This window comes from Nocardioides mangrovi (assembly GCF_020073815.1).
In the GTDB taxonomy this organism is placed as follows: Bacteria; Actinomycetota; Actinomycetes; order Propionibacteriales; family Nocardioidaceae; genus Nocardioides; species Nocardioides mangrovi.
Genome location: NZ_JAIQZJ010000009.1, coordinates 109,292 through 166,962 on the forward strand (window position 1 = coordinate 109,292; position 57,671 = coordinate 166,962).

Genomic DNA, 57,671 nt, shown 5'->3' on the forward strand with positions numbered 1-57,671 from the left:
CTCTACCTCGCGCAGGTCAAGGGCACGCGCTACGGCGACGAGATCGACCAGGTGATGGCGCAGCTCGAGGAGATGCCGGCGCACATCCAGCGGGTCCTCGACGACGCGCCCGCGATCTACGAGATGGCGCGCGAGCACGTCGACACCCGGTCGGTGCTCTTCCTCGGCCGGCACGCCGGCTACCCGGTCGCGCTCGAGGGGGCGCTCAAGCTCAAGGAGCTCGCCTACATCCACGCCGAGGGCTTCGCGGCCGGCGAGCTCAAGCACGGGCCGATCGCGCTGGTCGAGGCCGGGCTGCCGGTGCTGTGCGTCGTCCCGCCCGCCGGGCGCGACCAGCTGCGCGACAAGATGGTCAGCGGCATCCAGGAGGTCCGGGCCCGCGGGGCGCGCACCATCTGCCTGGTCGAGGACGGCGACGACGCGATCACGCCGTACGCCGACCGCATCGTGCGGCTGCCGCGGGTGCCGGTGCTGCTGCAGCCGCTGGTGGCCGTCGTACCCCTGCAGCTCTTCGCGTGCGAGCTGGCCACGGAGATGGGCCACGACGTCGACCAGCCGCGCAACCTCGCCAAGTCCGTGACCGTCGAATGATCGTGGGCGTGGGGATCGACGTCTGCGACGTCGAGCGCTTCGGGCAGTCGCTGGAGCGCACGCCCGGCCTGCGCGAGCGCCTCTTCACGCCGACCGAGTCCACCCGCCCGCTCGCGTCGCTGGCCGCCCGCTTCGCCGCCAAGGAGGCGCTCGCCAAGGCCCTCGGCGCCCCGTCCGGCATGCACTGGCACGACGCCGAGGTCGTCTCGGAGTCCTCGGGGCGCCCGCTGCTGGAGATGCGCGGCTCCGTCCTCGCCCGCGCCGAGTCGCTCGGCGTGGTGTCCGTCCACGTCTCGCTCTCCCACGACGCCGGCATCGCCTCGGCGGTCGTGGTGCTCGAGGGCTGAGGCCGGGGTCGTGCTGCCGAGGGGGCGCTATGGCTCCCGCTAGGCAGCACGACCCGGCACGCCAAGGCGTCGGAGGTCGGCGCCGAGGCGATCGGGCTCGTCGCGCACCTCGCGCGCCGTGCACCTGACGACGATGCGCCGGGGGTCGGTGAGGCTCCGCTGACGGGCGAGGTCGTCCTCCCACCGGTCGACGTCCATGTGGAAGGCGCCGTCGATCTCGAGCACCAGCACGCGACCGTCGCCGAGGTCCCATTCACAGTCGGTGTATCGGATGCGCCCTGAGGCGTCGCGCCGTTGGACCTGACGGGAAGGCGGACGGAGGCGCTGCGAGCGACAGAGGCGCAGGACGTCGAGCTCGGCCACGGACTCGGAGCCGCCGGCGATCTCGCCGATGACCTGCTTGAACATGCGAGCCCACCGAAGTGGCCGCATCTGCTCGACGGCCAGGAGCAGTCGCTCCGGCGTGGTGAGTCGCTGCTGCACGGCCGCGGCGACGACACCCTGCGCCGTACGCCGACTGCGCTGGTAGGCGCCGAAGTGGAGGACGGCCGGCTCGATCCGCCAGCGGGGGAGCGGGCTGGTGCGATCCCGGAACATCTCGATCGGACGTCGCGTTCGAGCGATCCGGATGCCGAACGGCGGATCGTCCAGGTCCAGGTTGTGCGGGACGAGGACGCAGATCTCGTCGCGATGCCAGTTGCGCAGGCCGATCGTCTCCGCCGCGCTCAGATCGCCGAGGACACCAGCCGGGCCGGCGTGCAGGACGGCGAGCCACCGCATCTGCTCGCGCGACAGCGGCCCAGTCGTGGTGCCGATGACCGTTGGCGACAGCGCCACCCAACGGCCGGCCGCGATCTGGTCGCGGACCCGGCAGTGGTCCACGCCGTGAGCGTTGAGCTGGCGCCGACTCACCAGCCCGGCCTGGGCGTTCGCGAGGACGATCCACGGCGGTGGCTGCATGCGAGGACCATCCCTGCTGGCAGCAGTCCGTGCGACTCCTCCTCCACAGCAGCAGGGTCGTGCTGCCCACGGGGCGCTATGGCGCCTCCTCAGCAGCACGACCCCTGTGTCGCTAGCGTGAGGAGCATGAGGCGGGCGCACACGGTCGAGCAGGTGCGGGCGGCGGAGGCCGACCTGATGGCGCGGCTGCCCGAGGGGGCGCTGATGCAGCGCGCCGCGGCCGGGCTGGCGTACGCCGTGGTCGACCTGCTCGGGTCGGCGTACGGGCGCCGGGTGCTGCTGCTGGTCGGGTCGGGTGACAACGGCGGGGATGCGCTCTACGCCGGGGCGCTGCTCGCCCGACGCGGGGTCCAGGTGGAGGCGTGGCTGCTGTCCGAGCACGCGCACCCGGGCGGGCTCGCGACGCTGAAGCAGGCGGGCGGACGGGTCACCGGCCGGCCGGGCAGGCCGGACCTCGTCGTCGACGGGATCGTCGGGATCGGCGGCCGGCCGGGGCTGCGCCCCGAGGCGGTCGCGGCCCTGCGGTCGCTGGACGGCGTGCCCGTCGTCGCGGTCGACACCCCGAGCGGTGTCGGCGTCGACACCGGCGAGCTCGACGGCCCGCACGTCACGGCGGCGGTGACGGTCACCTTCGGCACCCACAAGATCGCCCACCTCGTCGACCCCGCGGCCCGGGCGAGCGGCGCGGTGCACCTGGTCGACATCGGCCTGGACCTGCCCGAGGCACCGGTCGAGGCGCTCCAGCCCGACGACGTCGCGGCGCTGCTGCCCCGGCCCCGGCCGGACGCGCAGAAGTACACCCGCGGGGTCGTCGGGGTCCGCGCCGGGAGCGCGGAGTACCCCGGCGCCGGGCTGCTCAGCGTGGCCGGCGCGGCCAGCGGGCTGTGCGGCATGGTCCGGTACGTCGGGGACGACGCCGTGGCCGACCGGGTCCGTGAGGCGCACCCCGAGGTGGTCGGTGCGGGCCGGGTCCAGGCGTGGGTCGTCGGCTCCGGAGGGGGTAAGCACGCGGGCGACGAGCTGGCCGCGGCGCTCGCCGACGGGGTGCCGACCGTCGTCGACGCCGACGCGCTCCGCCACGTCCGGGTGCCGATCGCCGTCCCGGCCGTCCTCACCCCGCACGCCGGCGAGCTGGCCGCGATGACCGGCGCCGACCGCGGCGACATCGAGGCCCGCCCGCTCCACCACGCTCGCTCCGCGGCCGCGGCGTACGGCGCGGTGGTGCTGCTCAAGGGCCGTCACACGCTGATCGCCGCCCCCGACGGCCGGGTCCGCGTGACGACGACCGGCACCCCGTGGCTGGCCACCGCCGGCGCCGGCGACGTCCTCGGCGGGCTGATCGGCTCGCTGCTGGCCGCCGGCCTCACGCCGTACGACGCCGCCTCGGTCGGCTCGTGGCTGCACGGGGCCGCCGCGACGCTCGCGAGCGGGGGCGGTCCGGTCACCGCCGGCGCGGTCGCGGCGTCCATCCCGGCGGCCGTCCGGGGCCTCGCGGACGGGTGACCCGACGGGTGATGGGACAATCGGGGTCATGACCCCGGCCGTGCGCGCAGAGATCGTCGTCGATCTCGACGCGATCCGGCACAACGTCCGCGCGCTCCGCGAGCTGACCGGGGTGCCGTCGATGACGGTCGTCAAGGCCGACGGCTACGGCCACGGCATGGTCGAGGTCGCCCGCGCCGCCCGCGAGGCCGGGTCGGAGTGGATCGGCGTCGCGACCATCGACGAGGCGCTCGCGCTCCGCGCGGCCGGCGACACCGGTCCGCTGCTCTGCTGGCTCACCGTGCCCGGCGACGACTGGGCCGCGGCGATCGACGCGGGCGTCGACGTGACCGCCTACTCCGTCGCCGAGCTCGGCGCGATCGCCGCGACCGGCCGCCGCGCACGCGTGCAGCTCAAGGTCGACACCGGGCTCTCCCGCGGCGGCGCCACCGCCCAGGAGTGGCCCGACGTCGTCGCCCGCGCAGTCCAGGGGGAGCGCGACGGCAGCTGGACGATCACCGGCATCTGGTCCCACCTCGCCGCCAGCGACGAGCCGGCGCACCCCGCCAACGACGCCCAGCAGGAGGCCTTCGAGCGCGCCCTCGAGCAGGCCGCCGACCTCAGCCCCGAGGTGCGCCACCTCGCCAACTCGGCGGCCGGCATCCTGCGCCCGAGCAGCCGCTACGACCTGGTCCGATTCGGGCTCGCGTCGTACGGCCTCGACCCGGCGCCCGGCGAGACTCCCGACCTCGGGCTGGTGCCGGCCATGACCGCGCACGCCTCGCTCGCGCTCACCAAGCCGATCCACGCCGGCGACGGCGTCTCCTACGGCCACACCTGGGTCGCCGACACCGACACCACCGTCGGGCTCGTGCCGCTCGGGTACGGCGACGGCGTCCCGCGCCACGCCAGCAACGCCGCCCACGTGCTCGTCGACGGCAAGCAGCGCGCGATGCGCGGCCGGGTGTGCATGGACCAGTTCGTCGTCGACCTCGGCGGCGACCGGCCCGAGCCGGGCAGTGACGTCGTGCTGTTCGGGCCCGGCGACCACGGTGAGCCGACCGCCCAGGACTGGGCCGAGGCCGCCGGCACCATCTCCTACGAGATCGTCACCCGCATCGGAGGACGGATGACCCGCAGGTACGTCGGGACGAGCGCGCGATGAGCATGCGCAGACGGGTGATCGGCGCGACGGTCACCGCGGCCGCGGTCGGCCTCGCCACCACCGGCGCAGCCGTGGGCGTGGCCCGTCGGCGCCGCCAGATCGTGGGTCGACGCGACGACGAGCACCCCGGCTTCGGGTCGCTCCGGTCCGCGCCGGTCACGGTCGTCGCCGACGACGGCACGCCCCTGCACGTCGAGGTCGACGAGGTCCCGGCGCCGACCACGCGCAAGGGCCGCCGTACGCCGCCCCTGACGGTGGTCTTCGTGCACGGCTACGCCCTCGAGCTCGACTGCTGGCACTTCCAGCGCGAGCACTTCAGGGGCGAGCACAGCCGAGGACACGTGCGCACGGTCTTCTACGACCAGCGCTCGCACGGCCGTTCGGGCCGCTCGCCGCTCGGCAACGCGACCATCGACCAGCTCGGCCACGACCTGCTGTCGGTGCTGGACGCCGTCGCACCCGAGGGCCCCGTGGTCCTGGTCGGCCACTCGATGGGCGGCATGACGATCGTGGCGCTCGCCGAGCAGCATCCCGAGCTCTTCGGCGACCGCGTCGTCGGCGCCGCGCTGATCTCCACGACCGCCGGCGGCCTGGAGCCGAGCCGGATCCTCTTCCCGATGGTGCCGGCCTGGGGGAGCGCGGGCGCGGTGGGCCGCACCATCTCGGCGCTCGCCCGCACCCACAAGATCGTCGACGGCTTCCGTCGCGCCGGCAAGGACGTCGCGCTGGTCGCGACCGAGCGGCTCGCGTTCGGCGACGACGTGCCGGGCAGCTACGTCGAGTTCGTCGACCGGATGCTGTCGGCGACGCCCTTCGAGGTGGTCGCGGAGTTCTTCCCGGGCTTTGCCGAGCTGGACAAGTTCGACGCGGTCGGGGTCCTCGCGAAGGTGCCGACGACGGTCGTCTGCGGCACCGACGACAAGCTCACCAGCATCGGCCACAGCCGCAAGCTGCAGTCGCTGATCGGCGGCTCGACGCTGCTGGAGTGCCACGGCGCCGGCCACATGGTGATCCTCGAGCGGTACGACGAGGTCAACGGTGAGCTCGACCGGCTGATCGGGCTGACCGGAGCAGAGGCGGGCCGGTGAGCGTCGAGATCCTGCCCATCGGTCCCGAGTCGGCGGCGGCGGTGCTGGCCGTGGTGCGTGCGGCGTTCGAGGCACGCCCACCCCTCGACCCGCCGGCCGCGGCGCTGTCCGAGACCGAGGAGACGATCGCCGAGAAGCTCTCCGCCCACGGCGGCCTGCTGGCCTGCCTCGACGGGGAGCCCGTCGGCGCGCTGATCCTCGATCCGATCGGCAGCACGACGTACCTCCGCCGCTTCGGCGTCCACCCCTCCGCGCAGGGCCACGGCGTCGCGGCGGCGCTCATCGACGCCGCCGTCGAGGCGGCCGACGGCATCGGCTCGGAGGACCTGACGGTCGTCGCCCGCGAGGAGCTGCCGCAGACGGTGCGCTTCTGGGACCGGCAGGGCTTTCGCGAGATCCGGCGCGAGTCGCCCAACGTCGAGCTGCGCCGGCCGCTGCGCACCCACGTCTTCCAGGCGCCCGACGCCGACGCGATGCGGGGCCTCGGCCGGTCGCTGGCCGGCCAGCTGACCGCCGGCGACCTGGTCGTCCTGTCGGGCGAGCTCGGCGCCGGCAAGACCACCTTCACCCAGGGACTTGGCGCCGGGCTCGGCGTCCGCGGCGACGTCACGTCACCGACGTTCGTGATCGCCCGGGTGCACCCCTCGCTGGTCGGTGGGCCCGACCTCGTCCACGTCGACGCCTACCGCCTGGGCGGCCTGGACGAGCTCGACGACCTCGACCTCGACGCGTCGCTCGACGACGCGGTCACCGTGGTCGAGTGGGGTGAGGGCCTCGCCGAGGGGCTCTCGGAGTCGCGGCTCGAGGTCGTGATCGTGCGCGGCGACGCGCCCCACGACGGGCTCGACCCGCGCCGGGTCGAGCTCACGCCGGTCGGACCGCGCTGGCACGCGCTGTCCTTCAAGGCGTTGGGTTGATTCGTAGGTTCGGGACGCTTCATTCGGATGTTCCGGACACGACCGTCGTCCGGAACCTCCGACTCGAGTGTCCGGAACCTACGACTCGAGCTAGAGCCCGGTCACGCCCTCTTCGCCGTAGCCCTCGGCCTGCTCGTCGAAGGTCTCGTGCTCGAGCAGGTGCAGGACGGGTACGCCGAGCTTGCGGCGGGCCTTGGAGGTCCAGTCGACGTGGAAGAACTCCGCGACGACGTGCGGGCGGGTCAGGATGATCGCCTCGCGGCCGTCGACCTCCGCGACCTTCGCGGCGAGCGCGTCGATCGGCGGGTCGGTGACGATCTGGCCGCGTGCGGTCGCGCCGCTCGCGCGCAGCGCCTCGAGGGTGCTGGTGAGCTCGGAGTGCGAGCGGTCCTCGCAGTCCTTGCGAACCGCCTCGAGGTCGACCTCGCTCATCGGCATGGTCGGCGTGGCGAGCATGTCGCCGGCGGTGAGCGAGCCCATCGCCGACTCGATCCGCGCCGCGGCGTCCTCGAGCGGCAGCAGCACGTGGTAGGTCACCGGCCCGTCCAGCCCCTCGTGGAGCGAGTGGACCTGGGAGGCGTCCAGCGCGGTGAGCGCCTGCTCGATCAGGAGGACGACGTCGTAGTCCTCGGTGCTGCCCGGTGCTGCGTTCTCAGACATTGCTGCCTTCCTCAGTCGACACTCAAAATTCTAGCCAGGTCGTAGCTCACCGGCTCGTCCAGCTGGTCGTAGCCGCACGATTCCGGGTCGCGGTCGGTGCGCCAGCGCCGGAACTGCGCCGTGTGCCGGAAGCGCCGGCCCTCCATGTGGTCGTAGGCGACCTCCAGCACCCGCTCGGGCCGCAGCGGCGTGAACGACAGGTCCTTGCCCTGGCTCCACCGGCTCTGGGTGCCCGGAACCCGGTCGGGGTTGGCGGTCAGGAACTCCGCCCAGCGCCCCCACGGGTGCTCCTCGATCGGGACGACGAGCGGCTGCAGCTCCTCGATCAGCTCGGCCCGCCGCGCGGCCGTGAAGCTCGCGCTCACGCCGACGTGCTGGAGCCCGTCGTCGGTGTAGAGGCCGAGCAGGAGGCTGCCGAGCAGCGGCTTCTCGGGGGTGCTGGTCTTGTGCTCGCGGTAGCCCGCGACGACCACGTCGGCGGTGCGCTCGTGCTTGATCTTGAGCATGGTCCGGGCGTTCTCCTGGTACGTCGCGCCCAGCGGCTTGGCGACCACGCCGTCCAGCCCGGCACCCTCGAACTGGTGGAACCACTCCTCGGCCTCGGCCGGGTCGGTGGTCGTCCGGGTCAGGAAGCACGGGCCGTCCAGCCCCGCGAGCGCCTCCTCCAGGGCGGCCCGTCGCTCCGCGAACGGGCGGTCGACGTACGACTCATCGCCCAGTGCGAGCAGGTCGAACGCGACGTACGACGCCGGCGTCTTCTCGGCGAGCATGTCGATGCGGGACTTGGCCGGGTGGATCCGCTCCTGGAGGACCTCGAACTCCAGGCGTCGCTCGATCGACACGAAGATCTCGCCGTCCAGGACGCACCGGTCGGGCAGCTGCTCGACCATCGCGGCCACGACCTCCGGGAAGTAGCGGGTCAGCGGCTTGGTGTTGCGGCTGGCCAGCTCGACCTCGTCGCCGTCCTTGAAGACGATGCAGCGGAAGCCGTCCCACTTGGGCTCGAAGCTCAGACCGTCGTGCTTGGCCGGGTCGGGGATGCCCCTCACCGACTTCGCGAGCATCGGCTGCACCGGCGGCATGACGGGGAGGTCCACGTGGTGACACTAGTCTTTGTCAGTCGCTCCCACCGGGAGCGCGTTCCCCGGTTGGTCTGCCGGCAGGGCCCGCCTGACTTTGAATCAGGACTAGCGACGTAGGTTCGACTCCTACCCGGGGAGCTCCGCGAGGAGCCGCGGCACCAGTGCGCGGTGCACCGGGCCGAGCGCGCGCCACGTCGGTGCGGCCACGGGATGGCCGAAACGCAGTGCCGTCGTCCAGGTGAGGCCGGACGCGGTCGACTCGAACAGCATCCGGCCCTGCATCCGCCGGCCGCCCGTGGCGACCAGGTCGAGGAGCTCGGCGTCGTCGGCCACGACGGTCCACCCGGCGACCGTGCCGGACCGGGACGGCGCCACCTGCAGCCCGAGCGCCCCGCGCCAGACGGCGAGGGCGAAGACGCCACCGCCGCGCATGGCCCCGGCCAGCAGTCGGGTGGCGGCGTCGCGGGGTCGCGGCACGTGCGCGAGCCCGGTGACGGTGAACACGTCGACGTAGTCGGCCGGCGACCCGTCGACGAGCACGACCCCGGCGGGCTCGATCCTCGTCACCACGGGGGTCATGACGCTGAATGTACTTGCGACTAGGGTCGGGCGGCGTGGGCAACAACCTGACCGTCGTCGTGCTCGCCGCTGGCGGTGGCACGCGGATGAGGTCCAAGACCATGAAGGTGCTGCACCCGATCGCCGGGCGCACCATGATCGGGCACGTCCTGGCGGCGGCGCGGGCGATGGAGCCCGGCCGCATCGTCGCGGTCGTCGGCCACCAGCGTGAGCAGGTCTCCGAGCACATCCGCTCGATCGAGCCCGACGCCGTGCTGGCCGTGCAGGAGGAGCAGCTCGGGACCGGCCACGCCGTACGGATGGCGGTCGAGGCCGCCGGCGCCAGCGAGGGCACGGTCCTGGTGGCGTACGGCGACACCCCGCTGCTCACCGGCGACTCGCTGCGGTGGTTCGTGGCCGAGCACGAGGCGTCGCAGGGCGCGGTCAGCATCCTGAGCGGGATCGTCGCCGACCCGTTCGGCTACGGACGCGTGCTGCGCAACGACGAGGGCGACGTCGAGGCGATCGTCGAGGAGAAGGACGCGAGCCCGGAGCAGCGCGAGGTCCGCGAGATCAACTCCGGGATCCTGGCGTTCGACGCGGAGTTCCTGGTCTCCGCGCTGCCGCGGATCGGCAACGACAACGCCAAGGGCGAGTTCTACCTCACCGACGCCATCGCGATCGCCCGCGAGGACGGCCTGACGGTCGGCGCCTACCCGATCGACGACGTGATGCAGACCGAGGGCGTCAACGACCGGGTGCAGCTCGCCCGGATGGGCGCGGAGATGAACCGGCGGATCGTCGAGGGCTGGATGCGCGGCGGCGTCACGGTCATGGATCCCGCGACCACCTGGATCGACGCCGACGTCGTGCTCGCGCCGGACGTGACGATCCTGCCCGGCACCCAGCTCCTCGGTGCGACCGTCGTCGCCGAGGACGCCGTGGTCGGCCCCGACAGCACGCTCAAGGACTGCGAGATCGGCGCCGGCGCACGCGTCGTCCGCACCCACGGCGAGCTGGCCGTCATCGGCGGCGGCGCCAACGTCGGGCCCTACTCCTACCTGCGCCCAGGCACGAACCTCGGTGCCGGTGGCAAGATCGGCGGCTTCGTCGAGACCAAGAACGCCGTGATCGGCGACGGCGCCAAGGTGCCGCACCTGTCCTACGTCGGGGACGCGGAGATCGGCGAGGGGACCAACATCGGCGCCGGCACGATCTTCGCCAACTACGACGGCGTCGAGAAGCACCGCACGAAGATCGGCCGGCACGCCAGGACGGCCTCCAACAACACCTTCGTCGCCCCGGTCGAGATCGGGGACGGAGCCGGGACCGGGGCCGGCACGGTGGTCCGGCGCGACGTGCCACCCGGGGCACTCGCTGTCTCCAGCGGGCCCCAGCGCAACCTCGAGGGCTGGACCCTGAGGAAGCGTCCGGGGACCGCTCAGGCGCAGGCCGCCGCGGAGGCGCTGTCCGAAGGCCCGGGCGGGCGACCGGACGGTGAACAGGGCGTGGCAGAATCCTGAGTGCGAGGACGTCCGGCGACTGAGGGAGCCCCACCGTGACGGGTTACAAGAAGACCACCGAGAAGAACCTGATGGTCTTCAGTGGACGGGCGCACCCCGTCCTCGCCGAGGAGGTCGCCGAGCTGCTCGGCACCGATCTGGTCCCGACCTCGGCGTACGAGTTCGCCAACTCCGAGATCTACGTCCGCTACGAGGAGTCGGTCCGCGGCTGCGACGCCTTCGTGATCCAGAGCCACACGGCTCCGATCAACGAGTGGATCATGGAGCACCTGATCATGGTCGACGCCCTCAAGCGGGCGAGCGCCAAGCGGATCACGGTCGTCATGCCGTTCTACGGCTACGCCCGCCAGGACAAGAAGCACCGCGGCCGCGAGCCGATCTCGGCCCGCCTGATGGCCGACCTCTTCAAGACCGCCGGCGCCGACCGGCTGATCGCGGTCGACCTGCACGCCGACCAGGTCCAGGGCTTCTTCGACGGCCCCGTCGACCACCTGATGGCGCTGCCGATCCTCGCGGACCACATCAAGGAGAAGTACGGCAACCAGCCGCTGGCGATCGTGTCGCCGGACGCCGGCCGGATCAAGGTCGCCGAGCGCTGGTCGGCCCGCCTGGGCGGCGCCCCGCTGGCCTTCATCCACAAGTCGCGGCGCATCGACCGTCCCAACGAGACCGTCGCCAACCGCGTCGTCGGCGACGTCACCGGCCGGATGTGCGTGCTGGTCGACGACATGATCGACACCGGCGGCACCATCGCGAAGGCGGCCGACGCCCTGATGGCCGATGGCGCCGCGGGCGTCGTGATCGCCGCGACCCACGCGATCCTCTCCGACCCGGCGGTCGACCGGCTCAAGAACTGCCCGGCCGTCGAGGTCGTCGTCACCAACACCCTGCCGATCTCCGCGGACCGTCACTTCGACAAGCTGACGACGCTCTCGATCGCGCCCCTGGTGTCGCGGGCCATCCGCGAGGTCTTCGAGGACGGCTCGGTCACCTCGATGTTCGACGGCCACGCATAGCGGTCATCCGCCCCACTCGCGGGTGACGTGCGCGAGCACCACCCGGTGGCCGTCCGGGTCCTCGGCGACCAGGTCGATCCGGGCGCCGGTGCCCCAGGTGACGCCCGGGACGACGAAGCGGCCGGCCGGCGTCGTACGACGGTCCGCGCGCTCCGCGAACTGACCGGCGTCGGTCAGCGCCAGGAGCGTCAGCGGCGGCGCGTCGTCGCGCAGGACGAGGCGGCCGCGGAGGTGCTGGCGGGTGCGGTCCGGGTCGACCGGGTCGAGCTCGAGCGACGTCACCCACGGGTGCGGCGGCAGCCAGGTGCGCACGACCCGCTCGGTCGACCGGTCGAGCCAGCCGACCACCGCGCCGTCGAGGAGGTCCGCGACCTCGGCGACGTCGCGACGCCCGTGGTCGTCGGCGCGGAGGAACGCCTCGACCTGCGCCGTCGTCCAGCGGGTGTGGCGGGCGAAGGCCTCGCACCACGCCTCGTCGGGCGCGGCCGCATCCGGCGCCACCTCCTCGAAGCCGCGCGGGTCGAGGGCCAGCTCGGGCGGCAGCACCGCGGCCAGGCCCGGCCAGGCGTCGACCAGCTGTGGGGCGCGGAGGGCGAGCCGCCGGACGGCCTCGGTCTCGAGCGCGCCGAGGCCGGGGTTGGACCGCGGCGGGGCGGCGGCGTACGTCGCGCCCACACGCGTGCCCAGGTGAGCGGCGGTGTCGCCGACCTCGTCGTACGCGACGACCTCCAGCACGTCGAGCATCCCGCTCAACCGCTCGACGATGTCGAGCTCGTCCAGGACCTGCGGCTCGCTGTCGAGCCACTCGGCGAAGGTCTGGAGGTTGCCGCGGCGCCGGGTCAGCTCGCGGTAGAGCCGCCGCGCGTAGTCGAGGTGGTTGCGCAGGTAGAGGATCCCGGTCGCGGACTCCACCAGCCCCTCGGCGCGGAGGCGGTCGAGCAGGTCGGCGAGCGCCTCGACGTGGCCGGGACGCGACCACGCCTCGGCGGAGAGCAGCACGGTCGGCGCCGGGCAGCTCCGGACCTCCTCGACCAGGTCGTCGACCAATGCCTCCCAGCGCGCCCGGTCGTCGCGGTGCCGCCACACCAGGGGCGCGTGCCGGATCCCGACCTCCGGCTCGTCGAAGGTCAGGCCGGTGCGGGGGTAGAGGATCCCGTCGGCGAGGAGGTCGTCGTGGTGGGCCCAGGCCCAGTCCTGGATCGCCGAGCTGCCGGCCTTGTAGGTGCCGCAGTGGATGACGAACCGGCGCGGGCCGTCCGCCGGGCGGTGCACCAGCATCGCGTCGCGGAAGTCGGTGAACCGCGCCCGGGCCGCCTCCCAGTCGAAGGACCAGAGCGGGTCGGGGACCCGCCAGGACGGCCCGTAGTTGAGCTCGAGCAGCGCCTCGGGGTCGCGCGGGACCGCGAAGGTGTGCCCGGCGACCTCGGCGGCGGCGAGCGGGACCAGGGCCTCGGCGGGCAGCCCGCCGGGCGTGTGCGGCCACACCCAGGCCCGGCCGGCCTCGACCCAGGCGGGGAAGAGGTCGATCCCGACGCCGCCGCTCGACCGCGCCTTGGTGTGCAGGTAGCCCCGGGCCTCGAACTCCGCCTCGAGGACGCCGGCCTCGGTCAGCCGGATCCGCAGGTCGTGCCAGGCGGCGGCGACCGACGCCGCGTCGTCCCCGGGCACCAGCACCGCCAGGTCCACGTCGTCGTCGTGGCCGACGAAGTCGCCGTCGCGCACCACGCCCAGCAGCGTGCCGGACACGAGGAACGCCTCCGCGCCGTACGATCGCAGCCGCTCGACGAGCTCGGCGACCTCGGCCCACAGGTCCGACGAGTCCATGCTGGCGAGCGCACGGTGGTAGCCGTGCGGGCCGAGGGCGTAGGGACGCAGCGTCTCGACGCAGTCGGCCCAGAACCGGTCGTAGTCGCCGGGCCGGTCCGCGGCCGCGAGCCGGTCCCGCAGCCGGCCCAGGTGCCGACGGGTCTGCCCGGGCCGCTCGTGGTGGGCGATGTTGAGCTGGACGCTGGCCTTCAGCCATGGCGGACGCCGGCGCGCCTTGCGGGGGAGCGCGTCGAGCGCCGCGCGGAGGTCGTCGTACGGCGACGCGGAGCCCTCGCGGGCGACCTGGCTCCGGACGCTCGCGATGACCGCGCCGGGTCTCGCACCCGGCTCCGACTGCTCCATCCGACCGATCCTAGGCAGTGCGGGGTCGATCACCCGAGATCGTCGCGCCAGTCCTCCCAGGCGCGTCGCAGCACGGTCGGGACCTCGCCGGCGAGGACCTCGTCGAGCAGCGCCACCTGGCCGTCGGTGAGCTCGATCGTGGGCCGCGCGTGGCCGACCTGCTGGGCGAAGGCCTGGCCGCGGGCCGCCCAGCGCGCGCCCTCGCGCAGGTAGCGCTCGACGTACGGCGCGAGCAGCTCGGCCTGGCCGGCTACCCAGAGACCGCCGAGCGTCGCCCGGAAGAGCCGGTTGCCGACCGTCGGGTCCGCGGCGACGGCCCAGGCCCCGGCCTTGGCCTCGGGGGTCGGCCGGGCGGCGAGCGCGGCCGCTGCGCCGAGGTCGGCGTCGGTGCCGGGGTCGCGGCTGCGCTCGGCCTCGACCAGGTCGGCGTCGGCGGCGCCGAGCTCGGCCAGCCGGCGCACGACCGCCCAGCGGAGGGTCGGGGTGAGCGGGAGCGTGCCGGCGGCGCCGGCGTCGAGCCACTCGCGCAGGCTGCCGGCGTCGGAGGAGGTCGCCGCGACCCCGGCGGCGAAGGCCAGCGCCCGCTCCGGGGTGGTCGCGTGCAGGAGGCCGGTGCCGCACGCGCCGGCCAGCTCGCCGAGTGCGCCCGGCACCGCCGCGGCCGGCAGGCGCAGGGGCAGCACCCGGTCGAGGGTGCGCTCCAGCACCGCCGAGACCAGGGTGACGCTGCGCTCGCCGGGCAGGTGCTGGGCGACCAGCTCGACGAACGTCGCGGCGTCGAGCGCGCGGGTGTGCACCTGGTCGACGTACATCGTCCAGAGCACGCCGCGGACCAGCTCGTCGTCGATCCGGCACAGCCCGGTGGCGGCGGCCGCGGCGGTGGCCGGGTCGAGCACGATCCGGGCGAAGGTCTCGCCGTGGCTGTTGGGCACCACGAAGCGGCCCGACAGCTCGGGCAGCGGCACCGGGTCGTCGGCCACGTCGACGAAGGCGGTGCCGGTCTCGACCCACTGGTCGTCGTACGCCGTCACCCGGATCCGGTGCGGCCGCACGCCGTCGCGGTGCACGACCGGGACGTCGCCGTCGCGCTCGACGCGCAGGGTGTCGAAGCCGGTCCGGCGCAGCCACACCTCCACCCACGCGTGCACGTCGCGGTCGGACGCCTCGTCGAGGGCGGCGACGAAGTCCGCGAGCGTGGCGTTGCCGAAGCGGTGCCGCGTCAGGTAGGCATTCACACCCGCGAGGAACGCGTCGTCGCCGAGCCAGGTCGCGAGCTGGCGCAGCACGGAGTTGCCCTTGGCGTAGGAGATCGAGTCGAAGATCGTCATCGCCGCGTCGACGTCGGGGACGTCCTCCGGGTCCGGCGCGACCGGGTGGGTGGACCGGCGCTCGTCGGCGTCGTACGCCGCCGGCTTGCCGCGCGCCTCGTGGCCGACCAGCGCGCCGGGCGTGCCCGCGCCGTCGGCGGCCACCCGGTAGCCCAGGTAGTCGGCGAAGGACTCCTGGAGCCAGGTGTCCTCCCACCAGGTCATCGTCACCAGGTCGCCGAACCACATGTGCGCCATCTCGTGGGCGATCACCGCCGTGCGGAGGAGGCGCAGGTCCTCGGGGACCGCGCCACGCGGCAGCATCTCGTCGCGGTAGGTGACGCATCCGGGCATCTCCTGGGCTCCCCAGTTGAGGCCGGGCACGAAGGCCTGGTCGTAGGAGTCGAAGGGGTAGGGCTCGGCGAAGATCTCGGCGTAGTGGTCGAAGCAGCCGACGGTGACCGCCTTCAGCTCCTCGGCGTCGCGGGCGAGCTCCGTGGCGAGCGACGCCCGCGCGTGCCACGCGAAGTCCAGCCCCGCGTGCTCCCAGCGCACCGACGCCCAGGGGCCGGCGGCCACCACCAGGAGCGCCGGCGGGATCGGCGGCGTGGTGGCGAACCGCCAGCGCCCGGCGTCCTGCTCGACGGTGCGGCCGTTGGCCAGGACGGTCCAGGTCGGGTCGGCGACGACCGTGACGTCGAAGGACGCCTTGAGGTCGTTCTGGTCGAAGCAGGCGTAGACCTTGTGGGCGATGTCCATGCCCAGGTAGGCGCCGACGTAGGCCTCGCCGTCGGCCGGGTCGACGGTGCGGTGCATGCCGTCGCCGTCGGTGACGTAGGGGAGGCGGGCGTCGACCTCCACCTCGTTGACCCCGTCGGTGGCGAGGTGGTTGAGGCGGATCCTGCTCCCGTCGTACGTCGCGTCCGCGGCGGCGCCGTTGACCCGGACCTCGATCTCGACGGCCCCGGTCAGCTCCAGGAAGGTCTGCGACGACGCGGACCGGAAGCGCACCAGTGTCCGGGAGCCGAAGGTCTCCGCGTCGGTCAGGTCGAGGTCGACCGCGTAGGCCACCTCGGTGAGCTGGGCGGCGCGCTCGCGCGCCTCGTCGAGCGTCAAGGAAGGCACCCGACGACCCTAGAACGTCCTCGGCCGACTCCGCCCTGCCCGCGAAAGCTCTCCGATTTCACCTCACCGCCGGATCGCCGTTAGTCTTGTGCGGTTGCCTCGGCGAGGGAGCGCCCCAGGCCCCTGGTGGTGCACCGTGATCGACAGGGCTGACTGATCCCCCGGGTTGAGTCGAGCCGTCGCGCCGAGGCCCCGAGACGCAGACACACACGATCAGCCAGCACGTACGAGGAGACAGACGCGATGAGCGAGAAGATCCAGGCCGAGGCCCGCACCGAGTTCGGCAAGGGTGCCGCCCGCCGCATCCGCCGCGAGGACAAGGTGCCCGCCGTCATCTACGGCCACGGCAACGAGCCGATCCACGTGACCCTGCCGGGCCACGCCACGATGATGGCCCTCAAGCACGGCGGCGCCAACGCGCTGCTCGAGCTCGAGATCGATGGCAAGTCCCAGCTGGCGCTGACCAAGCAGGTTCAGGTCGACCCGATCAAGCGCCACCTCGAGCACATCGACTTCGTCGCCGTGAAGCGCGGCGAGAAGGTCACCGTCGACGTCCCGGTCCACCTCATCGGCGAGGCCGCCCGCGAGACCCTGGTCGTCACCGAGAACGCCACCGTCCAGATCGAGGCCGAGGCCACCCACATCCCCGAGGCCATCGAGGTCGACATCGAGGGCGCCGAGGTCGGCACCCAGGTCCACGCCTCCGACCTGAAGCTGCCCTCGGGCAGCACCCTGCTGACCGAGGCCGACACGCTGATCGTCAACGTCACCCAGCAGATCTCCGCCGAGGCCCTCGAGGCCGAGCTGGAGGAGGCCGAGGCCGAGGCCGGCATCGAGCGCGAGGAGGGCGACGCCGACGTCGACGAGGTCGGCGCCGAGGACGACGCTCCTGCCGAGGGCGAGACCTCCTCGGAGGGCTGAGCTCCACCTGTTCCGAAGAAAGGGCCGGGATCCCATGTCCGACTCCACCCCCGTGTGGCTGGTGGTCGGGCTCGGGAATCCCGGCCCTTCCTATGCCGGCCACCGGCACAACATCGGCTACCTGGTCGTCGACGAGCTGGCCGCACGGATGGGCTCGCCCTTCCGAGCCCACAAGTCCGGCCGGGCCGACGTCGTCGAGGGCCGCCTGGGCGCGCCCGGTACGCCGGGACCACGGGTCGTGCTGATGAAGTCGCGGACCTACATGAACGAGTCCGGCGGCCCGGTCAAGCAGCTCGCCACCTTCTACAAGGTGCCGCCCGAGCGGATCATCGCCGTCCACGACGAGCTCGACATCCCCTTCGACACGATGCGGGCCAAGCTGGGCGGCGGCGACAACGGCCACAACGGCCTGCGCTCGATGCGCTCCTCGCTCGGCACCGGCGACTTCCACCGGGTGCGCGTCGGCATCGGCCGCCCGCCCGGCCGGCAGGAGGTCGCCGACTTCGTGCTCTCCAACTACTCCTCGACCGAGAAGAAGGTGCTGCCCTTCCAGGTCGACACGGCCGCCGACGCCGTCGAGACGCTCGTCACCGAGGGGCTCGAGCGCACCCAGCAGAAGTTCAACAGCTGAGCAGCCCTGGATAAGGTCACTCCCATGACCTTCGCTCCCGGAACGCCTCCCGCCGAAGCCGCCACCGACGACCACGTCCTCGCGACCTGGCTGGCCACCGTCGCCGGCGAGCGCCTGCTGGAGGTCCGGCAGGAGGGCCTCGAGGGCCGTGAGCTCAAGGACGCCGGCGACCGCGCCGCCCACGAGCTGCTCATGGAGCTGCTGGCCGAGCACCGACCCGGCGACGCCGTCCTGTCCGAGGAGGGCAAGGACGACAAGGCCCGCCTCGAGAACAGCCGGGTCTGGATCGTCGACCCGCTCGACGGCACCCGCGAGTTCTCCGAGGTGCCCCGCGACGACTGGGCCGTCCACGTCGCGCTGTGGCAGGACGGTGACCTCGTCGCGGGCGCCGTCGCCCAGCCCGCCCTCGGCGAGACCTTCAACACCGGCACGCCCCCGGTGGTGCCGCCGAGCACCTCGGACCGGCCCCGGATCGCGGTCTCGCGCAGCCGGCCGCCGGAGTTCGTGCACGCGCTCGCCCAGGAGATCGACGCCGAGCTGGTGCCGATGGGCTCTGCCGGCGTGAAGGTGATCTCGGTGGCCCGTGACGTCACCGACGCCTACGTCCACGCGGGCGGCCAGTACGAGTGGGACTCCGCCGCGCCGGTCGCGGTCGCCCGGGCCGCGGGCCTCTTCACCTCGCGCATCGACGGCACCCCGCTCGAGTACAACCAGGACGACGTCTACCTGCCCGACCTGATCGTCTGCCGGCCCGAGCTCGCCGAGCGCATCGTGGCGTTCGTCAAGGAGCACGGCGTCACCTCCGCCGGATGACGGGCCCGGCCACCGGCCCGGCGATCCGGCACGTCCTCCTCGACGCCGACGAGGTCCTCCAGCACCCGGGCGCGCCCCAGGAGGCCGCCGGCCCCTACGCCGCGCGCATCACCTCCGAGCTGATCGCCGACCTGGGGGTGCTCAACACCCCGGCGATGACCGGCGAGATCGACTTCTTCGTGGAGTTCCGCCGGCTCGCCCTCCGGCACGGCATCGAGGTCGACCCGGCCGACCTCTTCGCGCTGATGTGGCGCTCGATCGTCGTCGACCCCACGTCGCTGGCACTGGTCGACCGGTTGCGCGCGGCCGGCTACGGCGTTCACCTCGGCACCAACCAGGAGCACCATCGCGCCCGCTACATGCGCGAGACGCTGGGCCTCGACGAGAGCCGCTTCGACGTCGCGGTCTACTCGTGCGAGATCGGCCTCGCCAAGCCCGACCCGGCGTACTTCGAGAAGGCCGTGGCGATGATCGGCGCGGACCCGGCGACCGTCCTCTTCGTCGACGACAAGCAGCCGAACGTCGACGGTGCCCGGTCGGTCGGGCTCGCCGCCGAGCGCTGGGAGCTCGCCGACGGCCACCCGAGGCTCGCCGAGCTGCTGGCGGGGCACGGCGTGGCGGTGGCGGGGTGGGTCGGCACCCCCGATCGTCCCGCCGGGCAAACCGATTGAGCGTGGCCCGCGGTCCGGCCAGGGTGGGGCCATGACCGCCTTCGTCTCGCACACGACCATCGACTGCCGCAACGCCTACGAGCTCTCCGAGTGGTGGAAGCCGGTGCTCGGCTACGTCGACATCGACGGGGACCCCAACCTGCCGGGGCACGAGGAGTGCATGATCCGCGACCCCCAGTCCGGGCACTGCCTGCTCTTCATCGAGGTGCCCGACGTCAAGGAGGGCAAGAACCGCCTGCACCTCGACCTCCGGCCGCGCGCGGCCAGCCGGGACGAGGAGGTCGAGACCCTGCTCGCCCACGGCGCCACCCAGGTCGCCGACCACCGGGGGAAGTACGGCCCGGGGAGCGGTTGGGTCACGCTGGCCGACCCCGAGGGCAACGAGTTCTGCATGCTGCGCTCGGAGGCGGAGCTGGCCGCCCCGTCGTGACCAGGGTCACGACATTGTCACGAGGCGTGACCCCTCGGTAACCCGACTCGTTCCTGTGAAGACATAGGCTCACCAGTCGCAGCGCACTCACAGGCTCCAGTGCGGTGCACCGAGCACGGCGGGATGCGTACCTGACCCGTTCGGGGGACTAGCAGGGCCGGTGGCAGTTCTCCCTCCCCGAGAGGCTGCGACTGGTGAGCGGATCTGGGGATGCGAGGCAGACGATGACCGGAACGGCACGGCCGACGGTGCTGCTCATCGCGGACCAGCAGGCGATCGCGGACGCGGTGTCCGCCGCGCTCGACGCTGCCGGGTTCTCCGTGGTGCATGACGCGGCGGCGCCGGCCGGGACGGCCGACGGCGGCCGCGTGGGGCTGCTGCTCCACGCGCTCGAGCCCGACGACTCCGTCGCGCTCGCCCGCGAGGTGGTCTCCGGCTCCGACCTCCCGTGGATGGTCGTCGCGAGCACGCCGCGCGGACCGGGCTGGGAGGCTCTCCTCGAGGCGGGCGCCAGCCTGGTCGTCGACGCGGCCGAGACCTCGATCGACGGGGTGGTGCAGCTGCTCGACGGGCTCACGGCCCGGGTCGACGACGTCGTGCCGGACGCGCACCCGGCCGGCGCCGAGGACTGACCCGGCCTCGACGGCGGGAGCTGCACTCATGGGCCCACTGTGGTGGACCCGGGAGGACGCCCCGAGCGCGATGACCGCTTATGCCCAATATTGGGCGAGCCCGCCGGCGCGCTTCATACCGCGGCGGCGAGCGGCCGCCAGCCCACCTCGTGCGCGAGCCCGACCGCGGCGAGCTGCGAGGAGACCTCGAGCTTGGCCAGGATCGACTTCACCTGGGTGCGGACCGTCGCCTCGGAGACCACGCTGTCCTCGGCGATCTCGCGCACCTGGTGACCCTTCATGAGCTGGCCGAGCACGACCTGCTCACGCGGCGTCAGCAGCTGGAGCTTCTCGATCAGCACCTGCAGCTTCTGCCGGCGCTCGAACCACAGCTGGATGAGCCGGTCGCGCTCCTGGCGGTCGATCACGGGGAGACCCTCGGTGATCCGCCGGACCGTGGCCAGGATGTCGTTGAGCGGCCGGGTCTTCGCCAGCACGGTGCGGGCGCCGTGCCGCAGGCACTCGCCCCACCGGGCCTGGTCGTTCGACCCGGTGACGACGACGACCTGGACCCCGTTGGCGACCAGCGGGCCGACGAGGCGGACCCCGTCGCCGGTCGGTCCGAGGTCGAGGTCGACCAGGGCGATGGTCGGCCGCATCCGGGCCACGGCACTGAAGAGGGCGCCCATGGACCCTCCTTGGGACGGCACCGGAGCCCGGCGTACGTCGTAGCCCTCCATCGACATCGCGAGCTCGAGCGACTCGGCGAAGAGGGCATGGTCCTCGATGATGAGCACGCGGATGTCCTTGCGTGCTGACAGGGGTGTCACGGTGCGTCCTCCGCAGGTAGGCCCAACACAAACGTCGCCCCGAGGGCGGGGGAGTCGACGAGTCGCAAGTACCCGCCGAGCTCCACGGTGAGCTGTTGTGCGACGTTGAGCCCGATCCCACTGCCGCCAGAACTCTTGCTCCGCTCGCCCCATTCGAAGATGTGGGGCCGAACGGATTGGTCGACGCCGGGACCGGCGTCGGCGACGGCCACCTCCACGTGACCGTCGATGTGGCGGGTGTAGATCCAGGCTCCAGCCCCCGCCGCGTGCTGGAACGCGTTCTCCAGGAGAACGTTGATGACCTCGGCGACGTCGTCGCGACGGGCGCTGACGCGCTCGCCGGTCGGACGCCACCGGACCTTGGAGCCGCGCAGCTGGTGGCGCACCACGAGCGGCTCGATCGTGGAGTCGAGGTCGACCAGGGAGGTCGGCTCCGACGAGGGTGAACCTTGGAGGAGCCGCTGGAGACGATCCATCTCCGACTCCATCATCGACTCGATCGAGTCGCGACGGTCCTCGGGGAGGTCCTCGCGACGGATGAGCTGCGCGGCCGAGGTCAGCCCCGCGACCGTCGCCCGCATCTCGTGCAGTCGCGCCGCGTCGTCGCGGACGCTCATCTGGACCAGCTCGAGCTCGTGCCGGGTCCGGCGCAGCGTCTCGCGCTGGTCCTGGAGCGCCACCCAGGCGAGCGCGGCGGCGACCGAGACGATCAACGCCGCGCCGAGGATGTCCGTCACGATCGTCACGACCGTCAGGAGGAACGGGGGGCTCGCCAGATACGCGGCCGTGTGGCCCAGGCTCAGCAGCACCCACGCGATCGTGATCCGCCACGGCGCCCAGGCCGCCTGGGACGCGAGCCGGAACAGCCCGACCGCGACCAGCAGCGCCATGAGCAGGTTGACCAGCTGGAGGAGGTCCGCCTGGCGGTCGGACAGGCCCATCGACGGCATGATCCCGACCAGGGCCGCGCGCGTCAGCGTCGCGGCCAGGCCGATGCCGATGCCGGCCACCAGCGGGTCGACCCGCAGGGTCCGGCGGCGCGCGAGCGCCACGAGCACGAGGACGCCGACGGCGTTGGCGATCTGCACGAGCGTCGCCCAGGCGCGGTGCGTCTCGAGGGCGTCGGAGTCGGTCACCATCATGGCGGCCAGCGTCAGCGCGTCCAACGAGAGGGCGGTGAGCCCCAGGGTCAGCCAGCCGATCGGCCCCCCGGTGGCGCGCCAGGCGATGTAGAAGAGGAGGTCCGCGGCCAGGACGATCAGCAGCGTGCTGATCCGGCTGACGTCGGCCAGTCCCTCCCACGAGCGCAGGTCGGGGGCGAGCAAGGGCGCGAGCAGGACAGGCAGCACCGCGGCGACCACCGCCGTCGCTACCCATCCACGGCCCCCACGTGCAGGGCCACCCCGTAGTCCGCTACTCATGAACTGCTCCCCGATGCTGCTGCCGGCACGCCACGATGAGCGGACCGGCGCAGTGTTGCCTGCGCCCCCGAGTCGGCACGTGGTTCATGCCGGCCCGCGGTCAAACATTTGCACGGCTTTACCGACGTTTGCGGAAACGCTGGAGGCCGATACCACATTCTAGGGATGAGATGCGGAATCAGCGGGGTTTCTGCCGAGTCAATTGCAATTCGGTCGTCAAACGACCAATTCTTAACCGAATTTACAGGACTCATTTCGTCCCGATTTGGACGCAATCCTGAAATCCGGGGAGGCGGCGTCCTCAATTCTGGGGGCCCGTCGGAGCAGGACCACCGGCCCGGCGCCGAGCCCGCATGCTGGTCCCGTGGAGCGGAGCGGGCGCACTCTCGGAACCGTCCTGGTCGCCAGCGATCACCGGCTGGTCGGCGAGGCGCTGCGCGCCGCGCTCGCGAGCCGGGGCGTCGCGGCGGTGCTCCTGCCCGGCTGGCCGCCCGACCTCCCGGAGGTCCGGGTCCCGGTTCCCCGCGGGGGGACGGGGCCCGACCTCCTCCTCATCGTCTGCGAGGTCGACCTCCAGGGGCGGGCCGGCGAGGTCCGCGCGGTCGGCCAGTCGTGCGACCTGCCGTGGGTCGTGCTGACCCAGGGGCCGCCCAGCTCGCTGTGGGGTGGCCTCCTCGAGGCCGGCGCGAGCGGAGTGCTCGGCTCCGACCTCGGGCTCGACGAGCTCATCGCCGTCGTCGACCAGGTCCGCGAGGGCCGTTCGCCGATGAACGACGTCGTCCGCCGCTCCGTGCTGCGCAGCTGGCGCACCACCAGCGACGTCCCCGAGCCCTGGCGCCGCCACCACGGCCACCTGACCTCGCGGGAGAGCGACCTCCTCCGGCTGCTCTACGAGGGCGGCACGGTGAAGGCGATCGCCGAGCGCTACGGCATCTCCGAGGCCGCGGTCCGCGCGCAGGTGCAGGCGATGCTGCGCCGGCTCGCCCGCACCTGAGCCGGCCCGCTGGCGAGGTCCGGCCGTCCGGCCCGCCGCTCAGGCCGAGGCGCTGTTGTCGTGGTGCACCGACGTCGGTCGGAGCCCGAGGGCGAAGGTCGCCCCGCCGCCGGGGGAGTCGACCAGCCGGAGGTAGCCCCCGAGCGCGGCCGACAGCTCGCTGGCCGTGCTGAGGCCGATGCCCTCGCCCGGTGAGCCGGCCCGGTGCCCGCCCCACGCGAAGATCGCGTTCCCCAGCAGCGGGTCCACGCCGGGGCCGGTGTCGCTCACCCGGATCTCGACGGTCTCCTCGGACGGGTGCACCTCGATGCGCACCTCGGCGTACGGCGCGTGCTGGCGGGCGTTCTCGAGCAGCACGCTGAGGATCTCGGCGACGTCGTCCGCGCGGCCCCACGCCGTCGCGCCGCTGGGCTCCCACCGCACGTCGGTGCCGCGCAGCCGGTGGCGCAGCACGAGCGGCAGGATGGTGCTGTCGAGGTCGACCGTGCCCGGCCGCAGCGCGGCATCATCGGTCGTGAGCCGCTCCAGCCGGGCCAGCTCGGAGTCCATCATCGACTCCAGCTCGGCGCGGCGGGCCGGCCCGATCGTCGCCGCCCGGCGGTGCAGCAGGTCGGAGGCGGACGCGATCCCGCCCAACGTCGCGCGGATCTCGTGCACGCGTGAGCGGTCGTTGCGGATCTCGGCCTCGACGTCCTCGATCCGCCGCTCGAGCAGCGCCCTGACCTCGCGCTCGGTCAGCAGGGTCGTGCGCACCTGGTCGGCGGTCGTGGCCAGCAGCACGACCGCGGCGGCGGTGGTGGCGATCGCCGCGACGACGGCGGGCCAGGATCCCTGGTCGGGGAGGAGCGTGATGCGACCCAGCGCCAGGAGCGTCACAGCCACCGCGAGGCGGAGCCGGACCCAGGGTGGCACCGTGGCGATCCGGAGCAGGGCGATCGCCACCGCCACGGTCAGCGCGAACGCGATCCCGAGCAGCACCCCGACGACCGCGGTCGACGGGCTCCCTGCCGGTTGCTCCGAAGCGAGGCTCGCGGCGATCGAGCGGATCCCGATGACCCCGAGACCGAGGGCGCAGCCCGTCACCAGGGGTGCCCGGCTGTCGGGCAGGCGCCCGGAGGCCCGGACGGCGAGGAGGACCAGCAGCGTGCCGGCGACCAGGCCCGCGGCGAGCAGCGTCGGGTGCTCGGGGGTGCTGACGACGTCGGTGGCGGCCAGGGCCGACCAGTAGACGCCCTGGGTCCCGATGGCGGTCAGGACGACGACCAGCCAGCTGTCGCCGCGGGGCCCGCCCAGCCGGCGTTCGAGGAAGAGGGCCGTCCCCGCCGCCAGCAGGGCCGCGTGGGCGAGCAACGTCCCCACCGTCGCGGCCCGCTGCGCTCCGGCGTCGGGGTCGAGCGCGATGCGCACCATGGGGAGTGCGATCAGTGCCGCGAGGACGGCCGTCGTGACGCCCTCGCGGCACCCGCGAGGCGCCCGTGCCCACTGCAGCATCGGTGGCTCCTCTCTCGCGGTGCCTGGTCGCGACGGAACGACCCCGAGCGACCGTCCCGACGGCGAGCGTCGTCACGAGCCGCCACTATGGGTGGGCCGACCGGGTCGGCACGGCGCTGCCCTCGGCTTTGCCGGAATTTGGGGAGTCGCGGCGGCGCGGCCGTGCGCGGACGCGACAGGACCCCCGGTGCAGCGGCGCCCGGGGGTCCTGTTCAGGCGAGGTCCTCCACCACCGACCTGGACCGGTGCTGAGCCGAGGGCTCTCTCCCTCCTCCATGGTGCGAAACCCCGGTGCATCGGGTCATCGCCGATATCGATGAACCCCAGGACCCGGACGGGCCATGGGGTGAGGGCCCACGATGACCCGTTCGGGCCACCCCGAAACCGGTCCGGTGGGATGTTCGGCGAAGGACGCCGCGCTGTTCGTGCGGCGTTCACCTCCGACGACCCGTTCGTTTCGGTGACCTCCTGACACTTCAGGCGATTCACAGGCGGCACACCGCCTGTTCCAGATCGTCAGAAAGCACCAGCAGGCAGTGGCCACCACCCTTCCGGTCCCGGACACGTCCACCGACGTCAGTCCCCGCAGGATCTCGCGCAAGTCGACCGGCGCGGACGCGGTGTTCGTCCAGTCGATCCGGGTGGTCGGCGCCACGGTGCTCGTCATCACCGGCGGCGTGGGCATCTTCCTCGGCTGGCAGGCCTGGCCGACGCTCCAGCACTACGGCATCAGCTTCTTCACCGAGACGACCTGGCAGCCCGAGGCCGACATCCTCGGCATCCGGGCGGTGCTGACCGGCACCATCTGCGTCGCGCTGGTCGCGATGTCGATCGCCTTCCCGCTGGCACTGGTGACCGCGCTCTACATCAGCGAGTACGCGCCGAGCTTCCTGCGCAGCACCCTGGTCTCGATGGTGGACCTGATGGCCGCGGTCCCCTCGATCATCTGGGGCCTCTGGGGCTACTTCCTGATCATGCCGCACGCCTCGGAGCTCGCGGTCTGGCTCGACCGCAACTTCGGCTGGGTGCCCTTCTTCGACGTCGAGAACGCCGACCCGAACGCTCCTGTCGTCGACATCTCCCGCTACAGCTTCTCCATGTTCTGCGCCGGCATCGCCGTCGCGATGATGGTGCTGCCGATGTCCTGCGCGGTGATGCGCCAGGTCTTCTCGCAGACGCCTCCCGGCGAGAAGGAGGCCGCCCTCGCGCTCGGCGCGACCAAGTGGGGCATGATCCGCGCGGTCGTGCTGCCCTTCGGCCGCGGCGGCATCATCGGCGGCACGATGCTCGGCCTCGGTCGCGCGCTCGGCGAGACGATCGCCGTGCTGCTCATCCTCTCCCCGTCCTTCGAGGCGAAGTGGCGCGTCCTCGAGATCGGTGGCAACACCGTCTCCGCCCTGATCGCGGGCCGGTTCGGCGACGCGAGCAAGAGCCAGCTGTCGGCGCTGCTCGCCGCCGGCTTCGTGCTCTTCATCATCACCCTCATCGTCAACACGGTCGCCGCGGTGATCGTCAACCGAAGCCGCTCGGGCGCTGGGACGGACGCGTAAAGGCCATGACCGCCGTGCCCCAGACCGACGCGCCGGCCGTCGGACAGACCCACCTGCCGACGTACGACGCGGACGCGGCTCCGCCGGTCCCGCGCAGCTCGCTCGGCAAGCCCACGCTCGACGAGCGCTTCGCACTGATCGGCAGCTGGGTCGCCGCGCTCGCGCTCGCCTGGCTGATCACGCAACGCCTGCTGCCGCTCGAGGGCCTGCCGTGGTTCCTCATCGCCTGGTTCGTGTGCGGCCTCGCGGTCAACGCCGTCACGGCCTCGATGTCCGGCGGCATGGTCGAGGTCCGCGACCGGGTCGCGGCCAGCGTGGTGACGGTCGGAGCGATGATCGTCGGCGCCGTCCTGGTCAGCGCGGTCGTCTTCGTCGTGGTCCGCGGCTGGCGGCCGCTCATGCACCTCAACTTCTTCGTCGACGACATGTCCGGCGTCGGTCCCAAGGACCCCTTCGACGAGGGCGGCGTCGCGCACGCGGTGCTCGGCTCGCTGATCCAGGTGGGCATCGCGGTCGCGATCACCCTGCCGCTCGGCGTCGGCACGGCCGTCTTCATGAGCGAGGTCGGCGGCCGGTTCGCGCGCGTCGTGCGCACGGTCGTCGAGGCGATGACGGCGCTGCCGTCGATCGTCGCCGGCCTCTTCATCTACACCGTCTTCATCGTCGCTCTCGGCTACCCGCGCTCGGGCCTCGCGGCCGCGCTGGCGATCGGCGTCATGATGCTGCCGATCATCGCCCGCGCCTCCGACGTGGTGCTGCGCGTCGTCCCCGGCGGCCTGCGCGAGGCGAGCCTGGCGCTCGGCGCCAGCCGCTGGAAGACGGTCTGGTACGTCGTGCTGCCGACCGCCCGACCGGGCCTCGCGACCGCCTGCATCCTCGGCATCGCGCGCGGCATCGGCGAGACCAGCCCGGTCCTGCTGACCTCCGGCAACGCGCCGTTCTTCGTGACCAACCCGACCGACGGCGTCATGAACTCGCTGCCGCTCTTCATCTACTCCACGGTGCGCTCCGGTGAGCCCAACTCGATCGCGCGTGCCTTCGCCGCCGGCACCGTGCTGATGGCCGTGGTGCTGGTCCTCTTCATCACCGCGCGTCTCATCGCCCGGCCCAAGAAGGCGAAGAAGGTCCGGCCGAGTCGTCGCCTCACCGGTGGCACCAACCGGTTCGGCCTCAACCTCCGCACCGCCGACCCGCTCGTCGAGATGGGCCCGGTCAGCTCCGACGGCGACACGCCGTACCCGCCCGACTCCACCGAGGGAGCCCCGTGAACCGCCTGATCCGTACCGTCCTGGCCTTCGCCCTGTCGATGGTCTGCATCGCCGCCCTGCCCGGGGCCGCGAGCGCGACGGTCTACGCGCAGATCGAGGGCACCGGCTCCACCTGGTCCGAGCTCATCGTCCAGCAGTGGATCGCCGACGTCGACGCCTCGGGCATGAAGGTCGTCTACACCGGAGGCGGCTCGACCAAGGGCCGCAAGGACTTCTCCCAGGACAGCACCGACTTCGCGATCTCCGAGATCCCCTACCAGGGCACCGACGAGCGCGGTCAGTCCGACACCAGCAACGGGCGCAAGTACGCCTACCTGCCGATCGTGGCCGGTGGCACCGCCTTCACCTACCAGCTCAAGATCGGCAACGAGCTGGTCCGCAACCTGCGCCTGTCCGGCGAGACGATCGCCAAGATCTTCACCAACCAGATCACCAACTGGAACGACCCGGCGATCACCAAGGACAACAACGGCCGGAAGTTCCCGTCGCTGCCGATCACGCCGGTCGTCCGCTCGGACGGGTCGGGCACCACCGCGCAGTTCACCACCTGGATGGACCACGAGTACCCCAACATCTGGCGGCCCTACTTCGGCCAGGCCGGCCTGACGTCGTACTACCCGAAGAAGTCCGGCACCCGGATGATCAGCCAGGCCGGCTCCGACCAGGTCATGAACACCATCAAGGGCTTCGCGGGCAACGGCACGATCGGGTACGTCGAGTACTCCTACCCGGTCAACGCCAGCTACCCGGTGGTCAAGGTCGAGAACAAGGCCGGCTACTTCGTGGAGCCGACGCAGTACAACACCGCGGTCGCGCTGACGAAGGCGAAGATCAACCAGGACCAGAGCAGCCAGCTCTACCTGACCCAGATCCTCGACGACGTCTACACCAACCCGGACCCGCGGGCGTACCCGATCTCGTCGTACTCCTACATGATCATCCCGACCGGGTCCGACGACCCGCGGATGACGACCGCGAAGCGGCAGACGCTCGCGGACTTCATGTACTACTCGCTGTGCACCGGCCAGACCAAGGCCGGCTCCTACGGCTACTCGCCGCTGCCGCTGAACCTCGTCCAGGCCGGCTTCCAGCAGCTCGCGAAGCTCAAGAAGGCCGACTCGGACGTCGACCTGAGTGACCGCGACGTCCGCTCGTGCAACAACCCGACCTTCGACGGCTCCAACCTCAACAAGAACGTGCTCGCCGAGACGGCACCCATGCCGGCGGCCTGCGACAAGGTCGGCCAGGGCCCGTGCGGCACGTCGACCGGGACCAACACGCCCAGCACCGACGACAACGACGGCGGTGGTGGTGACACCTCCGCCGGTGGCGACAACGGCGACGGTGGTGGCGGCGGTGGCGGCGACGGCACGGGCAACGGCGGTGGCGGTGACGGTGGCGACGCCCCGACGGCGATCGATCCGGAGACGGGCCAGGCCGTCGGCAGCACCGGATCGACGACCTCCGGCGACGCGATCTACGCCAACCCGACCGAGCTCGTCTCCGACCGGGCCGTCGACCAGCGGACCTTCGGCTGGCTGGCCGTGGTCGAGCTGCTCGCCCTCGTGCTGCTGCCCGGCATGTTCGTGGTCGCGCTCCGGCGCCGACGAGGCGGTGCCGCATGAGCGGCGCGCTGAAGCGTCTCCTCGTCCTGCTGGTGCTGGCGGGCTCGCTGGTCGTCCCCGCGATGGCGGCGACGTCGACGGCGTCGGCCTCGACCGCGCCGGCCTCCGCGGCGCCGACCGAGGTCGGCAGGCGGGCCAGCGACGAGGGCGAGTTCTCCGAGACCAAGAGCTTCGCACGCGAGTTCGTGAACTACGACGGCTCGAAGACGACGCTGAACAACCCGCTCACGGGCCAGCCCTACAAGATGACGGTCGACGTCGACCACACGCGCAACCTGCGTGGCCGTGAGCGCGTCCAGGTCTCGTGGAAGGGCGCCCAGCAGAGCGCCGGCCGCGCGCCCGACCCGTACGGCGGCAACGGCCTCAACCAGGAGTACCCGGTCGTCGTCCTCCAGTGCCGCGGCTGGGGCGACAAGGTCACGCCCGAGACCTGCTGGACCACGGCCGTCGCGCAGCGCTCCCAGGTCGGCGTCTCCCAGTCCGCCGCGGTGTGGCGCGAGGACGAGTACGCCGCCGACGCGGACAAGGAGATCAACAGCGGCATGGACCCCATGCCGACCTCCGAGGAGTGCCCCGGCGTCGACGACACCGGCCTGCTCGCCACGCACATCACGCCGTTCGTCGCTGCGAACGGCACGACGTACGACGCCTGCGACATCAACCACATGCCGCCCGAGGCGGCTGCCGACTCGTCGTTCCCGCCGGCCGAGATCGCGGCGTTCTCCGACGAGAACGGCGCCGGCTCGGTCCAGTTCGAGGTGCGCTCCGACGTCGAGAACGAGTCCCTGGGCTGCAACCAGGACACCAAGTGCTCGATCGTGGTCGTCCCGATCTCGGGCATCAGCTGTGACCAGGCGTCGACGCCGACCGCGACCCAGCTGACCGCGGTCGAGAAGAACTGCCGCAAGACCGGCCAGTTCGCCCCGGGCTCCTCCAACATCCTCGGTGCGCCGGACGCGGCCGTGGCTCCCTCGCTGTGGTGGTCGGCGTCCAACTGGCGCAACCGCTTCGTCGTCCCGATCACCTTCGGCGCCCCGCCGAACGTGTGCGACATCCTCGACGACCGCGCGCCGACCGGCTTCTACGGCTCCGAGCTGCTCTCGCAGGCCGCGCTCCAGTGGGCGCCGGCGTACTGCCTGAACAAGCGCCGCTTCAAGTTCCAGATGAACACGATGGCCGACCAGGCCGGCTTCGACCTGATGACCAACGGCGGCGGCCCGGCCGCGCTGGTGTCGGGGGAGCACCAGGCGGGCGCCGACCCGGTCGGCTACGCGCCGACGGCGGTCACCGGCTTCGCGATCGGCTACATCATGGACAAGCCGGACAACGAGGGCGAGTACACCCAGCTCAAGCTGAACGCGCGACTGCTGGCCAAGCTCCTCACGCAGTCGTACGCCGGCTCCACGTTCGGCGCCCAGCACCCCGGGATGGGCGACAACCCGTGGGGCCTGCAGGACGACCCGGAGTTCCAGAAGCTCAACCCCGGCCTGCCGAAGGTCGGCAACGAGGCCGGAGCCGCGCTGCTCAACCTCGCGAACTCCTCCGACATCATCCAGCAGCTGACCTCCTACATCGCGACCGACAAGGACGCGATGGACTTCATCGACGGCAAGCCCGACCCGTGGGGCATGAAGGTCAACCCGTCGTACAAGAAGTTCGCGCTGCCCGTGTCGGAGTGGCCGCTGCTCGACGACTTCGTGCCGGACGGCTCCACCCAGTGCCAGCTGGCGAACCCGTCGGTCTACTTCAACAACGTCGCGGCCCCGGTCACGACGCTCGCGAAGATCTCGAGCGCCCTCATCGACGGCTGGCCCAACACCCAGACCCGCTGCGACACGGACATCAGCACCACGCCGCCCACCTACAAGCTGGGTCGCGTCGACCGGCAGCCCTACGGCTACCGGTTCATGCTCGGTGTCGTCAGCCTCGGTGACGCGGCCCGCTACGGGCTGCACACGGCCGCGCTGGAGACCACGCCGAAGCACTACGTCGCGCCGACCGACAGGTCGCTCGCCGCCGCGCTGCGACTCTCGAAGCAGACCGAGCGCTACGGCCCGTTCGCCCTCGACCAGACCGCCGTACGACGGTCGCGGACGGCCTACCCCGGGACGATGGTCGTCTACACCGCCGCGAGGCTGCACAACCTCGACCAGGACGACGCCGACAAGGTCGCGCAGTTCATCCGGGTCTCGACCACCGAGGGCCAGCAGCCCGGGTCCGGCAACGGCGAGCTGCCCGGCGGCTTCCTGCCGATCCGTCGGACCGGCGTGACCGCGGCGCTGTGGCACTCGGCGCAGGACGTGGCCGACGCGGTGGAGGCGCAGAAGGCGCCGGCGGAGCCCGGCGGCGACCCGAGCGACGACCCGACCGACACCAACGGCGACGGCAGCTCGGGCGGCGACGTCACTCCTCCGGGCGACGTGCCGTCGGCCGACGACCCGTCGGCCGACGCCACCCCGTCCGCGACGCCGAGCACCGCACCCGAGGCGACCCCGATGCCCGCGACCGAGGAGGTCAGCTCCGGGCTGGCCGGCGGCCTGCTGCCGCTGCTCATCCTCGTCGGTGGCATCGGCTGCGTGGCGGCCGTCGTCGCCCGGATCGCGCCGTACGTGCGGAGGCGTGGATGACTGCGACCCTGGACCCGGACGCGCCCGTGAACACGACCGAGCCGACGTCCGCGAAGAAGGCGAAGAAGGCGAAGAAGCCGCGCCAGCGGCGGGCGACGCCCGCGCCGCGCACGCCCGCCGGCCCGCCGTCGCAGGTCGAGAGTGCGTCGATGGTGCTGTCCTCGGCGTTCACGATGATCGGCATCGTCTGCCTCTGGATGGCCGTGCAGCTGCTCTTCCTGGGCTCGGTCTCGCAGGGCCGCGACCAGGACCTGCTCTATCGCGAGCTGCGCACCGACCTCGCCGGCGCGACCGCACCCCTCGGGCCCGTGGTCCCGGTGGGCGACCCGGTCGCGCTGTTGACCATCCCCGAGATCGACGTCGAGCAGGTCGTCGTCGAGGGCACCGCGTCCGGCGACCTGCTCGCGGGGCCGGGCCATCGCCGCGACACGCCGCTGCCGGGGCAGGTCGGCACCTCGGTCGTCTACGGCCGCGGTGCGACGTACGGCGGGCCGTTCCAGGACCTGGCCGACCTCCGGGTCGGTGCCGAGATCACCGTCGTGGACGGCCAGGGCACCAAGAAGTTCCACGTGATCGGCGTCCGCCGCGCCGGCGATCCACTGCCGCAGCCCGCTGCGGACGGCGCCGCTCGGCTGACGCTGGTGTCGTCCTACGGCACCGGGCGCCTCGGCCCGATCTCCCCGCAGTCGGTGGTCTACGTGGACGCCGAGACGAAGAAGGGGTTCCCCGCACCGTCCGGCCGCCCGGCCGCTGTGCCCGATTCCGAGAAGGCGATGGCCAGCGACCCGGGAGCCCTCCCGCTCCTCGCGCTGTGCCTGGCCCTTCTCCTGGCGCTGACTCTCGGGGTCGTCGCCGCCCGTCAGAGATGGTCGACAGCGCTCGTGTGGGTGATCGCCAGCCCGCTCGCGATCGCCTTGTCCTGGATGTCCACGGACGTGGTCATGCGACTGCTGCCGAACCTGATCTGACACGTGTCCGGCCGCCCCCGGGTGGCTCTGCAGAGATGAACAACGAAGAACCGCGGTTGACCCCGTCGAGAAGCGGCAGCCGCTCCACCTCACAGGAAGCGAACACGCAATGTTGGTACGCAAGACCCTGGCCGGCGTCCTCGCGACGACGGTCGTCGGAGCTGCGCTGACGCTGACCGCCGGCTCGGCGTCCGCCGTGGCCTACAGCCCCGGCCCGGAGGACAGCAAGACCTCCGGCATCACCACGACCGACCTCATCGGCGTCGGCTCGGACACCTCCGAGCACGCCCTCAAGCTGCTCGCGGACGCCTGGAACCAGGGCGCCCGTGACGACTACGGCCAGACCTTCGACGTCGACACCTTCGGTGCCCTCGGTGCCAACAAGACCACCGGCGACGACCTGCCCGCGCCCATCACCGTGGACTCGACCGGCGCCGCGCTGGCCCGCCCGAACGGCTCCGGCCCCGGTCGCGCCACCCTCTACGGCACCGGCAAGGTCTCGGCCGTCGACTTCGCCCGCTCCTCGGGCTCGCCGTCGGCCGCCGACTTCACCAACGGCATGCGCGTGATCCCCTTCGCCCTCGACACCATCGTGGTCGCCGTCGGCAAGAGCAACCCGGTCGCCGCGTCGAACCCGACGATGACCCTGGCCCAGCTGCAGGGCATCTACGTGACCTGCACGATCACCAACTGGAACCAGGTCAACGCCAGCTACCCGAACCAGCCGATCGAGCCCTTCGTGCCCAAGTCCGGCTCGGGCACCGAGAGCTTCTTCAAGTCGAAGGTGCTGCCGACCGGCACCACGTCGTACGGCGCCTGCGTCAAGGACCACACCAGCGACGCGGACCCGACCGGCTCGGCGGTCCAGGAGCACGACCCGGCGATCTTCACCGCCAAGCCCAACGCGCTCGTCCCCTTCTCGAAGGGCCGCGCCGCGATCGCCGGCACCGTCACCGCGGTGACCGGCTCCGAGGTCGAGTTCAAGCGCAACCTCTACAACGTCGTCCGCCAGGAGGACGCCAACCGGGCCGACATCCAGGCGTTCTTCGGTGAGAACGGCTTCGTCTGCTCCGCCGCCGCCCAGGACCTCATCAAGGCCGCCGGCTTCGACCAGCTCGCCACCTCGTCGCTCGGCGGCGACTGCGGCTCGGTCCTCAACGCCGCGAGCAGCAACTTCACGCTCAACTCCGTCACCACCCCCGAGGTCTCCCTCACCGGTGCGGGCTCGCCGTCGGCGTACAACCTCACCGCGACCCTGACCTCGACCCCGGCCGCCGTCGGCAGCGTCACCTTCACCGAGGGCGACACCGTGCTGGCCGCCGACGTCCCGATCGTCTCGGGCCGCGCCGTCACCAGCCCCCTCGCCCTCGGCGCGGGCAGCCACGACGTCACCGCCACCTTCACCCCGGGTCAGTCGAACTTCGCCGGCGCGGAGGACACCGAGACCCTGGTGATCAAGGCGTCGTCGAAGGTCAAGGAGTCCTTCCCGGCCACGGTCGCCAAGGGCAAGAAGGCCAAGGGCACCGTCACCGTCAAGGCTGACGGCGCGACCGCCACCGGCACCGTGAAGATCAAGAAGGGCAGCAAGACCCTCGCGAGCGGCAAGCTCAAGGGCGGCAAGGTGACCATCACCCTGCCGGCGCTCAAGAAGGGCAAGAACAGCCTCAAGGTCGTCTACGGCGGCAGCTCCACCGTGAACGGCGCCTCGAAGTCGTTCTCGATCAAGCAGAAGTGATCACCCTCCCGCCGGTCCGACCGCCTCGGCGGCCGGACCGGCGGGAGACCCGCTCCACCCCCGCACGGACCAGGAAAGACAGGAACCGATGACCACCGCAGCCGACGAGACCTCCGTCCTGCCTCCCACCCCCGGCGCCCCGGCGACCTCGCTCGCGGAGCTCCAGGCACGGGAGATCACCGCTTGGTTCGGCGACCGCAAGGTGCTCGACCGGGTCTCGCTGACCATGCCCGCCGGTGGTATCACCGCGCTGATCGGCCCGTCGGGCTGCGGCAAGTCGACGTTCCTGCGCATCCTCAACCGGATGCACGAGCTGGTGCCGTCGGCCCAGCTCGCCGGTCAGGTGCTCCTGGACGGCGAGGACATCTACGACCCGGCCAAGCGGCTGATCGACGCCCGTCGCGCGATCGGCATGGTCTTCCAGAAGCCCAACCCCTTCCCGGCGATGTCGATCCGCGAGAACGTCCTCGCCGGTCTCAAGCTCACCGGCACCAAGGCGTCGCGCTCGTCGAAGGACGGGCTCGTCGAGTCGTGCCTGCGCAAGGGCGGTCTCTGGGACGAGGTCAAGGACCGCCTCGACGCGCCCGGCGGCGGCCTCTCCGGTGGCCAGCAGCAGCGCCTGTGCATCGCCCGCTCGCTGGCGATCAAGCCGCGCGTGCTGCTCATGGACGAGCCCTGCTCGGCCCTCGACCCGACCTCGACCCGCGTCATCGAGGAGACCATGAAGGACCTCGCCCGCGAGGTCACCATCGTCATCGTCACGCACAACATGCAGCAGGCCGCGCGCGTCTCCGACCAGTGCGCCTTCTTCCTCGCCTCCCAGGGCACTCCCGGCGTCATCGTGGAGCACGGGGATACTGCTGCCATGTTCCAGAACCCCCAGGACCCTCGCACGAGCGACTACGTGCACGGCCGCTTTGGCTGAGCACGGCTCGGGCGCCGGCCGGCTGATCGCTGCCTTCGCCACCGCCCTGGTGGTGGTCACGGGACTCGGGTACGCCGCCTCCCAGACGCTGCTCGCGCGGCCCGCGATCGTGGTCGCGACCCAGCGGCAGCACGTCCCCGCCCCGTCGCCGGAGACCCGACTGGCCCGCCAGCCGGACGACGCCCCCGCCGCCCCGACGCGGGTCGACCCCGCCTGGGTCACGAGGACGGCCGCCGCGAGCGGGATCCCGGAGCCCGCCGTACGCGCCTACGCGAACGCGCAGCTCGCCGAGCCGGACGGCTGCGACGTCGGCTGGACGACGCTCGCGGGCATCGGCTGGGTCGAGTCCCACCACGGCACCATCGGCGGCCGGACCCTCGGCGCGGACGGCCACTCGTCCACCCCGGTGCTCGGGCCTGCCCTCGACGGGCACAAGTTCGCCGCGATCCGGGCGACCCCGGAGTCGACGGTCTGGCACGGCGACCCGACCTGGGACCACGCGGTCGGCCCCCTGCAGTTCATCCCGTCCACGTGGGAGACCTGGGGCTCCGACGGCGACGGTGACGGCATCGCCGACCCCAACGACATCGACGACGCGGCCTACGCCGCCGCCCGCTACCTCTGCGCGGACGGGCACGACCTCGCCAGCGGCGCCGGCTGGGCGGACGCGATCTTCTCCTACAACCACGACCAGTCCTACGTCGACGACGTCTACGCCGCCGCGTCGGCGTACGCCGAGCGCACGCAGTAGTCCGAGTCGCCGGTCCCGGACACGCGAGTCGGAGGTTCCGGACCCAGCAGCGCCGCGCTCCTACGCTGGAGCCACGCTCCCCTCGAGAGCGAGGACCGTGATGCGTCGCTGGGTGGTCGTGCTGCTCGTCTCGGTGGGACTGCCCGCCCTGGCGCTGCCGCGCGCGGCAGCGGACACCGACGAGGTCACCACCGAGCTCGAGCTCCGCGGAGCCTGGGCCGACCCGCTCCGCACGCGCATCGACCTCGGCGCCGACATCGCGCTGCGCGACTGCCACCTCGGCGATCCGATCCGCGAGTCGCCGTATCCACTGGTGCTCGACGGGCACGGGCACACGATGCGGCAGACCTGCTTCGAGAAGCGGGTGCTGCGCCAGGACGGCACCGGCTGGTTGGACCTGCGCGACGTGACGCTCACCCGCGGGGGCTCCGACGGGCCGGGTGCCGCGCTCACCTCGCGCGGCGAGATCCTGCTGCAGGACTGCACGATCAAGGAGAACCTCGCCGAGGAGCCGGGCGGCGGCGTCTTCTCGATGCGGCGGGTGACGGCGTACCGCTGCCACATCAACGGCAACCTCGCCAACGACGACGGGGGCGGCATCTACGCGCGCCGCGGCGGGGTGCAGGTCTACGACTCCGTCCTGAGCACCAACCTCGTCGACGGCTCGGGTGGCGCGATCGGGTCGACCGGCGACATCCTCGTCGTCGACTCGTGGGTCGACGGCAACACCACCGACGGTGACGGCGGCGCGCTCTACACCGACGAGGACGGTGACGTGACGGTCGTCCGGTCGCTCGTCGACGGCAGTGACGCCGACGGTCCCGGAGGAGCGATCTTCACCCTCGACGGGGACGTCGCGATCTACGACTCGACCCTGAACGGCAATCGCGCCGACGACCGCGGCGGCGCGATCTCCGGCGAGGCCGACGTCCTCGTCGTCAACTCGAACGTCGCGCGCAACCTCGCGGTCGCGCACGCGGGTGGTGGTATCTGGGCCCGTGGCGACCTCGTGGTCGTGAACTCGACCATCGCGAACAACTACGCCGAGGGTGACGGTGGCGGCACGCTCTCCGCCGGTGGCACCACGATCATCGGCTCGACCGTGACCCGCAACATCGCCTCCGTCGGCGGCGACGTCGGTGCCGCCGGCCCGCTGGAGGTCTTCGCGTCGATCATCGGACCGCCCAGGACCACCGGCGTCACGGGCGACACCATTCCGACCGAGCGGAGCTGCCGGGTCTACGCCGCGGTGTCGCACGGTCACAATCTCGTCGCCGACCCGTCCTGCGACCTCGACGACCCCACGGACGTGATCGGCGCCGACCCGATGCTGGTCCAGGTGAACGCGCAGCCGCTCGGGTTCGTGCTCGTACCGCAGGACGGGAGCGCAGCGATCGACCTGGTGCCGGCCGGGTCGTGCCTCGGTGAGCTCCCGGACCCGCTGCCGGCCGGCCAGCTGCTGGAGGGCTGGGTGGACTGGGAGGACGTGCTGGCGCGCGACACCCTCGGTCGGCTGCGCGACGACGACGGCCGTGGGTGTGACGCCGGTGCCGTGCAGACGCCTGTGATCGAGCCGCCCGACCTCGACCTGCCCGACCCAGAGAGCATCGGCGCCCAGCAGGTGCTCGCGGCACCGCGAGTGCGGCTCCGGCCCGGCGTCCGAGCGCCCGGCGGCGTGGCCCGGGCGGGGCGGCACTCGGTCCGCGACCTGCTGACGACCCTGGACCGGCGGCTGCGGTCGCTCGACCACGCCGCCCGCCGCTTCGACGTCCTCCTCGACTGCACGACCCGCACCGGTGTCGACCGGGACGGCGACCAACGGCACCGCTGGGGCTTCGAGTACGACGAGCGCGACGGCACCGGGCTCGACCTGCGGCCCGCGCTCGTGCCACACCGCGGCCACGGCCCCGCGCAGTGGGACCTGCTGCGCCTGTCGACCGCGCGTCGGTGCTTGAGCGCTCCCGCCGATCCGAACGGCGCCGGCGAGGACGCCCGCCTGGCCTCCCGCCGACCGGGGCGGTGGCTACGGGTGCTCGAGCGGCGCGAGGAGCGGCTCGAGGTCCGCACGGAGCGCTTCGACGCCTGGGAGTCGTGCCTGTCCTGGCTCCCGGTCACCGAGGCCGGCGACACCGAGCAGGACCTCGGCTACCTCGTCGACGAGGGTCTCTGGCCCTTCGAGCGCCGGCACTACCCGGCCATCGACCTCGACCACAGCGAGTGGGACGACCCCGACTACCAGCTGCTCGCCTTCCGGGGCCGGGACCGCCCCTTCGCGGACGGCGAGTGCGGGACCGATCCGGGTGAGGGCGTCGACCGCATCGCAGCGCGACCGTCGGAAGCGCGTCATGAGCTCCGGAGAGCGGTCCTCGACCTCCGGGAGGACGTCGCCGACCTCGGCGAGCCGGTCGAGGAGATCTCGCGGTTCGACCAGTGCCTCTACACCGTCGGCGTCCGCACGACCCCGGGCTACCGGTTCCGCGCCGCCGACGGCCGACGGGCGCGGCGCACGGCGCTCTCCTTCGACCTGCGCGGCGACCACCTGCCGGAGGCCAGCGTGCTCGCGTTCCCGGGCGAGGAGCCGCCCCAGATCGAGTGCAACGAGGACGCGGGCGGGGTCGAGACCGACGAGTGAGGCGCGGCCCTTCCCCAACTTGGGGGGTGATCCGCCGCACACCCCGTGGCGACGCCACGCGGTGGCGACGATCGGGGCATGACGCCGGACCTCGCGGTGGACGCGCCCCTGGCCACGCTCGTCCGTGCCGACCACGCCGACCTCCCCGCTACCACGCCGACCGCGTGGATCGTGCTCAGCGCCGAGCAGCCGCTGCTCGCGGAGTCGCTCCGGCTCGCACTCGTCCGCCGCGGTCTCGACACGCTCGTGGTGCCGTGGCCGGACGAGCCGGCGGAGCTCGCGCCGGGACGCCTGCTCGCGCCGGCGCGGCCGGGCGGCGTCGGCGTCGCCCTCGTCGAGATGGCCTCCGAGGCGGAGCTCGACGGGATCGGCGCGCTCGTCGAGCGGGTGCCCGTGCGGTGGCTGCTGCTGGCCCACCGCGGCCCCAACCCGTTGTGGGGCGCGGCCTTCGACCGCGGCGTCGACATCGTGCTCCCGACCACCACCGACCTCGACGCGCTGGTCGACCTCGTGGGCCGCGCGGCCCGCGGCGAGCAGCTCCTCGACGAGCGCCGCGCCGATGCGCTGCGCGCGGTCTGGCACGACGTGCTCGCGATGGACACCCTGCGCAGCCGGGTCCGGTCGCTCTCGGCCCGCGAGACCCAGGTGCTCCGGCTGCTGTACGGCGGCACCGGCGTGCACGAGATCGCCGTCGAGCTGGGCGTCTCCGACTCGACGGTCCGCACCCACGTGGCGGCGGTGCTCCGCAAGCTCGGGGTGGCCTCGCAGCTGCGCGCGGTCGCGGTCTACGACGAGTACCTCGACCGCACCGGCCGCTGACCCCCGCAGGTCAGCGGCCGGTGCGGTCGAGGTGCTGTCCGGACGGGGCGGCCGGACCGGTCTCAGTACGCGCCGCGGTGGCGGACGACCGCGCCGACCGTGCGCCAGAGGATGGCGAGATCGAGGGACATCGACCAGTTGTCGACGTACTCGACGTCGCGCCGCACGGTCTCGTCCCAGGTCAGGTCGGAGCGCCCGGAGACCTGCCAGAGGCCGGTCATGCCGGGCTTGACCGCCAGGCGCCGGCGCGGGTCCTGTCCGTAGGCGCTGACCTCGTGGGGCAGCGCGGGCCGCGGGCCCACCAGCGACATCTGGCCGAGCGCGACGTTGATGAGCTGCGGGAGCTCGTCGAGGGAGTACTTCCGGAGCACGGCGCCGGCCCGGGTGATGCGCGGGTCGCGCCGGATCTTGAAGAGCACGGCGTCGGACTCGTTGTCCGCGACCAGCTCCTGCTTGAGGTCCTCGGCGTCGGTCCGCATCGTGCGGAACTTGTAGATCGTGAAGACCCGACCGTCGCGCCCCACGCGGGACTGGGTGAAGAGCGCCCGGCCGCGCGAGTCGATCCGGATCCACGCAGTGATGGCGAGCATCAGCGGCAGGAGCAGGAGGAGGAGGGCGATGGAGCCGACCCGGTCGAGCACGGCCTTCGCGGCCGGCTGGGCTCCGCGGCGTACGGCCGGCCGGACGTGCACGACGTCGAGGCCGCCCTCGCGGAGCACCGCCGTGCGGCGGTGGTCGACGTCGAGGAGGCCGGTGTCGAGGAGGAACTGGCGGCCGTCGCGCTCGAGGTCCCAGCTCAGCCGGCGGAGCTCGACGTTGCTCAGGCCGGCGGTCGGGAGCACCAGGACGCCGGCGGCCTCGACCTCGCGGGCCAGGTCGGCGACCTTCGCGGTCTCCGCGACGGGCAGGTCGATCGCCGTGTCGGGGTCGGCGGTCGAGACGCAGGCGCCGACCACCTGCCAGCGGGGGCGCACGGGTCGGGAGAGCTCCATGGCCGCGTCGAGGACCTGGGCGGCGGAGCCGACCACGACCAGGCGTGCGGCCTGGCTGCGGCGGGAGAGCCGGCGCGCACCGGTGGCGGCGAGCTCGACGAGCACGGTCGAGACGATCGCGGTCGCGCCGAGCAGCACCAGCTCGGCCGGACTGCTGCGCACCTCGGTGAGGAAGGTGGCGGTGTAGCAGAGCAGCAGCAGCACGACCGCGGGGCGCAGCCGCGCCGGCGTGGCGACGAGCATCAGCGCCCACCAGGTGACGACGACCGCGGCGGCCGTGGAGAGCTCCTGGCCGAAGACCTGGGTGGCGACCAGACCGGTCACCGTGGTGGCGACGCCGAGCTTGACGACGGCGAGGAGGGTCGGGCCGACAGTCGACACGTGGGGACGCGGGTGGTCCGCCTGCCCGACCCTCACGCGGAGCCGTCGGAGGGCGCTGGAGCCCAGGTCGAGTCCGGTCTCGGCCTCGGCCGCCCGCTCCAGTGTCGTCATCGAGAACCCCCGTGTTCGTCGGCTTCGCGTGATGGCAGAACCTAGGGAGCGGCGGATGGGCCCGAGCCCCCTCTCCGGGAGATATCCCTCAAATCAGGCAACTAGGTCCCTCATCCGGCTGAGGCCGAGCCCGGTTGTCGAAGGTTGGTAGCACGTCACCGGGAGGTCACCGGGAGGTCACCAGGAGGTCAGCACCGTGGGAAGCCCAGCCGTCAGCGTCGTCGTCCCGACCCATCAGCGACCCGAGCTCATGCGGCGAGCGGTCGCGAGCGTGGTCGCGCAGGACTACGACGGCGAGGTCGAGGTGATCGTGGTCTTCGACGCGTGCGAGCCGTTCGTCCCGGATGTGGAGCTGCCAGAGCGCCGTACCCTCCGGGTCGTCTCCAACCGGCGGACCCGTGGCCTGGCTGGTGCGCGCAACACCGGCATCGTGGAGGCGGCCCACGACTTCGTGGCCTTCCTCGACGACGACGACTGGTGGCTGCCCGGCAAGCTCACCGCGCAGATGCCGTTGTTCGACCGGCCGGAGCATCCCGTGCTCGTCGGTACGGCGGCGGTCTTCGACGACGGCGAGCACCAGCACGAGCGGCCGGTGCCTTTCGACCTCGTGACCCACGACGAGCTCCTGCGCGACCGGATGGCCGGCCTGCACTCGAGCACCTTCGTGCTCCGGCGCGACGCGATGCTGGGCGACCTGGGCCTCGTCGACGAGGAGCTGCCGGGCAGCTACGGCGAGGACTACGACCTGCTCCTCCGGAGCTCGGCGATCACCCCGATCCCCGTCGCCAACCAGCCGCTGGTGTCGGTGACCTGGTCGCAGAGCTCCTACTTCTTCGGTCGATGGGGCGCCTACGCCGAGGGCCTGGAGTACCTCTGCGCCACCCACCCCGGCTTCGAGCAGGACCCCAAGGCGCAGGGCCGGATCGCCGCCCAGATCGCGTTCGCGCGGGCGGCGCACGGCGACCGGGCGCTCGCGCGCAGCTGGGTGCGGCGGTCGATCCGACGCGACCCCACGCAGGTGAAGGCCTGGCTCGCACTGGCGATCTCGCTGCGGCTGGTGTCGGTCACGTGGGTCGTCGCGATGGTCCAGCGCGCGGGACGCGGCATCTGATCCGACGGGGCGTTCCCCTGATCTGGGGAAGGCGTTCCGGAGCCACCGCTCCTGTGTCATCGCTGTGCCAGCGTGTGCCGACAACCCGGTGCCTGCCGGACGTCAACGGCCGCGGTGCGGTGGACGGAGATGGAACATGAAGAGGTCACGCGCATTCATAGCGGCGGCGGCATCGGCCCTGTTGCTGCCGGTCGTCGCACTGACGGTCGAGGCCGCTCCGGCGACCGCGGCGGTCAACGACCAGGCCGTCAGCGGCGTCGCCTCGCCGATCTGGCAGCCGAACGGGGTCGTGGACGCGCTGGCGGCCGCCAACGGCGTCATCTACGCCGGCGGCAACTTCACCTCCGTGCGACCCGGCGCCGGCATGTCCGGCTCGCAGACGAGCCGGACCTACCTCGCAGCGTTCAACGCCTCGACGGGCGCGCTGATCACCTCCTTCAACTTCACCCTGAACGGTCGGGTGTGGGCGCTCGACCTGTCGCCCGACAACAACACCCTGTACGTCGGTGGCGCGTTCTCCTCGGTCAACGGCACGGCCCGCGGCCGGGTCGCGGCGATCAACCTCACGAACGGGACGCTGAACACCTCCTTCAACCCGAACGCCAACCGGGTGGTGCGCGAGATCGAGTCGACGAGCTCGACGGTCTACATCGGTGGTGACTTCACCACCGTGCGGGGATCCGCGCAGGCCTACATGGCCTCGGTGACGGCGTCGACCGGCGCCCTGAACACCGCCTTCGCGCCGACCTTCATCCAGCGGCCGGACTCGACCTGCCCGGACCCGCCGAACCCCAACTTCCCGTGCACCGTGACCACCTACACCCCGAACGTGCTGGCGATCGCGATGGCGCCGGACGGCAGCCGCCTCCTCACCGGCGGCAACTTCATGGGCGTCAACGGGGTCAGCAGCGGCGGCATGGCCTCGCTCGACCCGATCACCGGCGCCACCGAGCAGTGGGACGCCAACAACGCGGCGCCCGCCGGTCAGCCGATCAACACCAACTGCGCCGGCCGGGTGAGCGACATCGTCGTCCAGGGCACGCACGCCTACGTCACCGGTGTCGGTGACCCGCCGGGCTGCTACGAGGGCACGTACGACGCGACCATCTCGGACGGCTCGATCAACTGGCTGGCGTCGTGCCTGGGCGCCTCGCAGGGCCTGACGATCATGAACAACATCCTCTACAAGGGCTCCCACCAGCACGACTGCGCGTTCACCGAGGGTGGTGCCATGGGCGGCTTCGTCGGCGGCACCGGGCGCAGCGGGTTCATCCACCACTTCCTGGTCGCCCAGAACCTCAGCGACGGGTCCTTCGTGCACTGGACGCCCAACACCAACAGCTCCGGCACGGCCGCGACCGGCCCGCACGTGATGGCCAACGACGGCACGCAGATCATCGTCGGTGGTGACTTCACGACGGTGAACCGGACCAGCCAGACCTACCTCACCCGGTTCGTCGCCAACGGCAACCACGCGACCCCGACCGTGCCGGGCCGCAACGTCAACTCGGACCCGTTCGGCGGCAACCCCGCCACCCTGGCGGCCAACCTGTCGATCACGGTGCAGCCCACCGCCGCCAACACGCTGACGGTCCTCGTGCCGACCAGCGAGGACAACGACTCCGGGACCCTGACCTACCGGATCTACCGCGACAACGGGACCAACCCGATCGCGACGATGACCGCCGAGTCCTACACGTGGAGCAGACCCACGCTGAGGTTCGACGACAAGAACCTGGTGGCCGGGTCGACGCACTCCTACCGGGTGACGGCCAGCGACGGCACCTTCACCTCGGCCAGGTCGACGGCCGTGTCCGGGACGGTCGCGACGAGTGCACCCCCCCCGTTCGCGACGGCGGTCTCCTCGCTCTCCCCGTCGGTGTTCTGGCGGTTGGGCGACAGCGGCAGCACCGCCGCCGACTCCAGCTCGTCCGGCGCCAACCCCGGCACCTTCGTCGGTGGCGTCACGAGGGGAGTGGCGGGCGCGATGGCCGGCAACGGCGCAATCGACCTCGACGGCTCCTCCGGCTACGTCACCTCCAACCTGCTCTCGACGCCGGGGGCGTTCACCGAGTCGGCGTGGTTCAAGACGACCTCGACCAGGGGCGGCCTGATCATGGCGCTGAGCAGCAACCAGACGGGGAGCGGCGGCACCACCGACCGGGCGATCAGCATGGACAACAACGGCGACATCGCGTTCTCGCTCGCGGGTCGTGGTGGCAGCCTCAACTTCCGCAACCAGGACACGATCTGGAACGACGGCCAGTGGCACCAGGTCGTCGGCACGTGGGACGGCAACCTGACCATCAGCCTGTACGTCGACGGCCAGCTGATCGGGAGCACGGTGAACACCACCGTCCCGACCACGCTGCAGAGCGGCTACATGCGGGTCGGCTACGCCGACATGGCGGGCCTGCAGCGGGTGGGCGTCTTCGGCATCAACTTCTACCAGCGCACCTGGCCGATCAGCCAGTACTTCGACGGCCAGGTCGACGAGGCGACGACCTTCAACTACGCGCTGAGCCCGGCCCAGATCCAGTCGATGTTCGCCGCCGGGGTGGGGAGCGCCTCCGCCGCGCCGGCGAACCAGCCGCCGACGGCGGCGTTCAGCTCGACGATGAGCCACCTGAGCGGGTCGTTCGACTCGACCGGCTCCGGTGACGTCGACGGGACGATCGCCTCGTACGACTGGAACTTCGGCGACGGCTCCGCGCACGGGTCGGGTCCGTCCCCGACGCACGCCTACGCGGCCGCCGGGCCCTACACGGTGACGCTCACGGTCACCGATGACGACGGAGCCACCACCTCCGTCTCGCACGGGGTCACGGCGACCGAGCCCGCGTCGACCACCACCAGCACGGTGGTGCCGGCCGGGTCGACGTGGTCGTGGAAGTACGACAACAACGCGCTGCCGAGCAACTGGAACTCCCGGACCTTCAACGCCTCGTCGTGGAACAGCGGGGCCGGTGTCCTCGGGTTCGGGAACAACGTCGGGGTGGTCACGAACATCGACACGTTCGCGACCACCGCGGAGCGGCCGCTCACGGCCTACTTCACCCGGCAGTTCCAGGTCCCCGACGCGTCGTCGGTCGTCCAGCTGACGCTCGACACCCGGGCCGACGACGGCATCGTGGTCTACGTCAACGGCACCGAGGTCGGCCGCACCAACATGCCGAGCGGGACCGTGACGACCGGGACCTGGGCCTCCAGCGCGGTGTCGACGGCCAACTCGCAGCGGCCGACGTACACCGTCCCGACCAGCCTGCTGGTCGACGGCACCAACGTCATCTCCGCGGAGACCCACCTCAACTACCGGGCCACCCGCAACGCGACGTTCGACCTGAGCGCCACGATCACGACCGCGCAGTGACACTCCGCATCCGGCTCCCGGTGGATTCCACCGGGAGCCGGATGGCGCGTGCGCGGCGGCGGGTCAGCGGACGAGCTGGGTCGCGGTGGTCGGGCGGCGGTGGGCCGCCAGTGCGGCGGCCTGACGCAGGTGGTCGGCCGTCAGGTGGTCGGGGTCGACGGCGATCGCGAGGCCCTTGGCCGCGATGCTCGCCGCGAACTCGAGCTGGTGGTCGTCGACCATCTCGCCCGAGCGGGAGCGACGGGGAAGGATCACCGGGACCTTGCCCTGCTGCAGCACCGAGAGCACCGATCCGACGCCGGCGTGGGTGACGACGACGTCGGCGGCACCGAACGCGGCGTGCAGGTCGGCAGCGGGGAGCCAGCGGGTCAGCGGTACGCCGTCGTCACCGACCGCCTCGGTGGTGCCGGTCTGCCAGCGCACGTCCATGCCGTCGAGGACCCGGCGGCAGGCGGCGACGGCCCGGTCGAAGGGCCACAGCTCGGTGCCGAGGGACACGACCGCCGTACGCAGCTCGACATCGGGGCGGTCGCGGGGGACGGCCTCGAAGGCGTCGAACACGTTGGGCACCGGCCGCCAGGCCGGGTCGCCCCAGCCGTCGCCCTGCACGAAGAGCTCCGCGCGGGTGAGACGCTGGGCGAATCGCCCCGTCGACGACGGCGCCACCACGCGGGTGGCGCTGTCGATGAACCACGTCTCGCAGCCGCGCAGGCGGGCGGCCATCAGGTGAGGGGTCGAGAAGAGCGCGCCGGTGCTGACCAGCCGGTCGGGGCGGACGCGGTGCTGGAGGCGGACGGCGGCGGGCAGGCCGAGCGCGGCCCGCGCCATCTGGCCGGAGCCGACCCGCGGGACCCAGGCCACCTCGCGACCCTCGAGGAGCGACTCGCTCTGCGCGGTCCGCCCGGTCACCCAGACGGCGTCGTCGGTGTCGACGCCGAGCAGGTCGACCATGATCATCAGCTCGTCGAGGTGGCCACCGGGGGACGCCACGAGCAGCGTCCTCATCGCGGCACCGCCACGGAGTGCTGCGCCACGCGTGATGGCCGGCCGTCCGGCTCACGGTCGGCGCGGCGCAGCGCGAGCGCCGTGGTCGCCATCATGATCGGCAGGCCGTAGGGCACGACGCCGTAGAAGCCGAGCTCGACGACCGAGACCAGGCACAGCGTGGAGGTGACCAGGCCGACGGGGTCCCACCGCCGTCTCGACCGGATCCAGGCGACGAGGAAGAACGCCATGAACGCCGCGATCGCGACCGGTCCGTTGGAGACTAGGATCATCCAGAACTGCCCCTGGGTGCCGACCGGTGGCGCGTCGGGGTCCTGGCTGGTGGGGGGTACGCCGTACCCGAAGACCGGCGAGTGCGGCACCGAGGCCAGGGACTGCTCGTAGAGCGACGCCCGGGTCGAGGTCCCCGACCCCTCGAGACGGGTCTCGAGGCGGGCGCCGGCGAGGTGCTGGAAGGCCAGCCCGCCGGCGACCGCGAGCACGAGGATCGCGACGACCGCCAGCACGTTGCCGCGCATCGCCATGCGGAACGCGATGTAGAGCGCGGCGACTCCCAGGCCGATCAGCATGCCGCGGTTCATGGTGAAGGACGCGGGCACCACGGAGACGCCGACCGCCACGGCCAGCAGCCAGAAGACGGTCCGGTCGCGTCGGGTGCCGCTGCGGTGGAGCACGATCATGTAGGCGATCACCACGGGCAGCAGCAGCGAGTAGGCGTTGCCCCAGTTGTTGGCGTAGAGGAAGGGCGCGCTCGGCCGGCCCGCGACGCCGAGGTAGGAGTCCGGGTTGTACTGCGCGAACCGCCGCACGACCATGTGGTTGATGAAGTCGTTGGCGGCGAGCCCGCCGGCGGTCGAGCGCAGCAGGTAGAACATCGGCGTCTTGACGACGGTGCCGAGCAGGACGGTGCCGAGCAGCCCGCCGCCGACGACCGAGAGCCAGTGCACGGTCAGGATCCCGGCGACCGTGCGGCCCGTGTCGCGCCGCGGGAAGTTGTAGATGTAGAGGAAGACGACGGTCGAGCCCAGGTAGATCGCCGCCCGGTAGACGAAGGCCACCATGTGGTTGGGCGTGTCGACCATGACGATCGAGCAGAGCATCCAGACCAGGAAGAGCAGCCACGGCCCGAAGCCGGTCGGCACCCGCACCCGGCCGCCCTGGGCGAGGTACGCCGCCATCACGATCGCCAGCGGCACCAGGATCATGTCGATGAGGCCGAGCGCCCACCACAGCGGCGTGAGCCCGAAGAGCGCGACCAGCGGCCACAGCGGCAGGGCAGGGGCCGCCGGCTCCGCCGACGAGTGGGTGCTCATGACGGAGAGGATCACCGGCGCGACCGGGCGCCGTCCGGGCTCCACCGGGAGGATCCTCCGAATGGGGTAAATGCCGCCCGATCGCGTCCCCGAACCGACGTGCCCGAGAACGCTGGTGCCTCCGATCGAAGGCCGGGGGTCAACAGTCGTGGAGTCGCAGGAGAACACACCGCTCGAGCTGGGTCGCTACTGGGCGGTCCTCAAGAGCCGCTGGCTCGTCGTGCTCGGGTGCACGCTTCTCGGGGGAGCGTTGGCAGGGGCGTACGCCGTCACCTCGCCGACGACCTACACCGCGACGGCGGAGGTGAACCTCAACGTCATCGCCGACCAGCCGTTCAGCACGCAGCGCTCGGCCTCGGGTCTGATCGACCCCGCGACCGAGACGCAGCTCGCGAAGTCGTCGGCGGTGCTGACCGACGCCGCGACCGACCTCGGCAACGGCACCACCATCGCCGACGTCCGGCGCGCGATGACGGTGACCGTGCTGCCCGAGGCCACGGTCGCGCGGATCACGTACGACGCCGGCACGCTCGACGACGCGCTCGCCGGGGCCGACGCCGTCAGCAAGGCCTTCGTCGACTACCGGACCGTCGCTGCCCAGGACAAGGTCGGCCGGATCAGCAACCAGCTCTCGAAGGAGCAGACCCAGGTGAGCACCGAGCTCACCGTGGTCAACAAGGCGATCGCGACGGCGAGCTCGAGCAACCAGCGGGCGGCGGCGGTGAGCCGGCGCACGGTGCTCGAGGCCCAGCTGTCCAGCCTCCTCGACCAGCTGAGCTCGATCGCCAGCATCGACACCTCGGGCGGCTACGTGATCACCCAGGCGGAGGACAACGCGGTCGCCGTGCAGCCGCACACCCGCCTGCTCGTCCAGATGGGCCTGGCCGCCGGTCTGGTGATCGGGGTGATCGCCGCCTTCGTGGTCAACGCCCTCGACCGTCGTCTGGCCACGGCGGCCGACATCGGGAAGGCCCACGGCGGGCCGGTGCTGGCGCAGCTCTCCGACCGGATGGCCGCGGTGCCGGCGGCGCCCGGCGACGAGGACTCCTACCGCAGTGCCGCCGAGCGACTGCTCGCCGCGCGCGGCCACGAGCCGGGGGCGACGACCGTCGTGGACCTCACGACCGGGGAGCACCCGACCGTCGCAGTGAACCTGGCGCTCGGCCTCGCCGCGTCGGTGACCGGACCGGTGCTGGTCGTCCTCGCCGAGGGCGAGGCCCGGCTCGCGGCCGAGCTCGTGGCGGACCACCACGGCCGCGCCGTCCCGAGTCCCTTCCCGGCCATCGGGCCCACCGCGGTACGTCTCGGGCGCGGGGTCCCCGCCAGCCAGGTCGACACGACACCGCCGGAGTACGTCGTGGTCGCGCTGCCCCCGGACGCCTCCCGGTCCACGGTCCTCGCCGCGGCACGGCGTACCGGCGGCGTCGTGGCCGTGGTCGAGTGCCGGCGGACCAGGTCGGGCACCCTGCGATCGCTCGAGGAGGACCTGTCGAGCGTCGGAGCGCCGGTCGTCGGGTCGGTGCTGGCGGCGCACGGATCGCGCCGAGGTCGCCGGCTGCGGAGGCGTCGTCGCGGGGTCACGGTGGAGAATCACGTGACCCTCGCGGCCGATGGCGTCTGACACGGTCACCGCCCCGTCCTCGGAACGGCCGGCCCGGAGCAGCGAGCTCGGGCGGGCCGCTCGGGGTGGTGCGGTCACCTTCGCGGGCGCTGCGGTCTCCGCGGGCGCCGGCTTCACCTTCAACGTGCTGCTGGCCCGCCTGGTCGGGCCGCACGGAGCCGGGGTCGTGCTCCAGTCGGTCGCGGTCTTCACGATCGCGCTCGCCGTCGCGAAGTTCGGGCTCGACACCACGGCGGTCTGGCTGCTGCCCCGCCTGGTGCGCACGGAGCCCGGCCGGGTCCGGCCCGCCCTGACCGCCACGTGCGGGCTCTCGTTCGTGGTGCCGCTGGCGGCCGTCGCCGTCTGGCTGGTGGTGTGGCTGGCCCGGCTCCGGTCGTCGGGGTCGGAGGTGGTCGACGCGGTCACGATCGCCCTGGTCTTCCTGCCGGCCGCGAGCCTGATGACGGTGGCCCTGGCCGCGACCCGGGCCTTCGGCGGCGTGCTCGCCTTCAACGGCGTCGGGAACGTCCTCGTGCCCGGCCTCCGGCCGCTCACCCTCGTGCTGGTGTGGGCGGTCGGCGGGGGAGCGCTCGCGATCTCGGGCGCCTGGGCGGCCTGCTGCCTCCTCGGCGCCGTCGTCGCGGTCCTCGTGCTGCTGCGCATGGTCCGGCGCCGCGACCTCGGCCCCCCGACCTCCTGGCGACCCGATCGCGGACTCGTGCGTCACATCGTCGGCTACTCCGGCCCCCGGACCGTGATGGCGGTGATGGAGCAGACCATCATCTGGGTCGACGTCCTCCTCGTCGGTGTCCTGCTCGGCGCCACCGCCGCCGGCGTGTACGGCGCGGCCGCGCGCTTCGTCGCGGCCGGGGTGGTCGCGATGACCGCGCTGCGGATCGTCGTCGCCCCGCGCTTCAGCGCCCTGCTCGCCGAGGACCGGCGCGCCGAAGTCGCCGAGCTCTACACCGCGACCGCGCGCTGGGTGCTGCTGCTGGGCGCGCCCATCTACCTCCTGCTCGCCGTCTTCTCGCCGACGGTGCTGCGCTGGCTCGGCCCCGGGTTCGCCGACGGCGTCACGCCGATGGTCGTCCTCAGCCTGGGCTCGGTCGTCGTCCTCGCCGCCGGCAACGTGCAGTCGCTGCTGCTGATGAGCGGGCGCAGCGGCTGGGGCGCGTTCAACAAGTCGGTCGTCGTCTGCTTCAACGTGAGCGCCAACCTCGTGGCGATCCCGCGCTGGGGCATCGACGGCGCCGCCGTCGTGTGGGCGGCCAGCATGGCGCTCGACACCGTCCTCGCCGCCTACCAGGTACGTCGGGGCATCGGCGTCTCGCCGGCGCTGCCCGCGATCGCGGGGACGGTGCTCGCCGTCACCGGCTGCGTCGCCCTCCCCGCCCTGGCGGTCGTGGCGGTCGCCGGCCAGGGGTCCCTCCAGCTGGTCGTGGCCGCCCTGCTCGGGGTGCTCGTGCTGGGCACCTACTGCGTCCTCGACCGTCGCCGGCTGCGTCTGGACGCACTGGCCACGGTGAGGGATCGCGGCCGCCGTACCTCCCTCAATAGTGGGTAATCGGCACCCGGTCCGCCCCGACGCCCTCACCGCAGCGGCTGAGATACCGGCCATGACGACGTTCCTCGACCGCCCGGCCGCCGCCGTGGCCGCCGGCCCGGACAGCACCCCGACCACGATGCTGCGGGTCGCGGTGGTCGGGGTCGGCAAGATGGGTCTCTCGCACCTGTCGCTCCTGCGGGCGCACCCGCGGGTCATGGTCGAGGTCGTCTGCGACGCGAACGGCTACGTCCTCGACGTGCTCGGCACCCACACGGGGCTGCACTCGGCCACCGACTACGCCGCGATGCTGGACGCCGTCGACATCGACGCGGTCGTCATCGCCACCCCGACCCAGGCGCACTACCCGATGGTGCGGGCCGCGATCGAGCGTGGCCTGCACGTCTTCTGCGAGAAGCCGCTGACCCTCTCCTCGGAGCAGTCCGAGGAGCTCGCCCGGCTGGCCGAGGAGCGCGGCGTGGTCGGCCAGGTCGGCTACCACAACCGCTTCGTCGCCGCCTTCGCCGAGGCCGAGCGCCTCGTGGAGATGGGCGCGATCGGCACCGTCCACCACGCGCTCGCCGAGGCCTACGGCCCGGTCGTGCTCAAGCCCAAGGGCGGCACCTGGCGCTCCCGGCGGGCGGAGGGCGGCGGCTGCCTCTACGACTACGCCGCCCACCCGCTCGACCTGATGACCTGGTTCCTCGGCGAGCCGACCGCGGTGCGCGGCACGACCCTCGGACGGGTCTACTCCGCCGACACCGAGGACGAGGTCTACGCGACCCTGGAGTACGGCGGCGCCAGTGCCCAGCTCTCCGTCAACTGGTCGGACGAGTCCTACCGCAAGATGACCACGCGGCTGACCCTGTGGGGCAGCCACGGCCGGATCACCGTCGACCGCCAGGAGTGCCAGGTCTACCTGCGCGAGTCGGCCGTCGCCCCCGAGGGCTACCGGCACGGCTGGAACGTCAAGTACACGACCGAGCTCACGCCTCCCGTCTGGTTCTACGTGCGCGGCGAGGAGTACAGCGCCGAGCTCGACTACTTCGTGCGCAACGCCCTCGGCGAGCTCGCGCCGGAGGAGGCGCAGGACCTCAACACCTTCGAGTCCGCCGCGGTCACCGACCGGGTGATCGAGATGCTGCTCGCCGACGCCGCCGGCGCGCCCGTCACGCCCGCTCCCCGCTCGCCGGCGCGCCCGGCCGCGCCCACCACCCGACGTACGACGACCCGCGCAGACCGGCTGCGCGAGATCGGCAGCACGGCGCTCGGCGGTCTTCGCCGCGGCGTCGACAAGGTTCGACGAACCATGGGGGACAAGCACCGATGAGCACCATCACGCACGACCCAGGAGTCATGGACCGGCTCCTGTTCGGGGACAACCAGTTCTTCGGGGTCAACCACATGTCCGAGGAGAAGGCGCGCGCCCAGGCGATGCGCTTCCAGGACCTCGACGCGGTCATGGCCGTGCTCGACGCGGCGTACGACGAGGGCATCCACACCTTCATGTGCACCACGCACGAGCGCGTCGCCGAGATCGTCGAGGTCGTACGCAGCCAGCCGGAGCGCTACGCCGGCTTCACCTTCTACCCGTGCATGCCCTACGCCCACAAGTACGCCAACGCCGTGACGGACTACGGCATGCTGGGCGCTCTGCGGCGGTTCCTGCCGGACGACGGCCTCGTCGCCACGGCCTTCAAGGGCGGTCGCGCGGTCGCGCGCAAGGACGTCGAGAGCATGATCACGATGCTGATCGACGCCGAGATGAGCATGTTCCGCGGCGTCCCCACGCCGGTGGTCTTCCTGCAGAACGTCGTCGTCGACCTGCTGCTCGGGCTCGGCTTCGACGAGGCGTTCGCCGTCTTCGCCCACCACGTCCGCGACAAGTACGGCGCCGAGCCCGGCTACATCACGATGAACCTGGTCCCGCTGCTCGACGTCCTCGACCGGGTCGGCATCGAGAACCCCATCGTGTGCAGCAACATGAACAAGCTGGAGTTCCGGATGTCCGGGGGCGCGGACGGCTACCGCGCGGTGCTCGAGGAGCGGCAGTTCCGGGCGATCGCGATGTCGGTCTTCGCCTCCGGCGCCCTCTCGCCGCAGGAGGCGTTCGGCTGGGTGGCGGAGTTCCCGGCCATCGAGTCCGTGGTGTTCGGCGCCTCGACCGCCGCCCACATCCACAGCACGCGAGAGATCGCCGACCAGGTCTGGCCGCGCGCTGCCGTCCCGGGACGGTCGTGATGTCACGCGCCCGGACCTGGGTCGGGGTGCTCGCCGCACTGGCCTCGGCCGCGACGCTGACGCTCGTGGTGCCCGGGCCCGCGACGGCACAGCTGGCCTCGCCCACCGCGGCGTCGTGGGCCTGGGGCGTCAACGGCCCGGTCTACGCCGTGGCGACCTCGGGCGACAAGCTCATCGTCGGTGGTGCCTTCAGCAAGGCGGTGGGTCGCAACGGCGCGACCCTGCCCCGGCGCAACCTCGCGGCGTTCTCGCTGCGCACCGGGCGGCCGCTCAAGGGCTGGGTCGCCAACACCGACGGCACGGTCTTCGCCCTCAACACGTCGAAGTCGTCGGTCTGGGTCGGCGGCGCGTTCGAGGTGATCGGAGGCAGCGGCCAGGAGCACGTCGCGAAGCTCTCCCTGAGCAATGGCGCCGTCTCCCCGGGGTTCGTCCTCGACACCAACGGCGCCGTCCGGGCGTTCGCCCGGCAGGGCAACCGGCTCTTCGCCGGCGGCGACTTCACCTCGGCGCAGGAGGAGCCGCACGCCCACGTCGTCGCGGTCGACGCGACCACGGGCGCCACCGATCCGGCCTTCACGGCGGCCACGGACGGCACGGTCCGCGCACTCGCCCTGAAGGGCGCACGCCTCTACGTCGGCGGCAACTTCACGACGATCGACGACCGGCTCCGGACCGGGATGGGCAGCGTGGACCCGATGTCCGGTGCCGTGTCGACGCAGATCTTCCGCTACCCCAACGCCTCGCGCACCACGCCGGCGCTCGTCAACGCGATCGACGTCAGCAGCGACGGCCGCGTCGTGGCCGCGATGGGTGGCAAGCCGATCAACGGCAACCAGGCGGTGGGCTGGGGCCCCTCGGCCGGCAAGGCCGCCTGGCGCGTGCACTTCGCCGGCGACGCCCAGGCGGTCCGCCTCGCGGGCGGCACGGCGTACGTCGGGATCCACGGCAAGTACAAGGGCAACGGGTCCCTGCACCTGCTGGCGATCGACGCTCGCACGGGCAAGGTGTCGTCGACGTTCCGGCCGGCGTTCACGGGCTTCTGGGGCGTGCGGTCGATCGCGGTCTCGTCGCGCGGGATCGTCGCCGGCGGCCAGTTCAGCAAGGTCGACCAGAAGCGGCGCAACCGGGTGGCGTTCTTCCCGTTCGGGACGAAGGGGTGAGGGGCGTGGCATCGACGACCGAGATCAAGGCCCGCGTCCCGCGGCCGGCGATGGACCTCGCCAACTGGACGACGCGGCAGTGGGGTCTCGCGACCGCCGCTCGGCGCGGGCTCCCGGACTTCCTCGTCATCGGGACCAAGCGCGGCGGCACGACCTCGCTCTTCAACTACCTCCTCATGCACCCGGGCATCCTGGGGCTCTACCCGCAGGTCCGCGGTCGGAAGAGCACCGACTACTTCTTCCGCAACCTGCACCTGGGGGAGCCCTGGTACCGCTCGCACTTCCACACCGACGCCCACCTGGAGCGGGCCACCCGGCGGCTGGGCTACCGCCCGCAGTCCGGGGAGGCATCGCCGTTCTACATGTGGGACGAGCGGATCCCGGAGCGGGTGCACGAGCTCGCGCCGTCGGTGAAGGCCATCGCGCTGGTGCGCGACCCCGTGGAGCGGGCCTGGTCGCACTACCAGGAGCGGGTGCAGAACGGCGTCGAGCCGCTGTCCTTCCCCGAGGCGCTCGAGGCCGAGGAGCGTCGGACCGCCCACGAGCTCGAGCGGATGCGCAACGACCCGGACTACCACGCCGACGCGTGGGACTGGTACGCCTACCGGCAGCGCGGGGTCTACCTCCCGCAGCTGGAGACCTGGACCGCAACGTTTCCGCGCGAGCAGCTGCTGGTGCTGCGCAGCGAGGACATGTACGCCGACGTGCAGTCGGCCTTCGACACCACGTGCGAGTTCCTCGGGCTCCCGTCGGTCGAGCTGCCGACGCGCAAGACGTTCAACGCCAGCGCACGGGCACCGATGCCGGAGTCGGTGCGCGCCGAGCTGACCGACTTCTACGCGCCGCACAACGCCCGGCTCGAGGCCTTCCTCGGCCGCTCGCTGCACTGGTCGTGATCGCGGTGCACCCTCTCGACCACGTGACCGAGCAGCTGTGGGCGCCGGCCTTCTCCCGCTCCGGCGCGCTGCGTGCGGTGGTCGATCCCGCGCCCGACCAGGAGTGGCGCACGGTGGAGTCCTACTGGCTCGTGCCCAACGCCGAGTCGGCCCGGCTGCTCGTGCCGCGACGGCCGCGCACGACCGCGAGCCGCGCGCTCACCAACTACCGCCGGCTGCGGACCCCGGGCACCAACGTCGCCCGCTTCGCCCTCGGGGCGGCCGCCCGGCTCGGCGTTCCGCTGTCGGCGTCGACGGTGGAGGTGCAGGTGCGCCACGACGCGCCGCCCGGCACCGCGGACCTCCTGCCGCTCGCCCGGCTCTCCGAGGCGCTCGGCCGGCAGGTCTTCGCGTCGACGGGCGTGCGGACCAGCGACAACCGCAAGACGATGCTCCAGCTCGTCGACGCGGTCGGGGAGCCCGTCGGCTACGCGAAGGTCGGCTGGGACGAGGTGACCGACCGGCTGGTCGCGACCGAGGGCGACGTGCTCGCCGCGATCGGTGGCGGCGACGGCCCGGTCCGCGCGCCGCGGCTGATCGCGCGACTCGACTACCTCGGGCACCCGGTCACCGTCACCGAGCCGCTCCCGGCGGACGCGCGCGGGTCCCTCACCCGGGTGGCCGAGCCGACCTCCGAGGAGCTCTTCGCGCTGACCCCGGTCGTCCGCCACGCCAGGATCGCCGAGACCGGGCAGCTCCGAGCGGTGCGCGCACGCCTGGACGAGGCCCTCGACGCGCCGCACGTCCGGGAGCTCGCCGGTCAGGCGCTCGCGGTCTCGGCCGAGGTCGCCGCCCACGACGTACCCCTGCCGGTCACGGACCGCTGGCACGGCGACCTCGCTCCCTGGAACCGCGCCCGTGACGCCGAGGGCCGCCTCTGGATCTGGGACTGGGAGAACGCCGAGCCGGACGCGGTCGCCGGCCTCGACGCCCTCCACTGGGCCTTCTCCACCCAGCGCCTGGCCGCGCGGGACGTCGACCGGATGTCGCTCCCGGACGCCCTCGCCGCCGCCAACCACCACCTCGCGGCCATCGGTCTCGGCGAGGCGGACCGAGCCGTCGTCGCCGCGGCGTACGCCGTCACGACGGTGGAGCGCGCCTGCACGATCGCCCGCCACTCGGGCACCTGGGAGACCGCGTTCATCTCGCCCGACGGGCTGGCGCACCTGCTGCGCCAGGCCGCGTCCCGACAGGAGTCATCATGAGCGACCTCGACCAGCACGTCGGGCGGCACCAGCGGCCCGCCACGGACACGGGCATGCCGGGCTTCGCCGTGATCGGCGCCCAGAAGTCGGCCTCGACCTTCCTCCAGGACCAGATGAGCCTGCACCCGGACATCGAGATCCCCGAGGGCGAGGTGCGCTGCTTCGAGGACCCGTTCTTCTCGGCAGGCGACGCCGATCGGCTGCCCGAGCTCTACCACTCGCCCGTCGGCGCCGCCGTGAGAGGCATCAAGCGCCCCGACTACCTGGGTCGCCCCGAGATCCCGGGCCGCCTCCACGACGCGCTGCCGGACCTGCGGATCCTCGTGGTGCTCCGCGACCCGGTCGCCCGCGCCGTGTCGAGCTACTACCACTTCGTGCGCCACGGGTTCGTGCCGCTGCTGCCGATCGACCAAGCCGTCGACGCGCTGCTCGCGGGCACCTGGGACGCCGACTACCCGCGGGCGCCCGAGGTCCTGACGTTCGGACGCTACGGCGAGCACCTCGACCGCTACCTCGGCCTCTTCCCGGCCGACCGGATCGCGGTCTTCGAGCAGGTGCAGCTGATCAAGCACCCGCAGGAGACGCTGCGCTCGGCGTTCGAGTTCGTCGGCGTCGACCCCGACTGGCCGCTCCCCGAGCAGTCGGTGCGGGTCTCCAACCGCGGCGTCTACTCGCCCGCCCGGCTCCGGCTGCTGCGCACGAAGAACCGCACGCGCTTCACCTACAGCGACTCCATGGACCGCCGCTACCCGCGGCGGATGACCCCCTGGGGGTGGATGTACAACGCCTCGGTCGTCGGCGCGGACCGTCTCGTGCTGAGCCGGCTCGACCCCGGACGTCCCCCGGAGCTGTCCGAGGAGACCCGGCACGCCCTCGACGACTACTACGCCTCCGACCTCGACGTCCTGCGCGGCCTGCTCCCGACCTGGGGGCTCGAGCCGTCATGGCTGTGAACAGGAGCGGGTCGGGCTGACCGGAGCAGCCGGGTGAGAGCCCAGACC

The 57,671-nt window shown here is 72.4% G+C and carries 47 protein-coding genes and 1 tRNA gene (1 of these 48 cut by a window edge); 36 read left to right on the forward strand and 12 right to left on the reverse strand.

Features of this window, described 5'->3' with window-relative positions; translation table 11 throughout:
* On the forward strand, positions 1-591 hold the 3' end of the coding sequence (glmS, locus tag K8U61_RS16095) for a glutamine--fructose-6-phosphate transaminase (isomerizing) (protein ID WP_224124057.1). Its footprint begins 1,254 nt before the window's first position; only the last 591 of its 1,845 coding nucleotides appear in the window; its start codon lies off the left edge, out of view; the stop codon is at positions 589-591.
* Entirely contained in the window at positions 588-938 is a 351-nt protein-coding gene (locus K8U61_RS16100; protein WP_224124058.1) for a holo-ACP synthase, read from the forward strand. The genes glmS and K8U61_RS16100 overlap by 4 nt, the downstream gene beginning before the upstream one ends.
* A gap of 39 nt (positions 939-977) precedes the next feature.
* Here the strand turns inward: K8U61_RS16100 and K8U61_RS16105 are convergent, their stop codons facing one another.
* Entirely contained in the window at positions 978-1,898 is a 921-nt protein-coding gene (locus K8U61_RS16105; protein ID WP_224124059.1) for a putative endonuclease domain-containing protein, read from the reverse strand.
* Positions 1,899-2,024: 126 nt separating this feature from the next.
* Between K8U61_RS16105 and K8U61_RS16110 the strand changes: the two genes are divergently transcribed.
* The 4 genes from K8U61_RS16110 to tsaE are packed head-to-tail and all read left to right on the forward strand — an operon-like array spanning position 2,025 to position 6,550.
* Positions 2,025-3,401: an NAD(P)H-hydrate dehydratase gene (locus K8U61_RS16110; protein WP_224124060.1), complete on the forward strand. Its 1,377-nt coding sequence runs from the start codon at positions 2,025-2,027 to the stop codon at positions 3,399-3,401.
* Positions 3,402-3,429: 28 nt separating this feature from the next.
* Entirely contained in the window at positions 3,430-4,545 is a 1,116-nt protein-coding gene (gene alr, locus K8U61_RS16115; protein WP_224124061.1) for an alanine racemase, read from the forward strand.
* Positions 4,542-5,633, forward strand: coding sequence for an alpha/beta fold hydrolase (locus K8U61_RS16120; RefSeq protein WP_224124062.1), 1,092 nt, complete (start codon positions 4,542-4,544; stop codon positions 5,631-5,633). The genes alr and K8U61_RS16120 overlap by 4 nt, the downstream gene beginning before the upstream one ends.
* On the forward strand, positions 5,630-6,550 hold the full coding sequence (tsaE, locus tag K8U61_RS16125) for a tRNA (adenosine(37)-N6)-threonylcarbamoyltransferase complex ATPase subunit type 1 TsaE (RefSeq protein ID WP_224124063.1): 921 nt from the start codon (positions 5,630-5,632) through the stop codon (positions 6,548-6,550). The genes K8U61_RS16120 and tsaE overlap by 4 nt, the downstream gene beginning before the upstream one ends.
* Positions 6,551-6,640: 90 nt before the next feature.
* Here the strand turns inward: tsaE and K8U61_RS16130 are convergent, their stop codons facing one another.
* Both K8U61_RS16130 and K8U61_RS16135 read right to left on the reverse strand, forming a co-directional pair.
* Positions 6,641-7,210: a hypothetical protein gene (locus K8U61_RS16130; RefSeq protein ID WP_224124064.1), complete on the reverse strand. Its 570-nt coding sequence runs from the start codon at positions 7,208-7,210 to the stop codon at positions 6,641-6,643.
* A gap of 11 nt (positions 7,211-7,221) precedes the next feature.
* Positions 7,222-8,307, reverse strand: a complete 1,086-nt coding sequence (locus tag K8U61_RS16135) for an ATP-dependent DNA ligase (RefSeq protein WP_224124065.1) — start codon at positions 8,305-8,307, stop codon at positions 7,222-7,224.
* A gap of 44 nt (positions 8,308-8,351) precedes the next feature.
* Here K8U61_RS16135 and K8U61_RS16140 point away from each other — a divergent pair.
* A tRNA-Gln gene (locus K8U61_RS16140) sits at positions 8,352-8,430 on the forward strand.
* On the opposite strand, the gene K8U61_RS16145 is transcribed toward K8U61_RS16140, so the two are convergent.
* Positions 8,419-8,871 (reverse strand): hypothetical protein, encoded by a 453-nt coding sequence (locus tag K8U61_RS16145; RefSeq protein ID WP_224124066.1) that lies wholly within the window; start codon positions 8,869-8,871, stop codon positions 8,419-8,421. The genes K8U61_RS16140 and K8U61_RS16145 overlap by 12 nt on opposite strands.
* Positions 8,872-8,906: 35 nt before the next feature.
* Between K8U61_RS16145 and glmU the strand changes: the two genes are divergently transcribed.
* The gene (gene glmU, locus K8U61_RS16150; RefSeq protein WP_224124067.1) at positions 8,907-10,373 is read left to right on the forward strand and encodes a bifunctional UDP-N-acetylglucosamine diphosphorylase/glucosamine-1-phosphate N-acetyltransferase GlmU; all 1,467 of its coding nucleotides are present in this window, start codon (positions 8,907-8,909) and stop codon (positions 10,371-10,373) included.
* 35 nt (positions 10,374-10,408) lie between these two features.
* Complete coding sequence (locus K8U61_RS16155; protein ID WP_224124068.1) at positions 10,409-11,389, forward strand: ribose-phosphate diphosphokinase; 981 nt, start codon at positions 10,409-10,411, stop codon at positions 11,387-11,389.
* 3 nt (positions 11,390-11,392) lie between these two features.
* Here K8U61_RS16155 and K8U61_RS16160 read toward each other — a convergent pair whose 3' ends face one another.
* Together K8U61_RS16160 and pepN are read right to left on the reverse strand one after the other, a co-directional pair.
* Positions 11,393-13,558: a LicD family protein gene (locus K8U61_RS16160; RefSeq protein ID WP_224124069.1), complete on the reverse strand. Its 2,166-nt coding sequence runs from the start codon at positions 13,556-13,558 to the stop codon at positions 11,393-11,395.
* A 29-nt stretch (positions 13,559-13,587) separates the two neighbouring features.
* Positions 13,588-15,990, reverse strand: coding sequence for an aminopeptidase N (pepN, locus tag K8U61_RS16165; RefSeq protein WP_224124070.1), 2,403 nt, complete (start codon positions 15,988-15,990; stop codon positions 13,588-13,590).
* A gap of 243 nt (positions 15,991-16,233) precedes the next feature.
* Here pepN and K8U61_RS16170 point away from each other — a divergent pair, with 243 nt between their 5' ends.
* The 6 genes from K8U61_RS16170 to K8U61_RS16195 all read left to right on the forward strand — a co-directional run bounded on the left by K8U61_RS16170 (position 16,234) and on the right by K8U61_RS16195 (position 20,088).
* On the forward strand, positions 16,234-16,911 hold the full coding sequence (locus K8U61_RS16170; RefSeq protein WP_224124071.1) for a 50S ribosomal protein L25/general stress protein Ctc: 678 nt from the start codon (positions 16,234-16,236) through the stop codon (positions 16,909-16,911).
* Between the two features lie 34 nt (positions 16,912-16,945).
* Positions 16,946-17,542 (forward strand): aminoacyl-tRNA hydrolase, encoded by a 597-nt coding sequence (gene pth, locus K8U61_RS16175; protein WP_224124072.1) that lies wholly within the window; start codon positions 16,946-16,948, stop codon positions 17,540-17,542.
* Between the two features lie 24 nt (positions 17,543-17,566).
* Positions 17,567-18,355 (forward strand): 3'(2'),5'-bisphosphate nucleotidase CysQ, encoded by a 789-nt coding sequence (locus K8U61_RS16180; RefSeq protein WP_224124073.1) that lies wholly within the window; start codon positions 17,567-17,569, stop codon positions 18,353-18,355.
* A complete protein-coding gene (locus K8U61_RS16185) occupies positions 18,352-19,026 on the forward strand; it encodes an HAD family hydrolase (protein WP_224124074.1) in 675 nt (224 codons plus the stop codon). Before K8U61_RS16180 ends, K8U61_RS16185 begins: the two co-directional genes overlap by 4 nt.
* Positions 19,027-19,057: 31 nt before the next feature.
* Positions 19,058-19,456: a VOC family protein gene (locus K8U61_RS16190; protein ID WP_224124075.1), complete on the forward strand. Its 399-nt coding sequence runs from the start codon at positions 19,058-19,060 to the stop codon at positions 19,454-19,456.
* Positions 19,457-19,680: 224 nt separating this feature from the next.
* Positions 19,681-20,088 (forward strand): hypothetical protein, encoded by a 408-nt coding sequence (locus K8U61_RS16195; RefSeq protein ID WP_224124076.1) that lies wholly within the window; start codon positions 19,681-19,683, stop codon positions 20,086-20,088.
* A 113-nt stretch (positions 20,089-20,201) separates the two neighbouring features.
* On the opposite strand, the gene K8U61_RS16200 is transcribed toward K8U61_RS16195, so the two are convergent.
* The gene (locus K8U61_RS16200) at positions 20,202-20,897 is read right to left on the reverse strand and encodes a response regulator transcription factor (RefSeq protein WP_224124077.1); all 696 of its coding nucleotides are present in this window, start codon (positions 20,895-20,897) and stop codon (positions 20,202-20,204) included.
* Positions 20,894-22,246: a sensor histidine kinase gene (locus tag K8U61_RS16205; RefSeq protein WP_224124078.1), complete on the reverse strand. Its 1,353-nt coding sequence runs from the start codon at positions 22,244-22,246 to the stop codon at positions 20,894-20,896. Before K8U61_RS16205 ends, K8U61_RS16200 begins: the two co-directional genes overlap by 4 nt.
* A gap of 436 nt (positions 22,247-22,682) precedes the next feature.
* Here K8U61_RS16205 and K8U61_RS25530 point away from each other — a divergent pair, with 436 nt between their 5' ends.
* Entirely contained in the window at positions 22,683-23,312 is a 630-nt protein-coding gene (locus K8U61_RS25530; protein WP_224124079.1) for a response regulator transcription factor, read from the forward strand.
* A 39-nt stretch (positions 23,313-23,351) separates the two neighbouring features.
* Here the strand turns inward: K8U61_RS25530 and K8U61_RS16215 are convergent, their stop codons facing one another.
* Positions 23,352-24,803 (reverse strand): sensor histidine kinase, encoded by a 1,452-nt coding sequence (locus K8U61_RS16215; protein ID WP_224124080.1) that lies wholly within the window; start codon positions 24,801-24,803, stop codon positions 23,352-23,354.
* Between the two features lie 536 nt (positions 24,804-25,339).
* Between K8U61_RS16215 and pstC the strand changes: the two genes are divergently transcribed.
* The 10 genes from pstC to K8U61_RS16265 all read left to right on the forward strand — a co-directional run bounded on the left by pstC (position 25,340) and on the right by K8U61_RS16265 (position 39,703).
* Positions 25,340-26,353, forward strand: coding sequence for a phosphate ABC transporter permease subunit PstC (pstC, locus tag K8U61_RS16220; protein ID WP_224124081.1), 1,014 nt, complete (start codon positions 25,340-25,342; stop codon positions 26,351-26,353).
* Positions 26,354-26,358: 5 nt separating this feature from the next.
* Positions 26,359-27,621 carry a phosphate ABC transporter permease PstA gene (gene pstA / locus K8U61_RS16225; protein ID WP_224124082.1) on the forward strand — a complete coding sequence of 421 codons (1,263 nt, stop codon included), beginning with the start codon at positions 26,359-26,361 and terminating at the stop codon, positions 27,619-27,621.
* Positions 27,618-29,246 carry a substrate-binding domain-containing protein gene (locus tag K8U61_RS16230; RefSeq protein WP_224124083.1) on the forward strand — a complete coding sequence of 543 codons (1,629 nt, stop codon included), beginning with the start codon at positions 27,618-27,620 and terminating at the stop codon, positions 29,244-29,246. Before pstA ends, K8U61_RS16230 begins: the two co-directional genes overlap by 4 nt.
* On the forward strand, positions 29,243-31,873 hold the full coding sequence (locus K8U61_RS16235) for a hypothetical protein (protein WP_224124084.1): 2,631 nt from the start codon (positions 29,243-29,245) through the stop codon (positions 31,871-31,873). Before K8U61_RS16230 ends, K8U61_RS16235 begins: the two co-directional genes overlap by 4 nt.
* Positions 31,870-32,841 carry a sortase gene (locus tag K8U61_RS16240; RefSeq protein WP_224124085.1) on the forward strand — a complete coding sequence of 324 codons (972 nt, stop codon included), beginning with the start codon at positions 31,870-31,872 and terminating at the stop codon, positions 32,839-32,841. The genes K8U61_RS16235 and K8U61_RS16240 overlap by 4 nt, the downstream gene beginning before the upstream one ends.
* A gap of 109 nt (positions 32,842-32,950) precedes the next feature.
* Entirely contained in the window at positions 32,951-34,576 is a 1,626-nt protein-coding gene (locus tag K8U61_RS16245; RefSeq protein ID WP_224124086.1) for an Ig-like domain repeat protein, read from the forward strand.
* 88 nt (positions 34,577-34,664) lie between these two features.
* Entirely contained in the window at positions 34,665-35,501 is an 837-nt protein-coding gene (locus K8U61_RS16250; RefSeq protein WP_224124087.1) for a phosphate ABC transporter ATP-binding protein, read from the forward strand.
* Entirely contained in the window at positions 35,494-36,252 is a 759-nt protein-coding gene (locus K8U61_RS16255) for a lytic transglycosylase domain-containing protein (RefSeq protein ID WP_224124088.1), read from the forward strand. The genes K8U61_RS16250 and K8U61_RS16255 overlap by 8 nt, the downstream gene beginning before the upstream one ends.
* Positions 36,253-36,352: 100 nt before the next feature.
* Positions 36,353-38,884, forward strand: coding sequence for a hypothetical protein (locus K8U61_RS16260; protein WP_224124089.1), 2,532 nt, complete (start codon positions 36,353-36,355; stop codon positions 38,882-38,884).
* 78 nt (positions 38,885-38,962) lie between these two features.
* A complete protein-coding gene (locus tag K8U61_RS16265) occupies positions 38,963-39,703 on the forward strand; it encodes a response regulator transcription factor (RefSeq protein ID WP_224124090.1) in 741 nt (246 codons plus the stop codon).
* Positions 39,704-39,765: 62 nt separating this feature from the next.
* Here K8U61_RS16265 and K8U61_RS16270 read toward each other — a convergent pair whose 3' ends face one another.
* Positions 39,766-41,187, reverse strand: a complete 1,422-nt coding sequence (locus K8U61_RS16270) for an exopolysaccharide biosynthesis polyprenyl glycosylphosphotransferase (protein ID WP_224124091.1) — start codon at positions 41,185-41,187, stop codon at positions 39,766-39,768.
* Between the two features lie 196 nt (positions 41,188-41,383).
* On the opposite strand from K8U61_RS16270, the gene K8U61_RS16275 reads away from it, so the two are divergent.
* A complete protein-coding gene (locus K8U61_RS16275; RefSeq protein WP_224124092.1) occupies positions 41,384-42,298 on the forward strand; it encodes a glycosyltransferase family 2 protein in 915 nt (304 codons plus the stop codon).
* A gap of 181 nt (positions 42,299-42,479) precedes the next feature.
* Positions 42,480-45,668 (forward strand): LamG-like jellyroll fold domain-containing protein, encoded by a 3,189-nt coding sequence (locus K8U61_RS16280; RefSeq protein ID WP_224124093.1) that lies wholly within the window; start codon positions 42,480-42,482, stop codon positions 45,666-45,668.
* Positions 45,669-45,731: 63 nt separating this feature from the next.
* Here K8U61_RS16280 and K8U61_RS16285 read toward each other — a convergent pair whose 3' ends face one another.
* Both K8U61_RS16285 and K8U61_RS16290 read right to left on the reverse strand, forming a co-directional pair.
* The gene (locus K8U61_RS16285) at positions 45,732-46,673 is read right to left on the reverse strand and encodes a glycosyltransferase (RefSeq protein WP_224124094.1); all 942 of its coding nucleotides are present in this window, start codon (positions 46,671-46,673) and stop codon (positions 45,732-45,734) included.
* Positions 46,670-48,031 (reverse strand): O-antigen ligase family protein, encoded by a 1,362-nt coding sequence (locus K8U61_RS16290; RefSeq protein ID WP_224124095.1) that lies wholly within the window; start codon positions 48,029-48,031, stop codon positions 46,670-46,672. Before K8U61_RS16290 ends, K8U61_RS16285 begins: the two co-directional genes overlap by 4 nt.
* A gap of 103 nt (positions 48,032-48,134) precedes the next feature.
* Here K8U61_RS16290 and K8U61_RS16295 point away from each other — a divergent pair, with 103 nt between their 5' ends.
* Genes K8U61_RS16295 through K8U61_RS16330 form a run of 8 tightly spaced genes read left to right on the forward strand, consistent with a single transcriptional unit; the run spans position 48,135 to position 57,623 of the window.
* Entirely contained in the window at positions 48,135-49,607 is a 1,473-nt protein-coding gene (locus K8U61_RS16295) for a Wzz/FepE/Etk N-terminal domain-containing protein (protein ID WP_224124096.1), read from the forward strand.
* On the forward strand, positions 49,597-51,150 hold the full coding sequence (locus K8U61_RS16300) for an oligosaccharide flippase family protein (RefSeq protein ID WP_224124097.1): 1,554 nt from the start codon (positions 49,597-49,599) through the stop codon (positions 51,148-51,150). The genes K8U61_RS16295 and K8U61_RS16300 overlap by 11 nt, the downstream gene beginning before the upstream one ends.
* A gap of 52 nt (positions 51,151-51,202) precedes the next feature.
* Complete coding sequence (locus K8U61_RS16305) at positions 51,203-52,459, forward strand: Gfo/Idh/MocA family protein (RefSeq protein ID WP_224124098.1); 1,257 nt, start codon at positions 51,203-51,205, stop codon at positions 52,457-52,459.
* Positions 52,460-52,485: 26 nt separating this feature from the next.
* Positions 52,486-53,370: a hypothetical protein gene (locus K8U61_RS16310; protein WP_224124099.1), complete on the forward strand. Its 885-nt coding sequence runs from the start codon at positions 52,486-52,488 to the stop codon at positions 53,368-53,370.
* Entirely contained in the window at positions 53,370-54,530 is a 1,161-nt protein-coding gene (locus K8U61_RS16315) for a hypothetical protein (RefSeq protein ID WP_224124100.1), read from the forward strand. The genes K8U61_RS16310 and K8U61_RS16315 overlap by 1 nt, the downstream gene beginning before the upstream one ends.
* A 5-nt stretch (positions 54,531-54,535) precedes the next feature.
* The gene (locus K8U61_RS16320) at positions 54,536-55,426 is read left to right on the forward strand and encodes a sulfotransferase domain-containing protein (protein WP_224124101.1); all 891 of its coding nucleotides are present in this window, start codon (positions 54,536-54,538) and stop codon (positions 55,424-55,426) included.
* 23 nt (positions 55,427-55,449) lie between these two features.
* Positions 55,450-56,670, forward strand: coding sequence for a hypothetical protein (locus tag K8U61_RS16325; protein ID WP_224124102.1), 1,221 nt, complete (start codon positions 55,450-55,452; stop codon positions 56,668-56,670).
* Positions 56,667-57,623: a sulfotransferase family protein gene (locus tag K8U61_RS16330; RefSeq protein WP_224124103.1), complete on the forward strand. Its 957-nt coding sequence runs from the start codon at positions 56,667-56,669 to the stop codon at positions 57,621-57,623. The genes K8U61_RS16325 and K8U61_RS16330 overlap by 4 nt, the downstream gene beginning before the upstream one ends.
* Positions 57,624-57,671: the final 48 nt, after the last annotated feature.

Bases quoted from the DNA above. Each gene is read 5' to 3' on its own strand.
- K8U61_RS16100 (WP_224124058.1), top strand. From the start codon at position 588: ATGATCGTGGGCGTGGGGATCGACGTCTGCGACGTCGAGCGCTTCGGG.
- K8U61_RS16105 (WP_224124059.1), bottom strand. From the start codon at position 1,898: ATGCAGCCACCGCCGTGGATCGTCCTCGCGAACGCCCAGGCCGGGCTG.
- K8U61_RS16110 (WP_224124060.1), top strand. From the start codon at position 2,025: ATGAGGCGGGCGCACACGGTCGAGCAGGTGCGGGCGGCGGAGGCCGAC.
- alr (WP_224124061.1), top strand. From the start codon at position 3,430: ATGACCCCGGCCGTGCGCGCAGAGATCGTCGTCGATCTCGACGCGATC.
- K8U61_RS16120 (WP_224124062.1), top strand. From the start codon at position 4,542: ATGAGCATGCGCAGACGGGTGATCGGCGCGACGGTCACCGCGGCCGCG.
- K8U61_RS16130 (WP_224124064.1), bottom strand. From the start codon at position 7,210: ATGTCTGAGAACGCAGCACCGGGCAGCACCGAGGACTACGACGTCGTC.
- K8U61_RS16145 (WP_224124066.1), bottom strand. From the start codon at position 8,871: ATGACCCCCGTGGTGACGAGGATCGAGCCCGCCGGGGTCGTGCTCGTC.
- K8U61_RS16160 (WP_224124069.1), bottom strand. From the start codon at position 13,558: ATGGAGCAGTCGGAGCCGGGTGCGAGACCCGGCGCGGTCATCGCGAGC.
- K8U61_RS16170 (WP_224124071.1), top strand. From the start codon at position 16,234: ATGAGCGAGAAGATCCAGGCCGAGGCCCGCACCGAGTTCGGCAAGGGT.
- pth (WP_224124072.1), top strand. From the start codon at position 16,946: ATGTCCGACTCCACCCCCGTGTGGCTGGTGGTCGGGCTCGGGAATCCC.
- K8U61_RS16180 (WP_224124073.1), top strand. From the start codon at position 17,567: ATGACCTTCGCTCCCGGAACGCCTCCCGCCGAAGCCGCCACCGACGAC.
- K8U61_RS16185 (WP_224124074.1), top strand. From the start codon at position 18,352: ATGACGGGCCCGGCCACCGGCCCGGCGATCCGGCACGTCCTCCTCGAC.
- K8U61_RS16190 (WP_224124075.1), top strand. From the start codon at position 19,058: ATGACCGCCTTCGTCTCGCACACGACCATCGACTGCCGCAACGCCTAC.
- K8U61_RS16195 (WP_224124076.1), top strand. From the start codon at position 19,681: ATGACCGGAACGGCACGGCCGACGGTGCTGCTCATCGCGGACCAGCAG.
- K8U61_RS16215 (WP_224124080.1), bottom strand. From the start codon at position 24,803: ATGCTGCAGTGGGCACGGGCGCCTCGCGGGTGCCGCGAGGGCGTCACG.
- pstA (WP_224124082.1), top strand. From the start codon at position 26,359: ATGACCGCCGTGCCCCAGACCGACGCGCCGGCCGTCGGACAGACCCAC.
- K8U61_RS16235 (WP_224124084.1), top strand. From the start codon at position 29,243: ATGAGCGGCGCGCTGAAGCGTCTCCTCGTCCTGCTGGTGCTGGCGGGC.
- K8U61_RS16240 (WP_224124085.1), top strand. From the start codon at position 31,870: ATGACTGCGACCCTGGACCCGGACGCGCCCGTGAACACGACCGAGCCG.
- K8U61_RS16245 (WP_224124086.1), top strand. From the start codon at position 32,951: ATGTTGGTACGCAAGACCCTGGCCGGCGTCCTCGCGACGACGGTCGTC.
- K8U61_RS16250 (WP_224124087.1), top strand. From the start codon at position 34,665: ATGACCACCGCAGCCGACGAGACCTCCGTCCTGCCTCCCACCCCCGGC.
- K8U61_RS16260 (WP_224124089.1), top strand. From the start codon at position 36,353: ATGCGTCGCTGGGTGGTCGTGCTGCTCGTCTCGGTGGGACTGCCCGCC.
- K8U61_RS16265 (WP_224124090.1), top strand. From the start codon at position 38,963: ATGACGCCGGACCTCGCGGTGGACGCGCCCCTGGCCACGCTCGTCCGT.
- K8U61_RS16270 (WP_224124091.1), bottom strand. From the start codon at position 41,187: ATGACGACACTGGAGCGGGCGGCCGAGGCCGAGACCGGACTCGACCTG.
- K8U61_RS16285 (WP_224124094.1), bottom strand. From the start codon at position 46,673: ATGAGGACGCTGCTCGTGGCGTCCCCCGGTGGCCACCTCGACGAGCTG.
- K8U61_RS16300 (WP_224124097.1), top strand. From the start codon at position 49,597: ATGGCGTCTGACACGGTCACCGCCCCGTCCTCGGAACGGCCGGCCCGG.
- K8U61_RS16305 (WP_224124098.1), top strand. From the start codon at position 51,203: ATGACGACGTTCCTCGACCGCCCGGCCGCCGCCGTGGCCGCCGGCCCG.
- K8U61_RS16310 (WP_224124099.1), top strand. From the start codon at position 52,486: ATGGACCGGCTCCTGTTCGGGGACAACCAGTTCTTCGGGGTCAACCAC.
- K8U61_RS16315 (WP_224124100.1), top strand. From the start codon at position 53,370: ATGTCACGCGCCCGGACCTGGGTCGGGGTGCTCGCCGCACTGGCCTCG.
- K8U61_RS16330 (WP_224124103.1), top strand. From the start codon at position 56,667: ATGAGCGACCTCGACCAGCACGTCGGGCGGCACCAGCGGCCCGCCACG.